The following is a 57,671-nucleotide window of genomic DNA, read 5'->3' as shown; positions in this document are numbered from 1 at the left end:
CGCCTCCAGCGCATCGATGGCGGCCTTGGTCAGAACGAGCTTCTGACGGCGCAGGATGTCATAGACGTTGATGCCCTGGATCGGCAGCACGTCCATGTTCGGGATGTTGCGGGCCGCGGCGGCAAAGCCGTTGTTGAGCTCGGCGCCGTCGATGATCAGCGCGTTGGTGAGCCCGAGACCGGAGAAGTGGCCGAGCAGCGCTTTGGTCTTGGCGGCCTCGAGCGCGGCCTTCTCAATCACGACGAGATCGCCGTCCTTGGCCTTGGCCGAGAGCGCATGCTTGAGGGCGAGCGCGCGGACCTTCTTCGGCAGGTCGGTGGCGTGCGAACGCACCACCGGACCGAAGGCACGGCCGCCGCCGCGGAACTGCGGCACGCGGGCCGAGCCGTGACGGGCACCGCCGGTGCCCTTCTGCTTGTACATCTTCTTGCCGGTGCGCCAGATCTCGGCGCGACCCTTGGCCTTGTGCGTGCCGGCCTGCCGCTTGTTGAGCTGCCACTGCACGCAGCGCGCAATGATGTCCTCGCGCGGCTCGAGGCCGAAAATGGCGTCGGACAGCTGGACGGAGCCCGCTTCCTTACCTTCGAGGGTGGTGACCTTCAATTCCATCTCACGCCTCCTGCGCAGCCGGAGCGGCTTCCGCATCGCCAGCAACCTTGAACTTGCCGGGCTTCGGAGCTTCCTTCGGCAGCGGCTTCTTGACGGCGTCGCGCACGCGGATCCAGCCGCCCTTGGAGCCGGGAACGGCGCCTTCGACGAGGATCAGGCCGCGCTCGACATCGGTCTGGACGACGCGAAGGTTGAGCGTGGTGATGCGGTCGACACCCATGTGGCCGGGCATCTTCTTGTTCTTCCAGGTCTTGCCGGGGTCCTGACGGCCACCGGTCGAACCGATCGAGCGGTGCGAGATCGACACACCGTGGGTGGCGCGCAGACCGCCGAAGTTCCAGCGCTTCATGCCGCCGGCGAAGCCCTTACCGACCGAGGTGCCGGTGACGTCGACGAACTGGCCGACGACGAAATGATCGGCCTGGATCTCGGCGCCAACCGGGATCATGGCGTCCGCGGTGACGCGGAATTCCTCGACCCGGCGCTTCGGCTCGACCTTGGCGACCGCGAACTGGCCGCGCTCGGCCTTGGGCATGTAAACGGTCTTGCGGCTGCCCGAACCGAGCTGGAGCGCGACGTAACCGTTCTTGTCTTCGGTGCGGTGGCCTACGACCTGGCAATTGCCGAGCTTCAGCACGGTCACGGGAATATGTTCGCCGGCCTCCGTGAAGACCCGCGTCATCCCGACCTTTTGTGCGATCACTCCGGAGCGCATCGGCTTGCTTCCTGTTCTTTCTGTCCTTGCGGACTAGCTAATCTTCGTAGTGAGCAAGACCCGGTCCGAGAACCGGTGCCCACTTCGCGGGGTCTTGCTCAGAGCTTGATCTCGACGTCGACACCGGCGGCCAGGTCGAGCTTCATCAAAGCATCGACGGTCTGCGGGGTCGGATCGACGATGTCGAGCAGGCGCTTGTGAGTGCGCATCTCGAACTGTTCGCGGCTCTTCTTGTCGACGTGGGGCGAACGGTTGACGGTGAACTTCTCGATGCGGGTGGGCAGCGGGATGGGCCCGCGGACCTGCGCGCCGGTGCGCTTCGCCGTGTTCACGATCTCGCGGGTCGACGTATCGAGGATACGATGGTCGAACGCCTTGAGACGGATACGAATGTTTTGGCCGTTCATTGCCGTGCTTTCTTTGAGTAGAGTGGCGAGTAGCGAGTAGCGACTAGGAAATCCCTATTCGCCACTCACCATTCCCTATTCGCTTGTTACTCGATGATCGAGGCGACGACGCCGGCGCCGACGGTGCGGCCACCTTCGCGGATCGCGAAGCGGAGCTTCTCTTCCATCGCGATCGGCACGATCAGGTGCACTTCCATCGCGATGTTGTCGCCCGGCATCACCATCTCGGTGCCTTCCGGCAGGTGCACGACACCGGTCACGTCGGTGGTGCGGAAGTAGAACTGCGGACGGTAGTTGGTGAAGAACGGGGTGTGGCGGCCGCCCTCTTCCTTGGTGAGGATGTAGGCCTCAGCCTTGAACTTGGTGTGCGGCTTGACCGAACCCGGCTTGGCCAGAACCTGGCCGCGCTCGACGTCCTCGCGCTTGGTGCCGCGGAGCAGCGCGCCGATGTTGTCGCCGGCCTGACCCTGGTCGAGCAGCTTGCGGAACATTTCGACGCCGGTGACGGTGGTCTTCTGGGTGGCCCGGAGACCGACGATCTCGATTTCCTCGCCGACCTTGACGATGCCGCGCTCGACACGGCCGGTCACGACGGTGCCGCGGCCCGAGATCGAGAACACGTCTTCGACCGGCATCAGGAACGGCTGGTCGATCGGACGCTCCGGCTGCGGGATGTATTCGTCGACGTTGCGCATCAGCTCGAGGATGGCGTCGTGGCCGAGCTTCTTGTCGGAGTCTTCGAGAGCGGCCAGCGCCGAGCCCTTGATGATCGGGATCTTGTCACCGGGGAATTCGTACTTCGAGAGCAGCTCGCGGACTTCGAGCTCGACGAGCTCGAGCAGCTCCGGATCGTCGACCATGTCGCACTTGTTGAGGAACACGACGAGCGCGGGCACGCCGACCTGGCGGGCGAGCAAGATGTGCTCGCGGGTCTGCGGCATCGGGCCGTCAGCGGCCGACACGACCAGGATCGCACCGTCCATCTGGGCGGCGCCGGTGATCATGTTCTTGACGTAGTCGGCGTGGCCGGGGCAGTCGACGTGGGCGTAGTGGCGGTTCTGCGTCTCGTACTCGACGTGCGCGGTCGAGATGGTGATGCCGCGGGCCTTCTCTTCCGGCGCCTTGTCGATCTGGTCGTACGCGGTGAACGTCGCACCGCCGGTCTCGGCGAGGATCTTGGTGATCGCCGCGGTCAGCGACGTCTTGCCATGGTCGACGTGACCGATGGTGCCGATGTTGCAGTGCGGCTTGTTACGTTCAAACTTTGCTTTGGCCATTTGACTCTCCGTTCAATCGTCAGCTTGAGACCGACGACAATCAGGCAAACTTCTTCTGGACTTCTGCCGACACATTGGCCGGCGCTTCTGCGTAGTGGTCGAACTGCATAGTGAAGGTCGCGCGACCCTGGCTCATCGAGCGCAGATTGTTCACGTAACCGAACATGTTCATGAGCGGCACCATCGCGTTGATGACGTTGGCATTGCCGCGCATGTCCTGACCCTGGATCTGACCGCGCCGCGAATTCAGGTCGCCGATGACCGAACCGGTATAGTCTTCCGGCGTCACCACTTCGACCTTCATGATCGGCTCGAGCAGGACGGACTTGCCCATCTGCAGCGCTTCGCGGAAGCAGGCGCGCGAGGCGATTTCGAAGGCGAGCGCCGACGAGTCGACGTCGTGATACTTGCCGTCGACGAGCTGCACCTTGACGTCGACCACGGGGAAGCCCGCGACCACGCCGGACGACAGCACGCTCTCCAGGCCCTTCTCGACGCCGGGGATGTACTCCTTCGGCACCGCGCCGCCGACGATCTTCGACTCGAACTCGAAGCCCTTGCCGGCCTCGTTCGGCTCGACGATGAACGACACAGCCGCGAACTGGCCGGTACCGCCGGTCTGCTTCTTGTGGGTGTAGCTGTGCTCCACCCGCTTGGTGATGCGCTCACGGAACGCCACCTGCGGCGCGCCGATGTTGGCGTCGACCTTGTAGGTGCGCTTGAGGATGTCGACCTTGATGTCGAGATGCAGTTCGCCCATGCCCTTGAGGATGGTCTGGCCGGACTCGTGGTCGGTCGACACGCGGAAGGACGGATCCTCCGCGGCGAGCTTGGCCAGTGCCACGCCCAGCTTCTCCTGGTCGGCCTTGGACTTCGGCTCGATCGCGATCTCGATGACCGGCTCGGGGAATTCCATCTTCTCCAGGATCACCTGCTTGTCGGGATCGCACAGCGTGTCACCGGTGCGCGCTTCCTTCAGGCCGGCCAGCGCGACGATGTCGCCGGCATAGGCTTCCTTGATGTCCTCGCGGTTGTTCGCATGCATCAACAGCATGCGCCCGATGCGCTCCTTCTTCTCGCGGGTCGAGTTCACGACGCCGGTGCCGCTCTGCAGAATGCCGGAATAGATGCGGCAGAAGGTGATGGTGCCGACGAACGGGTCGTCCATGATCTTGAACGCGAGCAGCGCCAGGGGCTCCTTGTCGTCCGCCTTGCGCACGACTTCGTTGCCCTTGTCGTCGGTGCCCTTGATCGCGGGCACGTCGAGCGGCGACGGCAGGTAGTCGACGACGGCGTCGAGCAGCGGCTGCACGCCCTTGTTCTTGAACGCGGAGCCGCACAGCACGGGATAGAACGCGCCGGTCAGCACCGCCTTGCGGATCAGACGCTTCAGGGTCGCCTCGTCCGGCTCCTTGCCGTCGAGATAGGCGGCCATGGCGTCGTCGTCGAGCTCGACGGCGGCTTCCACCATCTTCTCGCGATATTCCTTGGCCTGCTCGACCATGTCTTCCGGAATGTCGACATAGTCGAACTTCGCGCCGAGCGATTCATCGTTCCAGACGACGCCCTGCATCTTCACGAGGTCGACGAGACCCTTGAAGTTGTTTTCGGCACCGATCGGAAGCTGGATCGCGACGGGCTTGGCGCCCAGACGGTCGACGATATCAGCCAGACACTTGAAGAAGTCGGCACCGATCTTGTCCATCTTGTTGGCGAAGACGATGCGCGGAACCTTGTACTTGTCGCCCTGGCGCCAGACGGTTTCGGTCTGGGGCTCGACGCCCTGGTTGGAGTCGAGCACGCAGACGGCGCCGTCGAGCACGCGCAAGCTACGCTCGACCTCGATGGTGAAGTCGACGTGGCCGGGGGTGTCGATGATGTTCAGGCGCTTGCCGTTCCAGAACGCGGTGGTCGCAGCCGAGGTGATCGTGATGCCCCGCTCCTGCTCCTGCTCCATCCAGTCCATCGTCGCGGCACCTTCGTGCACTTCGCCGATCTTGTGGCTCTTGCCGGTGTAGTAGAGGATGCGCTCGGTCGTCGTCGTCTTGCCGGCGTCGATATGCGCCATGATACCGAAGTTACGGTAGTCCTCGATGGCATGTTGGCGGGGCATGGGGTGTTCCTTGCGAGTCCGTTTGTTTCGCCGTTACCAGCGATAGTGCGAGAAGGCGCGGTTGGCTTCCGCCATGCGGTGCACGTCTTCGCGCTTCTTGACGGCGTTCCCCCGGTTGTTCGATGCGTCCAAGAGCTCCGCCGAGAGCCGCTCGGTCATCGTCTTCTCGTTGCGCTCGCGCGCGGCCGCGATCAGCCAGCGAATGCCGAGGGCCTGGCGGCGGGTCGAGCGAACCTCGACCGGAACCTGGTAGGTCGCGCCGCCGACGCGGCGGGAGCGAACCTCGATGGTCGGCATGACGTTCTCGAGCGCCTGCTCGAACACGCCGAGCGGGTTCTGCTTGGTCTTGCTCTCGATGATGCCGAACGCACCATAGACGATGCCTTCCGCAACCGACTTCTTGCCGGCGTACATCACCGAGTTCATGAACTTCGTGACGATGATGTTCCCGAACTTCGGATCCGGGAGAACTTCGCGCTTTTCCGCAGAGTGGCGACGAGACATAGGCTTGGTTCCCGCTTACTTCGGACGCTTGGCGCCGTACTTCGAACGACGCTGCTTACGGTTCTTGACGCCCTGGGTATCCAGAACGCCGCGGAGGATGTGGTAGCGCACGCCCGGCAAGTCCTTGACGCGGCCGCCGCGGATCATGACCACCGAATGCTCCTGGAGGTTATGGCCCTCACCGGGGATGTAGCCGATCACCTCGAAGCCGTTGGTCAGGCGCACCTTGGCGACCTTACGAAGCGCCGAGTTCGGCTTCTTCGGGGTCGTGGTGTAGACGCGGGTGCAAACACCACGCTTCTGCGGCGACTGCTGCAGCGCCGGCACCTTCTTGCGCGACTTCTGCACTTCCCGCGGTTGAGCGATCAGCTGGTTGATCGTCGGCATCCTGGCCTTACCCTTTGTTCTGCCGCGGCCCCTTTCGGGTCCGCTGTCTTGCCGCGGCCCGTTGCCGGGACCGCAAATTCTTTCGAGCCACCCGCCCGAGGGGGCCGCCTCGCGCGGAACGATCCGCGCAAAGCGAAATTGCGCCAACCGCTCCATCAACGAGCGGAAAGCGCTTCGACGCCACAGAGGACCGCAGTCTTTAGGCCGTCAGCTCAAAGCCGCGGCCCGCACACTGAGGTCATGCATCCGAATTCGATCTCGAGAGAACTTGCTCAAGAGAACTAAAGTCGCACTGGCATTGCCTAGCTATGATCGACAGCGTTTGAGCGGCATTCGTCGAGGTTGGTGCCCGCCTTGAGCGATCCTTTTGAAGCAAGTTCTGGGGATCAACGGGTGGCCCGTTCCGACGCTGGCGATGCTCACCGCCTGTCGTTAAGTGAGGCGCTTTCTATAGGCGAGAATCGGTCCAGTCAAGGCGAAACGACAGTCACGAAGCGCTTCAGGAGCCTTGGCAAATCGCTGTCTGCGGCCTCGCCGCACCGTCCTGATATAGGCGCGCAGCCTTCAATCCGCCACCCTGCGGCCGGATTAAATCCGGGTACAAAGCAATTATATAACTCTCAGCGAGGGCCTGGGCTTTTAATCCGTTAACAAGGGTTAATCTCTTGGCTCCGGCAACACTCCGGGAGGGAACGCCGCCTCATCGGCGCAGCGTGGCCGGGCTCGACCGGGGCCGCCGATATCGCCGCTTGAGCCTTTGGCCGACCCATCCGCATGAGCCATCCGATCGATTCTCCGAATCGACGAACGCACCGTCAGAAGCGGACCGCACGAATGACGATCACCGGAATCACTGCGGCCGATCAATCCCGATCGTCGCCGTCCTCATCGTCCTCGAGGTCGTCTTCGTCCTCTTCGTCTTCCTGGTCCCTGCCGTCGTCGTCATGAGCCGCCGCGCCATGCGACTGATGGATCTGGTCGTTCCAGAGCTTGCGATAGGTCCCGTTCCTGGCAAGCAACTGGGCATGCGAGCCGCGCTCGATCGCCCTGCCCCCTGAAATCACGATGATCTCGTCCATCTCGACCACCGAGGTCAGGCGGTGGGTCGACCAGATCAGGGTGCGGCCCTTGGCGACCTTGAGCAGCGTGCGGTTGATCGCCGCTTCCGTGGTCTGGTCCAGCGCCGAGGTGGCTTCATCCAGCAGCAGCACCGACGGGTTACGGATAATCGCGCGTGCGATTGCGATGCGCTGGCGCTGGCCGCCCGACAGCGTGTCGCCCCGCTCGCCCACCGGCGTGTCGTAGCGCTGCGGCAGGCTCATGATGTAGCGGTGGATCTCGGCCTTCTTGGCCGCCTCCTCCACCTCCTCATCGGTCGCGCCCTCCTTGCCGAGCCGAATATTCTCACGGATAGACATGTTGAAAAGCATGTTCTCCTGGAACACCACCGCCATGCTCCGGCGCAGCGAATCCAGCGTCACCTTGCGGACATCGACGCCGTCGATGGTGACGCGGCCTTCGTCCGGCACGTAAAGCCGCAGGATCAGATTGAGCAGCGTGCTCTTGCCGGAGCCGCTCGGACCGACGATCGCGATGCGCTTGCCGGCATTGAGCTTGAGGCTGAAATTGTCCAGCACCGCCGTCTGGCTGCCCTCGTACCGAAAGGTGACGCGATCGAAGGTGATGTCGTTGGTAATGCGCGGCAGATCGGGCGCACCCGGGCGATCGGCGCCACGAGTCGGCTCATCGAGCAATTCCTGGATGTGCCGGATCGCGGCGGCCGAGGAGATCGAAACCGGGACGAAATGCATCAGATGGGCGATGTTGTAGGAGACCTCCCAGAACGCGCTCTCGAAGGTGACGAAGGTTCCGATGGTGATCTGGCCCGTTGTCGCGAGATACGCGCCGATCGCTAGCACCACGAGGTGCAGGAGCAGCACCGAGATGGTCACCGTTCGCTCCACCATGGTCGAGAGGAAAGTGGCCGCAGCGATCTTGTTGCGGGTCTCGTCGTTGCGCAAGGTGAAGAAGCCGAACATCTTGCGTTGCAGGCTGAACGCCTTGATCACGGCCTGGGCCGCCACGTTCTCCTGCACCATGCCGAGCATTGCGCTCTCGTTGAGCTTCTGCTCGTAATTGGCCTGCACCGCCTTGGGAGTCAGGATACGCGGACCGATCAGCGTGATCGGGAACACCAGCAGCGCGACCACGGCAAGCTGCCAGTTGAGGAACAACATCAGGATGATGCCGGCGATCAGTTCCAGGAACGGCAGCGCGGCACTGTTGGCGAACGTCTTGACCGAGCCTTCGAAGGCCGAGAGATCGACCGAAAAGCGCGACAGGATCTCGCCGCGCTTGGTACGGCCGAAATAGGCGGCCGGCAGGTCCTGGACGTGCTCGAACAGCCGTTTGCGGACATCGGAGATGATGCACGCGGCAAGCCGCGCGTCCCAGCGCTCGTACCAGACGGCGACGATCGAGGTGAAGATGCCGGCGACTGCGAGCACGCCGAGGATCTTGTAGAGCGCCTGAAAATCCTCCTCGCCAAGCGCGTCGTCGATCAGGAATTTGAGGCTGAGCGGCATGATGACGTTGAACAACGTCTCGACCACGACGCCGAATGCCACGAATGACAGCATCCGCTTGTAATTGGAGAGATAGGGCTTGACGAAGCCGAGGATAGTCGCGAGCGCACCGGCGGCTTCGCGCGCCGTGAAGACGACGAGGTCCTCGTCCTCATCGTCGTCGTCGAGTTCCAGCCCGTCATCCTCCTCGTCGTCCTCGTCCTCGTCGGGTTCGAGGTCCGGATTGACGCGAGCAAGCTTATCCTCGAGCTCGGCCGCGTCTTCCGCGGCGGCCTTCTGTTTGTCGGGCGGGAGGGGCTTGGACGCCATGAAACCAACCGATGCTGACGGCCGGCATGACCGCAGAGAAGCAGGAAACAGCGGTAACCGCTATTGAACCGATTCTATGCGATCAGGATGAATTCGGCAAAACAATTGGCGAATTCGATCGGCGTCTTCCGGGGCTAGTCCTCGTCCTCGACCTTATCGAAGAAGGAATAGCGCAAGGAGTCCGCGTCCGCGTACCATTGCCCCGGCCCCTTGTTGGCGGCGAGGGTCGCCTCCCAGAGCGCGTCGGTGCAATCCTTGCGGTGCATCGACAGATCGAAGCCGTTCCCGAAGAACAGTTCGGACCATTCCCACCAGGTGCCGAGCTTCTTCACGCCGCGCAGGAGGTCGTAGCGGTCGATCAGCGCCGGCGCCATGTCCGAGGTGACTGAGCCGAACACCAGCCCCCTCTTGACCACGCGGTTGAGCTCGCGGATCGCGCGGACCACCTGCTTCGGGGAAACGTGGCAAAGGCTGGTCTCGAACACGAAGTCGAACGCACCGTCCTTGAACGGCATGTCGGTGATCGAGCCGAGCTTGTTGTACTTCTTCAGCGCCTTCGGCGTCCTGGCGTGAATGGCGCGGTTGTTCTCGATGCCCCAAGCATCGATGCCGCGGTCGCGCAGCGCGCCGACCAGCTCGCCGCTGGCGGAGCCCGCGACCAGCAGCTTGGCGCCCGTCGGCTTGCCCCAGACGATGCCGATCAACCTGGTCAGATAATCGGGATCGGTGAAGTGCCGCCACGCTTCGTGATAGGGGCCGAGGCCGCGATAGTTCTCGAAATAATCGCGATCGATCTTGTCCGAGAGCGGCTGGTTCTCCTGCGCGCGTTCGCGGCGCAGGCGCATCATCTCGGTCAGGATGATATCGGTCGCCGCGTCGGAGGAATCGAGCAAGCCGTTCAGAGTTGAATCGAACAGATAGTCGCCGACCACCACGATGCCGGGATGGTCCTTCGGCTCGGGCCGGTGATTGGTCATGACGTCGCGCACGGGCAGACCACCGGGGACCGCATTCACCGACGACAGCCAGCGATGGATCTTGCCTTCCATGAAATGCGCACGAGCATCGCCGAGCGAAGCCGGCAGCGATTTCAGCGCGGCCTCGATCAGCTCCTGATCCGACAGATTGGCGAACGCCAGCGCGTCGGAACCGGGAATGAGCCAGTTCAGCACGCCATGCTTGCCGACGTCGTGACGTGCGCCCTCGTTGTAGACGCAACAGCCGCCGAAGGCTTCCGACATGAACCAGGCGCCGGGAATCTTCTCGCCCCAGAACGGCTCGTCGAACAGGATCGAGACGCGCAGATAGTGCGCGGGGCGGTCGAAATAGGCGACGTGCTTGACCATCGACTTGCGCAGCTGCTCGCCCTCCCAGCTGAGGGTGGCGAGCCAGGAATGCGGCAGGCAGACCAGCACGAGATCGAAGTCGCGGGTCTCCGGTCCCTTGCCGTTCATCATCTTGAGCTGATAGCGACCGGTCGGGGCCTTGCCGACGGTGAGCACGCGATGATTGAGCTGAATGTCGGCATTGACCTCCGACTGCAGGCACTCGATCAGCTGCTCGTTGCCGTTCTGGATGGAATAGAGGCCGATATAGCCGTCGACATCCATCAGATAGTTCTTGAGCGCGTTGAGACCGTTGGTGTTGTGGCTCTCGGTCGCGATGTCGGAGCGCGCCATCACCTTGAAGAAGCGCTTGGCCGTCTCGTCCGCGACCTCCTCGTCGAGCACCTGCTCGGCGGTCTTGTAGGCCCAGGGATTCTCGTTGTCGTGCGCGCCGACGCCCTCGTAATATTCGATCGGCGACATCACCTCGGCGCAGCGCTTGCGGAAGGCCTCGATCGCGGCCGCGGTCTTGGCGCCGTATTTGCGGCGCATGCCCGGCACGTCGTTGAGGAGCTCGCCGCCGAAATGCACCTGCTCGGCGTCCATCGGAATGGTCTGCAGTCCGAAATGCTGGATAAGCTCGCGCAGCGGGTCCGGCCCCGTCATCGAGTAGTCGTAGATCTCGGCAACCCCGGCCTCGTACATCGCAGGCGCCGAATCGAATTTGCGCGTGACGATCTTGCCGCCGAGCCGGTCGGAGGCCTCGTAGATGGTGACGCGGCAGAGATCGCCGAGCTTGCGCTTCAGATACCAGGCGCTCATCAGCCCGCCGGGGCCGCCGCCTACAATTGCGAGATCAAGCATGAAAGTTCCGTGGTCTCCGGCCCTGCCCCCTTCGCGGGACACCGGTCCAAGCTCTCCTAGCAGAAGCGCTTTTGCGGCTGAAGGAAAGATGAACGAAGGTTGATCCCGCAACGCAGCAAGCCAGGAAGGCAGCAAAAAGGCCGGCAAAAGCCGGCCTTTTCATTGTTCTCGGTATTCCTACGGATGAACGATCATTCCGCAGGCGGCAGCGCAGGAAGCTCGGCTTCCGGCGCGGGCGACACGACGGCCGCCTGCTTCTCGCGCTCGTCCAGAATCAGCTTGTCGCGCTTCATGGCGACTTCGCGGATCTTGGCCATGGAGGCGCCGGTGCCCGCCGGGATCAGCCGGCCGACGATGACGTTCTCCTTGAGGCCTTCGAGCGGATCGATCTTGCCGTTGACCGCCGCTTCGGTGAGGACGCGGGTGGTCTCCTGGAACGATGCCGCCGAGAAGAACGAGCGGGTCTGCAGGCTCGCCTTGGTGATGCCGAGCAGAACCGGCGTTCCCGTGGCGGGCTTCTTGCCTTCTTCCTTAGCCTTCTCGTTCAGCGCGTCGAACTCGATCTTGTCGACCTGCTCGCCGGAGATCATGTCCGTGTCGCCCTGGTCGGTGATTTCCACCTTCTGGAGCATCTGACGGACAATCACCTCGATGTGCTTGTCATTGATGAGCACGCCCTGGAGCCGGTAGACCTCCTGGATCTCGTTGACCAGATAGGCCGCGAGTTCCTCGATGCCCTTCACCGCAAGGATGTCGTGCGGCGCCGGGTTGCCTTCCACGATGAAGTCGCCCTTTTCGACGACGTCGCCGTCCTGAAGGTGGATGTGCTTGCCCTTCGGAATCAGGTACTCGCGCGGCTCGTCGGTCTTGTCCATCGGCTCAATCGAGATGCGGCGCTTGTTCTTGTAGTCGCGCCCGAACCGGATCGTGCCCGCGATTTCGGCGATGATCGCCGCATCCTTCGGACGCCGAGCCTCGAACAGTTCCGCCACCCGCGGCAGACCGCCGGTGATGTCACGCGTCTTGGCGCTTTCGGTCGAGACACGGGCGAGGATGTCGCCGGGTTGGACCTTGGCTCCGATGTCGACCGAGAGAATGGCGTCGACCGACAGCATGTAGCGGGCATCGCCGCCACGGGCGAGCTTGAGTACCTTGCCGTCCTTGCCCTTGACCACGATGGCCGGACGCAGGTCCGCACCGCCGCGAGTCGAACGCCAGTCGATGACCACGCGCTTGGCGATACCGGTGGCCTCGTCGAGCGTTTCCGAGATCGACTGCCCCTCGACCAGATCCTCGAAGCCGATGGTTCCTTCGACTTCGGTGAGCAGCGGACGGGTGTAGGGATCCCACTCGACGATGCGCTGGCCGCGCTTGACCATGTCACCCTCGTCGACGTGCAGGCGCGAACCGTACTGGATACGGTGCGTCGCACGCTCGGTGCCGTCGGCATCGACGATCGCGACGACCATGTTGCGCACCATCGCGATCAGGTGACCTTCGCTGTTGCGGGCGATGGCCTTGTTCCTGATCACGATCTTGCCGTCGAAATTGGCTTCGACGAACGACTGCTCGTTGAGCTGCGCCGCACCGCCGATGTGGAAGGTGCGCATGGTGAGCTGGGTGCCCGGCTCGCCGATCGACTGCGCCGCGATGACGCCGACCGCTTCGCCGTGGTTGACCGGCGTGCCGCGGGCGAGGTCGCGGCCGTAGCACTTGCCGCAGATGCCGTTGACGAGCTCGCAGGTCAGCGCCGAGCGGATCTTCACCTCCTGGACGCCACCCTGCTGGATGGCTTCCAGATGGCTCTCTTCCATCAGCGTATCGCGCTTGATGATCACCTTGCCCGAGCTGTCGCGAATGTCCTCGCAGGCCGTACGGCCCAGGATGCGCGAGCCGAGCGAGGCGACCACGGTGCCGGCATCGACGATGGCGCGCATCTTGATGCCGAGCTTGGTGCCACAGTCGCTCTGCGTGATGATGCAGTCCTGCGCCACGTCGACGAGACGGCGGGTCAGGTAGCCCGAGTTCGCGGTCTTCAACGCGGTGTCCGCGAGGCCCTTGCGGGCGCCGTGGGTCGAGTTGAAGTACTCGAGCACCGAGAGGCCTTCCTTGAAGTTCGAGATGATCGGCGTCTCGATGATCTCGCCCGAGGGCTTGGCCATGAGGCCGCGCATGCCGGCGAGCTGGCGCATCTGGGCCGGCGAACCGCGGGCACCGGAGTGAGCCATCATGTAGATCGAGTTGATGTCGGCGTCGGCTCCGCTCGCCGTCTTCTTGGTGGCGGAGATCTCCTTCATCATCGCCTTGGCGATCTCTTCCGTCGCCTTCGACCAGGCGTCGACGACCTTGTTGTACTTCTCGCCATGGGTGATCAGACCGTCGTTGTACTGCTGCTCGAAATCCTTCGCCAGCGTACGGGTGGTGTCGACGATCTTCCACTTGCCGTGCGGCACGACCATGTCGTCCTTGCCGAACGAGATACCGGCCTTGAACGCGTTGTAGAAGCCGAGCGCCATGATGCGATCGCAGAAGATCACCGTCTCCTTCTGGCCGCAGTGGCGATAGACCTGATCGATGACGCCTGAGATCTCGCGCTTGGTCATCAGCTTGTTGATGATCTCGTACGAGATGCGCGGGTTCTTCGGCAGCAGGTTGCCGAGCATGACGCGCCCGGCGGTGGTCTCGATCCAGCGCTTGGAGACCTTGCCGGTCTCGTCCATGCCTTCCCAGCGGTACTTGATCTTGGTGTGGAGGTGGATGACCTTCGCGTGCAGCGCGTGCTCCAGCTCGGCCATGTCGCCGAACACCTTGCCCTCGCCGGGCAGGCCTTCGCGCATGATCGAGACGTAGTACAGGCCGAGCACGATGTCCTGCGACGGCACGATGATCGGCTGACCGTTCGCCGGATGCAGGATGTTGTTGGTCGACATCATCAGGACGCGCGCTTCCAGCTGCGCTTCGAGCGACAGCGGAACGTGCACGGCCATCTGGTCGCCGTCGAAGTCGGCGTTGAACGCGGAGCAGACCAGCGGGTGGAGCTGGATCGCCTTGCCCTCGATCAGCACGGGCTCGAACGCCTGGATGCCGAGGCGGTGCAGCGTCGGCGCGCGGTTCAGCAGCACCGGATGCTCGCGGATGACCTCGTCCAGAATGTCCCAGACCTCGGGCCGCTCCTTCTCGACCAGCTTCTTGGCCTGCTTCACCGTGGTGGACAGGCCCTTGGCGTCAAGCCGCGAATAGATGAACGGCTTGAACAGCTCGAGCGCCATCTTCTTCGGCAGGCCGCACTGATGCAGACGCAGCTCGGGACCGACTACGATCACCGAACGGCCCGAATAGTCGACGCGCTTGCCGAGCAGGTTCTGGCGGAAGCGGCCCTGCTTGCCCTTGAGCATGTCGGCGAGCGACTTCAGCGGGCGCTTGTTGGCACCCGTGATGACGCGGCCGCGGCGGCCGTTGTCGAACAGCGCATCGACCGCCTCCTGAAGCATGCGCTTCTCGTTGCGGATGATGATGTCGGGCGCGCGCAGCTCCATCAGCCGCTTCAAACGATTGTTGCGGTTGATGACGCGGCGGTAGAGGTCGTTGAGATCGGAGGTCGCGAAGCGGCCGCCGTCCAGCGGCACCAGCGGACGCAGATCCGGCGGAATCACCGGAATCACGGTCATGATCATCCATTCCGGCTTGTTGCCGGAGTGGCGGAACGCTTCCACGATCTTCAGCCGCTTGGCGAGCTTCTTGTGCTTGATGTCGGAGTCGGTCTCCTGCATCTCGACACGCAGCGTGGCCTCGAGCTTTTCGAGGTCCATGCCCTTGAGCAGCTCGCGGATCGCTTCGGCGCCGATCATGGCGGTGAAGCTGTCCTGGCCGTACTCGTCCTGCGCCTTCAGATACTCGTCTTCCGACAGCAGCTGGCGATCCTTCAGCGCGGTGAGGCCCGGCTCAAGCACGACGTAATATTCGAAGTAGAGGATCCGCTCGAGATCCTTCAGCGTCATGTCCAGCAGCAGGCCGATGCGCGAGGGCAGCGACTTCAGGAACCAGATGTGGGCGACGGGGGCCGCGAGCTCGATATGGCCCATGCGCTCGCGCCGGACGCGCGACAGCGTGACCTCGACCGAGCACTTCTCGCAGATGATGCCCTTGTACTTCATGCGCTTGTACTTGCCGCACAAGCATTCGTAATCCTTGATCGGCCCGAAGATGCGGGCGCAGAACAGGCCGTCGCGCTCGGGCTTGAAGGTACGGTAGTTGATGGTCTCCGGCTTCTTGATCTCACCGTAGGACCAGGACAGAATCTTCTCTGGAGACGCGATCGAGATCCGGATCTGGTCGAAGACCTGAGCCGGCGTCGTCGGGTTGAAGAGATTCATAACTTCTTGGTTCATCGTCTTCTCCTCGCGTGCCGGTCGCCTCCGGCCGCAAATTCGAAAATCACTTCTGCACGGCGCCCTGCCCTCAAGGCCTCGGGAGGGGCGCCGATGCCCGGCCGCGAAGGCCGGGCATGACAGGTCGAATTACTCGGCCGCTTCCGACGTCGGCGCCGGACCTATCTTGGAGTTGTGCAGGTCGACGTTGAGGCCGAGCGAGCGCATTTCCTTGACCAGCACGTTGAACGATTCCGGAATACCGGCCTCGAACGTGTCGTCGCCGCGCACGATCGCCTCGTACACCTTGGTGCGGCCGGCGACGTCGTCCGACTTCACCGTCAGCATCTCCTGGAGCGTATACGCCGCGCCGTAAGCCTCGAGCGCCCACACTTCCATTTCGCCGAAGCGCTGGCCGCCGAACTGCGCCTTGCCGCCCAGCGGCTGCTGGGTGACGAGCGAGTACGGACCGATCGAACGCGCATGGATCTTGTCGTCGACCAGGTGATGCAGCTTGAGCATGTAGATGTAGCCCACGGTCACCTTGCGATCGAAGGGATCGCCGGTGCGGCCGTCATAGACGGTCGACTGACCCGAAGCGTCCAGACCGGCGAGCTTCAGCATCTCCTCGATATCGGCTTCCTTGGCACCGTCGAACACCGGCGTCGCGATCGGCACGCCGCGGCTGAGGTTATGGCCGAGTTCGATCAGCTCGTTGTCGTTGAGCGACTTGATCGTCTCGTCCTCGCCGTAGACCTTCTTCAAGGTTTCCTTGAGCGGCTTGATATCCTGCTTCGACAGGTACGCATCGACCGTCTGGCCGATACGCTTGCCGAGGCCGGCACAGGCCCAGCCGAGATGGGTCTCGAGGATCTGACCGACGTTCATGCGCGAGGGCACGCCCAGCGGATTGAGCACGATGTCGGCGTGCGTGCCGTCTTCGAGGAACGGCATGTCCTCGATCGGCACGATCTTCGACACCACGCCCTTGTTGCCGTGGCGGCCGGCCATCTTGTCGCCGGGCTGGATCTTGCGCTTCACCGCGACGAAGACCTTGACCATCTTCATCACGCCGGGCGGCAATTCGTCACCGCGCTGAAGCTTCTCGACCTTGTCGAGGAAGCGCTGTTCCAGCCCCTTCTTCGACTCGTCGTACTGCTTCCGCATGGCCTCGATCTCGGCCATCAGCTTATCGTTCGGCGAAGCGAACAGCCACCACTGCGACTTCGGGTACTCCTCGAGCACCGCACGGGTGATCTTGGTGTCCTTCTTGAAGCCCTTCGGACCCGCGATGCCCTGGCGCCCCTCGAGCAGCTCGGCGAGACGGTTGTAGACGTTGCGGTCCAGGATCGCCTGCTCGTCGTCGCGGTCCTTGGCGAGGCGCTCGATCTCTTCCCGCTCGATCGCCAGCGCACGCTCGTCCTTGTCGACGCCGTGACGGTTGAACACGCGCACTTCCACGATCGTGCCTTGCACGCCCGGGGGGACGCGCAGCGAGGTGTCGCGGACGTCGGAGGCCTTCTCGCCGAAGATGGCGCGCAGGAGCTTCTCTTCCGGCGTCATCGGGCTTTCGCCCTTCGGCGTGATCTTGCCGACCAGGATGTCACCGGCGCGCACTTCCGCGCCGATGTAGACGATACCGGCTTCGTCGAGGTTCTTCAGCGCTTCTTCCGAGACGTTCGGAATGTCGCGGGTGATTTCCTCGGGCCCGAGCTTAGTGTCGCGGGCCATCACCTCGAACTCCTCGATGTGGATCGAGGTAAAGACGTCTTCCTTCACGATCCGCTCCGAGAGCAGGATCGAGTCTTCGAAGTTGTAGCCGTTCCACGGCATGAACGCGACCAGCACGTTGCGGCCGAGCGCGAGCTCGCCGAGATCGGTCGACGGACCGTCAGCGATGATGTCGCCCTTCTTGACGATGTCGCCGACCTTCACCAGCGGACGCTGGTTGATGCAGGTCGACTGGTTGGAGCGCTGGTACTTCATCAGACGATAGATATCGACGCCCGACTTGGTGGGATCGAGATCTTCCGTGGCACGGATGACGACGCGGGTGGCGTCGATCTGGTCGATCACGCCCGAACGGCGCGCCGCGATCGCGGCGCCCGAGTCACGGGCAACCACGCCCTCCATGCCGGTACCGACGAACGGCGCCTCGGCGCGAACCAGCGGCACCGCCTGGCGCTGCATGTTCGAGCCCATCAGCGCGCGGTTGGCGTCGTCGTTCTCGAGGAACGGGATCAGCGCCGCTGCGACCGAAACCAGCTGCTTCGGCGACACGTCCATGTAGTCGACCTTGTCGGGCGTCATCGGCACGACGTCGCGGGTCCCGCTCGAGCGGCAGACCACGAGGTCTTCGGTGAAGCGACCCTTGGCGTCGACCGGCACGTTGGCTTGCGCGACGGAATAGCGTCCTTCCTCCATCGCCGAGAGGTACACGACCTCGTCGGTGACGCGGCCGTCCTTGACCTTGCGGTACGGCGTCTCGACGAAGCCGTACTTGTTCACGCGCGCGAAGGTGGCGAGCGAGTTGATCAGGCCGATGTTCGGGCCTTCCGGCGTCTCAATCGGGCAGATGCGGCCGTAATGCGTCGGATGCACGTCGCGCACCTCGAAACCGGCGCGCTCGCGGGTCAGGCCGCCCGGTCCGAGCGCCGACAAGCGGCGCTTGTGGGTGATCTCGGACAGCGGGTTGGTCTGGTCCATGAACTGCGAGAGCTGCGAGGAGCCGAAGAACTCTCGCACGGCGGCAGCCGCCGGCTTGGCGTTGATCAGGTCCTGCGGCATGACCGTGTCGATGTCGACCGAGGACATGCGCTCCTTGATCGCGCGCTCCATGCGGAGGAGACCGATGCGGTACTGGTTCTCCATCAGCTCGCCGACCGAACGCACACGGCGGTTGCCGAGATGGTCGATGTCGTCGATCTCGCCCTTGCCGTCGCGCAGATCCACCAGCGTCTTGATGACGGAGAGAATGTCTTCCTTGCGCAGCGTGCGCTGGGTGTCGGGCGCATCGAGGTCGAGGCGCATGTTCATCTTGACGCGGCCGACCGCGGACAGGTCGTAGCGTTCGGCGTCGAAGAACAGCGACTGGAACATGGCCTGCGCCGATTCCAGCGTCGGCGGCTCGCCCGGACGCATCACGCGGTAGATATCGAACAGCGCGTCCTCGCGCGTCATGTTCTTGTCGGCCGAGAGCGTGTTGCGGATGTAGGGACCGACATTGACGTGGTCGATGTCGAGCAGCGGCAGCTCCTTGTAGCCCTGCTCGTTGAGCGCCTTCATCAGCTTGTCGGTGATTTCCTCACCGGCCTCGGCGTGGATCTCACCGGTCTTGGGGTTGACGAGGTCCTCGGCGACGTAGTTGCCGACCAGTTCCTCGTCGGCCAAGCGCAGCGCCTTCAGCCCCTTCTCCTGGAGCTGGCGGGCAGCGCGGACGGTGAGCTTCTTGCCGGCCTCGAGAACCACCTTGCCGGTGTCGGCGTCGATCAGGTCGTTGACGGTCGAGTAACCGCGGAAGCGGTTGGCGTCGAACGGAACGCGCCAGCCTTCCTTGGTCCGCTTGTAGAGGATCTTCTTGTAGAAGGTGGACAGGATCGCCTCGCCGTCGAGGCCGAGGGCGAACATCAGCGACGTCACCGGAATCTTGCGGCGACGGTCGATACGCGCATAGACGATGTCCTTGGCGTCGAACTCGATGTCGAGCCAGGAGCCGCGATACGGGATGACGCGGGCGGCGAACAGCAGCTTGCCCGAGGAGTGGGTCTTGCCCTTGTCGTGGTCGAAGAACACGCCGGGCGACCGGTGCATCTGGGAGACGATGACGCGCTCGGTGCCGTTGACGATGAAGGTGCCGTTCATCGTCATGAGCGGAATGTCGCCCATGTAGACGTCCTGCTCCTTGATGTCCTTCACCGACTTGGCGCCGGTTTCCTCGTCGATATCGAACACGATGAGGCGCAGCGTCACCTTGAGCGGCGCAGCGAAGGTCATGCCGCGCTGGCGGCACTCGTCGACGTCGTATTTCGGCTGCTCGAACTCGTAGCGGACGAATTCCAGCATCGAGGTGCCCGAGAAATCGGAAATCGGAAACACCGAGCGGAACACCGCCTGCAGACCCTCGTCGAGACGGCCGCCCTGGGGTTCATCGACCATCAGGAACTGGTCATAGGACGCCTTCTGAACCTCGATGAGGTTCGGCATCTCGGCAACTTCCTTGATGTGTCCGAAGAACTTGCGAACGCGTTTGCGACCGGTGAATGTCTGCTGCGCCATCGTGGCCTCTCATTTTCGTCGCCCGCTTTGGGCGCGCCCTCCGGACCGCGGCTGCCACCGCTTCCCGGGTTGAATCTTTCGAACCCGTCTTGAGGGCCCGAGACGCAGTGTTTCAGGCACCAATGTCCTGAATCTGTTCTTCAGACCTTCAAAACGCAAAACGACGTGCGGGGCGCAGATGCGCACCCGCCCGTCACAACCATCCTCTTCACGGACTGCAAAAGCCCGAAATAGTCTGATCTCCCAACGGCTTACAGGGAAATCCAGCCTCCCTGCCCACCGCGCTTTCGTGCTGCCGACCCGATATGGGGCGACAATAGTGCAGATTCGAGGGTTAAACCCACAAATCCCCACACTTTTTCGTGTTTGGCTCGCGTCGGGACGTTCCGTCGCACGCCTTTTGCATCTGGCCCCGCCTTCCTTCAGATCGTCAGGGCCGGGCTGGACCCGGCCCTGACGATCGTGGGACGCGCTCCCGGGTCTCGCTTCGCGAGCCCGGGATGTCGCCGAAGTAACTTGCGTTACTTCAGCTCAACCTTGGCGCCAGCCTTCTCGAGCTGGACCTTGAGCTTCTCGGCTTCGTCCTTGTTCACGCCTTCCTTGACAGGCTTCGGCGCGCCCTCGACGAGGTCCTTTGCTTCCTTCAGGCCCAGGCCGGTGATGGCGCGGACTTCCTTGATGACCTCGATCTTCTTGTCGCCGGCGCTGGCGAGAACGACCGTGAACTCGGTCTTCTCTTCGGCCGGAGCGGCAGCGGCGCCACCGGCAGCCGGGCCGGCAACGGCGACAGCCGCGGCAGCCGAAACGCCCCACTTCTCTTCGAGGAGCTTCGCGAGTTCGGCAGCTTCGAGCACGGTGAGGCTCGAAAGGTCGTCAACGATCTTCTGCAAGTCAGCCATTGTTCAGTTCCTTACGTGTCAGTCTGGTTCGGGTTTGAGTATTTGCGAAGGGCGTCAGGCCGCTTCGCCCTTTGAGGCATGAGCCTGGATGACGCGCGCGAGCTTGCCCGCGGGCGCGTTGGCGAGCTGGGCCAGCTTGGTCGCCGGGGCCACGATGAGGCCGACGATCTTGCCGCGCAGTTCGTCAAGCGACGGCAGCGAGGCAAGCGCCTTCACGCCGTCGACATTCAGGACGGTCTTTCCCATCGAGCCGCCGACGATGACGAACTTTTCGTTCGCCTTGGCGAATTCGATGGCGACCTTTGGCGCCGCTACCGGATCGTTCGAAGTGGCGATCACGGTCGGTCCCTTCAGCATGGGGCCGATGGCAACGACGTCAGTGCCTTCAAGAGCAATTTTGGCGAGACGGTTCTTCGAGACCTTCACCGCAGCGCCCGCCTGCTTCATCTGCTGGCGCAGCTTCTGCATCTGGGCGACGGTGAGGCCGGAATATTGAGCAACGATCGCGACGCTCGTGGTCTTGAAGACCTCATTGAGCTGTTCGACCGCCTCTTTTTTTGCCGCTCGTTCCACAGCAAGCTCTCTCCGGTTGGCGGTCATCGCAAAAAGCGGGACCGCCGGGTTGCACCCATCGTCCCACCCAAAACCTGAACCTCGGGGCCAAAACCCAAAGGACACGCGCCGGGCGAGACGACGATTCAAAGCCTGCCCTCCGAGAGCCCGTTGAGGCCCACGGCGTGTCGAGGTCCGAACCAGACACGTTCCGCAATCACCGTTGAGGTGGAAGGCGAAGTGAAATCCGGTCTTCACCCGTCTATGCAGGCTATGCGATTAAGCCGTTGAGAAATCGAAATTTCCCGCAGGCGCCTGCAGTCTTGGACAGGACGAGGCCAGCCGGCGAACCGTCCGACCTCTGCCCGCATCCCACCAACCGACGGGTTCTCTTTCCTTTTCGGGCAAATCCTTGCGGACGTCCTGAAAAGGAATGATCTCCTGTCGTGTCAGGTTTTCGGAATGCGTGCACGAACGCGCCAGCCGAGGCCGGCACGTCCGGAGGCGGTTCTTTAACCGCTCTCTGCCTGCTTGCCAAGAGCAAAATTCACACCAGTTCCAATCCGTTGCCGGCCGGGCCTGAGATGGCCCAACAAGGCCCCCATTCAGGCCAATTTGACCCCATAAGGCAGCGGCTTGCCCTCGAAGAACGCCGACAGGTTCGCCAAGACGCAGTTCTGCATGGCCACGTGCGAGTCCAGGGTGTGGCCGCCGATATGAGGGGCGAGCACGACGTTCGGGAGCGCTGTCAGCGCATCCGGGGCGTGCGGTTCCTCCTCGTAGACGTCGAGGCCGGCGCCGGCGATGGTGTTGTCGGCGAGCGCGGCGACCAGAGCCTTCTCGTCGATGACGGAGCCGCGGGAGATGTTGACGACATAGCCGTCCGCGCCGAGGCGCTTGAGGATGTCGGTATTGACGACGTGCTGGGTCTCGGCCCCTGCCCGGACCGCGATCATCAGCACGCTGCACCAGTCGGCCAGCGCCTCCAGGGAGGGACAATATTGATAGGGCAGATCGTGTCTGGTGCGGCTGAAATAACCGATCTCGCTCTCGAAGGCGGCGCAGCGGGCGGCGATCTTGCGGCCGATCTCGCCCATGCCGTAGACGCCGATGCGGCGGCCGGGCATGCCGGCCTGAGGGCGCATCATCGGCGATTGCTTGGAGGCCGCCCAATCGCCGCTGCGAACATATTGGTCGGCGACCAAAATCCGCCGCGTCGTCGCCAGCATCAGGGTCATCGCGATATCGGCGACGGACGCCGCATTGGCACCCGGGCTGTGGCCGACCGCGATGTTGCGGCGGGCCGCCGCCTTCAGGTCGACGCCGTCATAGCCGGTGCCGTAGCAGACGATGGCACCGAGCTTCGGAAAGAAATCCATCGCCTCCGCGCCGAGCGCGGTTCCGCCCGCGGTCAGCACCGCGCGGATACCCCTGAGCTCGTCCGCCGGAAACACCTCTTGCGCGGGCTTGCCGCCGGTGTCGAGCAGTTCGAATCGCTCGGCGAAACGCGCCATCATTGTTTTGGGAAAGCGCGAATAGATCAGGACCTTGTCAGCCATTGTTCTTGTTTCCAGTGAGCGCCGCCACAAACGACGAGGGGCGGAATCGGTCGCCCGACTCCGCCCCTCGCCTCATGCAATTTCCAAACCTCAGCCGAGAATGGTGCCCGGCTCGACCTTCACGCCGGGGCCCATCGTCGAGGACACCGCAACGCGCTGGATGTAGGTGCCCTTGGAGCCGGCCGGTTTCGCCTTGGAGACCGCGTCAGCCAGAGCCTTGATGTTCTCGACCAGCTTCTCCTCGGAGAACGAGGCCTTGCCGACGCCGGCCTGCAAGATGCCGGCCTTCTCGACGCGGAACTCGACCGAGCCGCCCTTGGCGCCCTTCACCGCACCGGTGACGTCCATGGTCACGGTGCCGATCTTCGGGTTCGGCATCAGGCCGCGCGGGCCGAGCACCTTACCGAGACGACCGACCAGGGGCATCATGTCGGGGGTGGCGATGCAGCGGTCGAAATCGATCGTGCCGTTCTGCACCTTCTCGACCAGATCCTCGGCGCCGACGACGTCGGCACCGGCGGCCTTGGCCTCGTCGGCCTTGGCGCCGCGGGCGAACACACCGACGCGCAGCGTACGGCCGGTGCCATTCGGCAGGGTCACGACACCGCGGACCATCTGGTCGGCGTGACGGGGATCGACGCCGAGATTGATCGCGACCTCGATGGTCTCGTCGAACTTCGCTTTCGCGCGTTCCTTGACCATCTTGATGGCGTCCGCGAGCGGGTAAAGCTTTTCGCGGTCAATACCTTCGCGGGCTTTGTTCAAACGCTTTCCGATTGCCATGACCGCTTACCCCGCAACTTCCAGACCCATCGAACGGGCCGAGCCCTCGACCATCTTCATGGCCGATTCGATGGTGTCGCAATTCAAGTCCTTCATCTTCTTCTCGGCGATCTCGCGCACCTGCGCCTTGGTCACCTTGCCGGCCTTGTCGCGGCCCGGCGCCTTCGAGCCGGACTGGATCTTGGCAGCCTGCTTGAGGAAGTAGGACATCGGCGGCGTCTTCATCTCGAAGGTGAAGGAACGGTCCGCATAGATGGTGATGATCACCGGGATCGGGGTGTTCTTCTCTTCCTTCTGGGTCTGGGCGTTGAACGCCTTGCAGAACTCCATGATGTTGAGACCGCGCTGACCGAGCGCGGGACCGATCGGGGGCGAAGGATTCGCCGCACCGGCCGGGACCTGAAGCTTCAGGTATCCGGTCACTTTCTTTGCCATGTATCACTCCTGTTCTGCCGGCATGCCGCCGGCGGTTTCAGGTTCGTGGTCGGGATCGATGTGCGGCTGGCAACCGCTCTCGTCCTCCCACGGCCTCTCCTGGAGACGTCCCCGCCTCCACTCCTCTCGTCATGCCCGGACTTGATCCGGGCATCCATCACTCTTCGCAGAAAGCATTCTTGCGAAGCAGATGGATTGCCGGGTCAAGCCCGGCAATGACAGCTCGAGTCAGACCTTCTCGACCTGACCGAATTCCAGCTCGACCGGCGTGGCGCGGCCGAAGATCGACACCGCGACCTTCACGCGCGAGCGCGCCTCGTCGATTTCCTCGACCACACCCGAGAACGAGGCGAACGGGCCGTCCGCCACGCGCACGTTCTCGCCGATCTCGAACGACACCGACGCCTTCGGCCGTTCCACACCCTCCTGCACCTGGTGCAGGATGCGCATGGCCTCGGATTCCGAGATCGGCATCGGCTTGTTTTCAGCGCCGAGGAAGCCCGTGACCTTCGGCGTATTCTTGATCAGGTGGAACGCCTCGTCGGTCAGCTTCATCTTCACCAGCACGTAGCCGGGGAAGAACTTGCGCTCGGCATCGATCTTGCGGCCGCGGCGCACTTCCGTGACCTTCTCGGTCGGAACCAGCACCAGTTCGAACAGCTCCTCGAGCCCGCGCTGCTTGGCCTGCTCGCGGATCGATTCGGCGACCTTCTTCTCGAAATTCGAGTAGGCGTGGACGATGTACCAGCGCTTGTCGGACACTTGAGCGGTTGCTGTTGCCATCAGTGAATGCCCAGGAGGAAGGTGATGAGATAACGGATGATCTGATCGGCGGCGAAGAAGAAGATCGAGGCCACGGCGACCATGACGAACACCATGATGGTGGTGATCGTGGTCTCACGGCGGGTCGGCCAAGTGACCTTGGCAGTCTCCGAGCGCACTTCCTGCAAGAACTTGAACGGGCTGACTGCCATCGTCTAGGGTCCAGCGTCCTCGACAGACGCAAATGAATTTCAGGGATCCGAACAGCCGCCGTTGGCCCAGCCCTCTGTCTCGAAGGATGAGCCGGAAACCGGGCTCGATTGTTCGGGGATTTCAAGGCCGCGCCGGAAATCCGCGTCTAACGGGCCGGCTGCGAGTGCGGGGTATCTACTGCGGATGGGGCCAAAGGTCAAGGTAAAGAGACTTCGCGCGGCAATCCGCCCTCCCCCGCCCCCCGGTACGGAATCCATGCGGATCAAGGGGTTATCCACCGCTCGCAAGGCTCGATCCCTCAAAGGGGCATCGGCCCGGACCGGTCAGTCGGCCCGGTCGATCATGGAAATGCCCGGCAGCGGCACCACGAACTTCCCGCCTTCGGCGAAATAGCGGGCGTGCTTGGCCCGAATCGGGTCGACGTAGCGCCAGGCGAACACGACGACGAACGCCGGCTTGCGCTCGTACAGGGCAGCCGGCGGCAGGATCGGAATGTCGTAACCCGGACCGGCCATCACGTTTCCCTTGTTGGGATCGTCGTCCACCAGGAAGTCGATCTTATTCTCCAGGCCGAACTGCGGCAGCAGCGTCGTGGTGCCGACCGAGACGCCGTAGCCCGCCACCTGTTCGCCCCGCGCATGGGCGGCATCGGCCATCGCGACCAATTCGTCGCGGATGGCCGCGATCCTCTTCACATAGGGCGCATAATAGGCTGGCTGGTCCACGCCGAGCCGGTCTTCCTCGGCGATGAACTGCGCGACCTCGGCCGACGGCTTCCGCGCCCCGCCCGCCCGCTGAACCGTCACGCGAATGGAGCCGCCCTTGGTCCAGATGTGCTGGACGTCGATCACTTCCATGCCGAGCCGGGCGAAGAAGTGCGTCAGCGGCTTGATGTTAAAATACGACAGATGCTCGTGATAGACGGTGTCGAGCAGGTTCTTCTCGGTGACGTCGACGCCGTATTGCGTTTCGAAGACGAACAATCCGTCCGGCGCGAGCACGTCGCGCACCCCGATCACCAGCGGATCGAGATTGTCGACATTGGCGATCATGTTGTTCGCGATCACGACGCTCGCCGCACCATGGCTCTGAAGGATGCGGCGCCCGATGGCGTCTGTGAAGAAATCGCCGATGGTCTCGATTCCCGCCTCGGTCGCGCGCCGCGCGATGTCGACGGCGGGATCGACACCCAGCACCCGCATGCCGCGCTCTTTGAAGAAGCCAAGGAGTGAGCCGTCGTTGCTGCCGAGTTCCAGGATCAGCGAGCCAGGCGCCACCTCGAAGCGGCTGACGACGTCGTTGGCATAGCCGGCGAAATGCTCCCGCAGGCCGAGCGAGAGCGAGGTGGTATAGACGTAGTTGCGGTACTGGATCTCCGGATTGCCGACATGAAGAATCTGGAGGTGGCCGCAGTCCCTGCACAAATAGAGCGCCATCGGCACGGCGGCGCGAAAGACGGGATCGTCGGCGCTGGCGTTGGGCACCTGGAAGTTCGGCGTGCCGATGGGCATCCCTGCCATCGGGACGACCAGTTCCTGCTTATCCGAATGGCAGAGGCGGCAGGTAGTGCGGACGTAGAACAGGTTTTTCATCGTGGAACCGACAAATGAGATACGGGCGCGAGTGAGATTATCCCACCCTGTGAAAGCCAGATCGGCAATGGGCTCGCGTGGGTCATGAGTGGCTCGAGACTTCCTTGGCCAGCGCGTAGCTGGGAGCTGCCTCGGCCGCCTTGGCCTTGTCCGCCGAATAAGACCCCCGCTCCGGGCTCGCCAGCCAGATCACACCGCCGACGACGCCGATGATCACGCTGATGGCACCCAGAAGCAGCGAAACTGACAGCGCTTGCTCGGACGGCACCCCGGCCAGACCAAGGCAGGCGACCATCGCCCCTTCGCGCACGCCCCAGCCGCTGATCGAGATCGGAACGGCCGTCAACAGCACCACCGGCGGAATCAGGATGCCTGCGTCCAGGACGGAGAGCTGCGCTCCGACACCGCGTGCCAGGGTGTAACAGGCCGTCGCGGTGACGAGATGAATGAGGAGCGCCGATCCGAAAAGCGGCGCACGGCGCTCGGACTGTAGCAGCAGAAACCTGACCAACGTTCCGAACCGCACGAAGCTCGCGATCGCGGGAAGCGCGATGAAGCGTTTCGGCAGACGGTCGAGCGTCAATAGGACCACCGTGCCGGCGACGCCCGCCAGCGTCAGTCCGCCGATGGCGAGGATCGCGGCCGGATTGGACACGCGTGACAGCAGAAGCGGCAATCCGATCACCATCAGCACGATCAACCCGATCAGCGCCGTGAAGCGGTCTGCCGCAACGCCCTTGACGGCCTCCGACCACTGCACGCCGCGTTGGCGCAGCAGCCACATCCGCACTGCGTCGCCGCCGACGGATGACGGCAACACCTGATTGAACCAGAGGCTGATCATGAGGATCCGCCAACCCGCGAGCCAGTCCAACGACACGCCGAGCGCGCGCATGATCAGCTCCCATCGGCCGTTGAGCACGAAGGTTTGCAAGAAGATCAGCACAAGCGCGACGCCGAACAGGAAGGGATCGACCGAGACGAGATGATCGCGCAGCTGGCGCAGGTCGAGACCACGCGCAATGTAGACCAGCACCGCGATCGACAGCAGCAGCTTCACCGAGAACAGGGCCGCCTGCTTGACTCGCGACTGCATCGGTTGCCCGCCTCAGGACGCCGGATATTCCGCACGACCGATGACGAGGTCGATGGCGGCCATCATCCAGAACTGGTGCGTGGTTTCGACGATGTTGTAGCTGCGGCTGTCGACCCAGAAGTTGACGTCGCCGAGCGTGCTCAGCGGGTTGTCCGCATTCATGCCCGACAGCGTGATCACGTCGAGCTTCATCGTCCGCGCCTGCGCAACCGCATTGAGGATGTTCTTGGAGCGCCCCGACGAGCTGATGGCGACCAGGCAATCGCCGGCGCGGGCGTTCAGCCTCACGGCGTGCGCGATCCAGTCCTCGAACCCGTAATCATTGGCAAGGCACGACATCATGCTCGCGTCGCTGAAGCAGAGCGCGGGCACAGACGCGTTCTTCGCCAGATCGATCGCCAGATGCGAGGCGATGCCGGCCGAACCGCCATTGCCGATGAAGATGACCCGGCCGCCCTGCTCGCGCGTGCGCAACCAGGACGCGCGAGTGGCGGAGATCCTGGCAAATATACCGTCGTCAGCCGCCGTCGCGCGATGCAGGCGTCCCACGTAATCGTCGAGGAAAGCCTTGTGATCGGGATCCACGGACTCGGCAGGCATGGGCTGGCGGCTCGGTTGCAACATGTCCGGGTGATACCGGCTATTACCAAGGATTGCAAAGGTATAATACTTGCAAAGTTTGTGAGCGGCTGATAGTCGGCTTTCGGGTTTCACAACATTGGCGAGCCTGTTTCGCTGGGCATTCGCGTCACGGATGTTCCCCATGAAATGCATCGTTACTGGCGGCGCCGGCTTCATCGGCAGTCACCTCGTCGATCGCCTCCTCGATGACGGCCACGAGGTCATTGCACTCGACAATTTCGTCATCGGACGCGCCGAAAATCTGGCCGCACACGCCAGTTCGAGCCGGTTGAAGGTCGTGCGGGCGGACGTCACTGACCTCGACTCGATCAGACCGTATTTCCACGGTGTCGATTGGGTCTTCCATCTCGCCGCACTCGCCGACATCGTTCCCTCGATCGAGTCGCCGATCCCCTATCATCGCGCCAATGTCGACGGCACGGTCAACGTCCTGGAGGCGGCGCGGCACGCCGGCGTCAGCCGCTTCGTCTACGCGGCATCCTCCTCCTGCTACGGCATTCCCGACGTCTATCCGACGCCGGAGACCGCCGAAATCCGGCCGATGTATCCCTACGCGCTCACCAAGAATCTCGGCGAGCAATGCGTCATGCACTGGTGCCAGGTCTACAAGCTGCCCGCGGTGGCGTTGCGCCTGTTCAACGTGTACGGACCCCGCCATCGCACCACGGGCACCTACGGTGCCGTGTTTGGCGTGTTCATGGCGCAGAAGCTCGCTGGCAAGCCCTTCACCGTGGTAGGCGACGGCGAGCAGACACGCGACTTCACCTTCGTCAGCGATGTCGCCGATGCCTTCGTGACCGCTGCGCGCTCCGATGTCTCTCATGAGATATTCAACGTCGGCTCGGACAATACCTACAGCGTCAACCGGCTGGTCGAGCTTCTCGGCGGCGACAAGGTCCACATTCCCAAGCGTCCCGGCGAGCCCGACTGCACATACGCCGACATCACCAGGATCAAGCAGGTCCTGAAATGGGCACCGAAGGTGAAGTTCGAGGACGGCGTCGCGACGATGTTGAAGTCGATGGATCAGTACAGGGACGCTCCCCTGTGGACGGTGGACAAGATCGCGGACGCCACCAAGGACTGGTTCAAGTATCTCGGTGACGACACGGCCACCTCGCAGAAGGCAAGCCGTTGAGCAGGCTCGTTCACGTCGTGACATTTGCCGCCAGCCGATCATTTCCGGACCGGCCATCTGAGACCTACCGGCGCTTTGGATAATTCGCATGGGCAATGCTGCAGAAAAGCCGACCGGACATCCGGCACCGCACGATAAGATCAAGACGGTCGAGGAACTCGGCGAGATCGCACGCGCCGCGCAGGCAAAGGGCCTGAAAGTCGCTCTCTGCCATGGCGTCTTCGATTTGGTGCACCTCGGCCATGTCCGGCACATTCTGGCAGCCCGCAACGAGGGCGACGTGGTCATGGTGACAATCACCGCCGACCGCTATGTCAACAAGGGTCCGGGACGGCCGATCTTTCCCGAAAACATGCGCGCCGAGATGCTGGCCGCACTCGGCACGGTCGACTGGGTCGGCATCAACCGGACCTCCAGCGCCGAGCCGGTCCTCGATACCGTCCGCCCCGACATCTACGTCAAGGGCTCGGACTACGAGAATCCGGAGGATGACGTTACCGGCAAGATCGCTGTCGAGCGCGAAGCCGTCGAGCGCCATGGCGGCCGCATCGTCTTCACGCGCGACGTGACGTTCAGCTCGTCATCACTGCTGAACCGCTATTTCGACATCTACGACCCCCCTCTGCGCGACTACCTCCAGAAGGTGCGCGATGGCGGCGGCGCCGAACGGCTGCTGAAGCTGATCGACAAGATCCAGGACATGCACGTCGTGCTGGTCGGCGATACCATCATCGACGAGTACCAATACGTTACGGCGCTCGGAAAGGCTTCCAAGGAGAACATCGTCGCAACCTTGTTCAAGAACGGCGAGCAATTCGCCGGCGGAGTGATCGCCGCGGCGAACCACGTTGCGAGCTTCTGCAAGTCGGTCGAGATCGTCACGACGCTGGGCGGCAACGACTATCCCGACGAGTTCATTCGCGCACATGTCCGCCCGAACGTCACGCTCACCCCGATCCGCATTCAGGGCCGTCCGACAACTTGCAAATTGCGGTACGTCGAGATGGGCTACCTGCACAAGCTGTTCGAAGTCTACACCATGGACGACACGCCGCTCGACGAGACCGCGCGCGCGGAGATCGACCGGGTGACCGCCGACCGCGTGCGCGGGGCCGACGTCGTCATCGTTACCGATTTCGGTCACGGCATGATCGCATCCAGCACGATCGACACGCTGATTGCGAACTCGAAATTCCTGGCGGTCAACGCCCAGAGCAACAGCGGCAACCACGGCTACAACCTGATCACGAAGTATCCGCGGGCCGACTACATCTGCATCGACGCACCGGAAGCCCGCCTGGCCGCCACCGACAAGTTCAGCGACATAGCGTCGGTGATCCAGGACGGCCTGCACCGCAAGATCGAATGCGGCAACATGATCATCACGCACGGCTCCTTCGGCTGCTACCCCTTCTCCTCGAAGACCGGCGTGGCGCGCGTCCCCGCCTTCACCAAGACCGTCGTCGACACGGTCGGTGCGGGTGATGCCTTCCTGACGATCACGGCTCCGCTGGTGGCGGCCGGCGGCAATATCGAGGATGTCGCCTTCATCGGCAACGCCGCGGGCGCGATCAAGGTCGGCATCGTCGGCCACCGCAGTTCGGTCGAGAAGGCGCCGCTGGTCAAGTTCGTCACCGCGTTGTTGAAATAGCGCAAGAGATAGATCCCGGAGAGCGACAGTGATTGATCGGAAATGGAACGTGATGGTCACCGGTGGCGCCGGCTATGTCGGCAGCGTGCTGGTTCCCCAGTTGCTCGCGGCGGGGCACAAGGTCACGGTGCTCGACTTGTTCATGTATGGCGAGGACGTCTTCGACGCCGTTCGTGGCAATCCGAACCTGCGCCTGATCAAGGGCGACATCCGCGATGAGGCTGCGATCAACGAGGCCCTGCGAGGCAATGATGCGGTGATCCACCTCGCCTGCATCTCCAACGACCCCTCGTTCGAATTGGACCCGGGGCTCGGCAAGTCCATCAACTACGACTGCTTCCGGCCGATGGTGCGCGCCGCCAAGAAGGCCGGCATCAAGCGCTTCATCTACGCATCCTCCTCGAGCGTGTACGGCATCAAGGACGAGCCCGAGGTGACCGAGGAGCTGTCCTGCGAGCCGCTCACCGACTATTCGAAATTCAAGGCCATGTGCGAGACCGACCTCGCCGAAGAGGCCGCGTCCGGCTTCGTCACCTGCACGGTTCGTCCCGCCACCGTCTGCGGCTACGCTCCGCGGCAGCGGCTCGACGTCGTCGTGAACATCCTCACCAATCTGGCGGTGAACACCGGCCGCATCCGTGTGTTCGGCGGAACGCAGAAGCGGCCCAATCTGCACATTGAGGACATGTCCGCGGCCTATCTGTTCCTGCTGCAGCAGGATGACGCCAAGATCGACGGCAAGACCTACAATATCGGCTACGAGAACCACTCGCTGATGAAGATCGCCGACATCGTCAAGTCGGTGGTCGGAAACAATGTCGAGGTGGCGGTCGAGCCGACAGACGATCTGCGTTCCTACCACGTCTCCTCGGAGAAGATCCGCCGCGAGCTTGGATTTGCGCCGACGCACACGATCGAGCAGGCCGTGTCCGGCCTGGTAAATGCCTTCAAGGCCGGCCGCCTGCCGAACTCGCTCAATGATCCCAGGTATTTCAACATCAAGATGATGCAGAACATCAGCCTGAAGTGAGCGGCGTGCGGATCGGCATCGATTTCGACAACACGATCATCTGCTACGACAAGGTCTTTGCCGTCGCCGCGCGCCAGCGTGGGCTGGTGCCGGAGGGCTGGGACGGGCTGAAGACGGACGTACGGGACTATCTGCGGTCTCGTGCCGGGGGCGAACTGGCCTGGCAGGGACTGCAGGGTTTCGTCTACGGCAAGGGCATCGGCGGCGCCGAGATCTATCCGGGGGTCCGCGAGTTCCTCGCCGCGTGCCGCAAGGCCCGCGCGGGCGTCTTCATCGTCAGCCACAAGACGCAGTTCGGCCACCAGGACCCTGACCGCGTCGATTTGCGCGAGGCCGCGCGCGGCTGGTTGAGGGGCGCGGGTCTCATCGACGCTGCGGATGCGGCGCTGGTCGCGGGCAACATCTATTTCGAGGCCACGCTCGCGGCCAAGGTCGCGCGGCTCGCGAGCCTGGAGCTCGATATCTTCATCGACGATCTGGTCGACGTGTTCGCGCAGCCGCATTTTCCGAAGACGACGCGATCGATCCTGTTCACGCAGTCGCCGCCTCCCTATCCCGCTCAGTGCGAACCGATCGCGACCTGGGCCGATATCCGCCGCGGAGTGTTCGCGCAATGAGCGAGCCTGACATCGGCGTACAGGATGCGATCTCGATCGGCAGCCGGCTCTCCGGAGCGCCTGTTGTGGCCGCGCAACCGGCCCGGTCCGGCGGCAACAACCGGGTGTTTCGACTTGAGATGACGGAGGGACCCCCGCTCGCCCTCAAGCACTATCCCTCCGACGGGCGTGATCGCCTGGGACAGGAATATGACGCTCTCACCTTTCTGTCGCGACACGGCATCACGTCGACGCCGGGGCCCATCGCAAAGGATCCGGCTGCATTCTGCGCTTTGTATCAATGGTTCGACGGTGACGCCGCGGTCCTGCACCCCCGGCACGATGATGCCGACCAGCTGGCGGATTTCCTGATCGGCTTGCAGAGGCTGCGCAACGCGGAAGGCGCGCAGAACTTGCGCAACGCCTCGGCCAGCATCTTTTCGCCCGAGGAGGCCATCGCCCAGTACGAGCAGCGCCTGGACGTACTGCGGCGCGCGTCGCAGGATGATCCGGACCTGCGTGCGTTCATGGACGGCAGCCTGGTTCCGAGCACCGCAATAGCGATCCAAAAACTCCGCAAGCGCTATGCGGAACTGGGCCTCAATGCCGCAGCGGACCTGGCCCCGGGCCAGCGTGCATTGAGCCCGTCGGATTTCGGACTGCACAACGCGCTGCGCACCGGCGACGGCAGGCTGCGATTCATCGACTTCGAGTATTTCGGCTGGGACGACCCGGTGAAACTCGTGTCCGACACCGCGATCCACCCCGGCAGCGATCTCCCAGCAGCCGACGCGAACCGACTGATCGATCGCCTCTCGCGCGCCTTCGTGGCTGGGGATGACGCGTTTGCGATCCGCCTTGACGTACTGTATCCTGTGTTCGGGGCGATTTGGTGCCTGATTGTCCTGAATGCCTATTTGCCGGAAAGCCGCTCCCGGCGCGCCCTGGCCGCGCAAGGCGGCGATCTGACGGTCCGCCTTGCCGGCCAGCTCGACAAAGCCCGCCGGCTCCACCAAACGATTTGCCAACGTGATCCAGATCTCGCCCCACGCTGAAGCCGCCCTCACCTGCACGCTCGACGAGCGCAGCCTCTATCTGCGCCGCCTCGTCCTCGGTTCTGTCCGCTCGGCCGGACGCGGACATGTCGGTCCTGCCCTGTCGCTGATCGAGATGGTCCGCGTGCTCTACGACGACGTGCTGCGGATCGATCCGACGAACCCGCGCGATCCCAATCGCGACCGCGCGATCCTCAGCAAGGGACACGGCTGTCTCGCGCTCTATGCGCTGCTCGCCGATCGCGGCTTCTTTCCGCTGTCGGAGCTCGACGGCTTCTGCGGCTCCGACAGCATCCTGGGCGGACATCCCGAATACGGCATGGTGCCGGGGGTCGAGGCGTCGACCGGCGCGCTTGGACACGGCCTGTCGATCGGTGTCGGCCTCGCGCTCGCGGCGCGCATGCGCGAGCGCAGCTACCGGACTTTCGTGCTGCTCGGCGACGGCGAGATCAACGAGGGATCGGTGTGGGAGGCCGCCATGGGCGCGGCCAAGCACGGCCTCGACAATTTGGTCGCCATGATCGACTACAACAAACTCCAGAGCTACGGGCCCACCGATTACGTCCTGCCGCTCGAACCCCTCGCGGACAAGTGGCGGAGCTTTGGCTTCGCCGTGCAGGAGGTCAACGGCCACGACGTTGGCGCCCTGCGCGGCGTGCTCGAACAAATCCCGGCCGTTGCGGGCAAACCGACCGCGATCATCTGCCATACCGTCAAGGGCAAGGGTCTGCCGCAGGCAGAATCCAACGCCGATTGGCATCACAAGAACAAGCTGACCGACAGCGAGCTCGACGCCATCCGCGTCGCCGTCGGCGATTTTTGATCGGCTCCCCATGCGCAACACCGCGATGAACATGGTCCACAAGCTCGCTGCGCGCGACGAGCGGGTGCTTTACATCGGCTCCGATCCCGGCGCCGGTACCCTGCGCGCGATGAGCAAGGAGTTTCCCAAGCGCCACCTGATCGAGGGCATTTCGGAAGCGCACATCATCGGCATGTCCGCCGGCCTCGCGATGGAGGGCTTCGTGCCCTACGTCAACACCATCGCAACGTTCCTCACCCGCCGCTGCTACGAACAGGTCGCCGTCGATCTCTGCCTCCACAATCTGCCGGTGCGGCTGATCGCCAATGGCGGCGGCCTCGTTTACGCGCCGCTTGGTCCCACCCACCAGGCGATCGAGGACATCGCCATCATGCGGGCACTGCCGAACATGACGGTGATCTGCCCGTGCGACGCCGATGAGGCCGCGCGCATGATGGAGCAGACGCTCGACTGGAAGGGTCCGATCTACATCCGGCTCGGCAAGGGCGGCGACGCCATCGTCTCGAAGGCCGAGCACGGCTTCGAGATCGGCAAGGCCATCCTGATGCGCTCCCCCGGCGACGTCCTCATGGTGAGCACCGGCATCATGCTCCAGCGTGCCATCGCCGCGGCCGACCTGCTTGCCGCGCAGGGCGTTCGCGCCGGCATCCTGCACATGCATACGGTCAAGCCGCTCGATACCGCGGCGCTGCTGCAGGCGATCCGCGGGGTCAAGCTCGTGGCGACGCTGGAAGAGCACGTGCCCTCGGGCGGACTCGGCAGCGCGGTCGCGGAGGCGATGATCGACAAGCTCGGTTCGGGTCTGCCGGCGATGCTGCGGCTGTCGCTGCCGGACCGCTTCATGCACAATTACGGTTCGCAGGACTCGCTGCTGAAGAAGCACGGACTCTCCGCCAACGCGATTGCGACCTCGATCGAGCATGCGCTCGCGGCGTCGCGCACTTCCTCCCCTCAACTCCATTCCACCTGACGGGTCCCATGTACGACGTTCGCTATTCCTATCTGCTCGAGCAGTTCGCCGACCCCGCTCCGATCCTGGCCGAGATCGGCCGGCTGGTGGCGACCGGCGACTTCACCCTTGGCAAGCCCGTCGCCGAATTCGAAAAGCGCTTTGCCGAACTGATCGGGGTCCGGCACGCCATCGGCGTCGGATCGGGCACCGACGCCCTCAAGCTGCCGCTCAAGGCGCTCGGCATCGGCCATGGCGACGAGGTCATCACCGCCGCCAACACCTTCATCGCCACGGTCGGCGCGATCGCGGAAACCGGCGCCACCCCGGTGCTGGTGGACTGCGACGATTCCTTCTGCATGAATGTCGACCAGGTCGAGGCCGCCATCACTGAGAAGACCAAGGCGATCATGCCGGTTCAGCTCACCGGCGAGGTCACCGACATGGGCAAGCTGATGCCGATCGCGCAGCGCCATAACCTGCCCGTGGTCGAGGATGCCTGCCAGGGCATCCTGTCGGAGTTTGCCGGAAAGCGCTCCGGCACCCACGGCATCGCGGCCGGCTTCTCGCTGCATCCGCTCAAGAACCTCAACGTCTGGGGCGATGCCGGCGTCGTCGTCACCAACGACGACGGCATGAACGAAAAGCTCCGCCTGATCCGCAACCACGGCATGAAGAACCGCGACGAGATCGCGATCCTCGGCTGCAATTCGCGGCTCGATTCTCTCCAGGCGGTGGTCGGCAATTGGCTGATCGGCCAGACCAACGAGATCACGCGGCGCCGGATCGAGAATGCGGCCTATTACGACGCGGGCCTCGCCGGCCTGCCCGGCCTGCGCATCCCGCCGCGCCGGCCCAACGTGAAGCACGTCTATCATCTCTACATGGTGTTCGCCGAGCGCCGCGACGAACTCTACAAATACTGCCTGGACAACGGCATCGAGGCCAAGATCCACTACCCGATCCCGCTGTATCAGCAGGAAGGCCTCAAGCATCTCGGCTACGCGCCCGGCACCTTCCCGGTCACCGACCGCCACGCCGGGGAAGTCATCAGCTTCCCCGTCGACCAGCATCTGACGCGCGCGCAGCAGGACCGCGTCATCGAGACCGTCAGGAAGTTCTGCCATGGACGCTGACACCGGCCGCCGGCGCATCGGTTACGTCAATCTCCCCGCGCAGTTCGAGGAAGAGCGCGCCGAGATCATGCAGGCGGTCGAGGGCGTATTCCAGCGCGGCGACTTCATCGGCGGCGCGGCGGTCGGAAAGCTCGAGGAGGAGTTGTCGTCCTATCTCGGCTCACCGCATGTCGTGACGCTGAACTCCGGTACCGACGCGCTGATCCTCGCCATGCGGGCGCTCGACATCGGCCCCGGCGACGAGGTCATCACCCCGCCGAATTCGTTCGTGGCATCGACCGCCGCGATCATCGCGGTCGGCGCCACGCCGGTGTTTGCGGACGTGCTGCCGGACCAGAACATCGACCCCGCCGCGGTCGAGGCTGCCGTCACGTCGCGCACCAAGGCGATCATGCCGGTGCACCTGACCGGGCGCATGGCCGACATGGGCCCGCTGATGGCGATCGCGGCCAAGCACGCGCTCGCCGTGATCGAGGACAGCGCCCAGGCGATCGGCTCGACCTATGACGGCCGGATGAGCGGCACGATCGGCACGTTCGGCTGCTTCTCCGCCCACCCGCTGAAGAATCTCAACGCGGCCGGCGATGCCGGCTTCCTCGTCACCGCCGACGCGGAGCTTGCCGCAAGAATCCGCCGGCTGCGCAACCACGGCCTGATCAACCGCAGCGACGTCCAGGAATGGGGCCTCGTATCACGGCTCGACACGCTTCAGGCCGAAGTGCTGCGCATTCGCCTGCGCCACCTGCCATCGGTCATCGAACGCCGAAGGCGCAACGCCGCGCAATACCGCGCGGAGCTCGCGGGCCTGCCGCTGTTCATTCCGCCCTGCCGCAACATCGAGTTCAACACCTTCCACACCTTCGTCGTGCAGACCGAGCGTCGCAACGATTTCCAGAAATATCTTGCCGACAAGGGCATCGAGACCGCAATCCACTATCCGGTCCCGATCCACCTGCAGCCGGCCGCGGCGCATCTGGGCCATGGCCGCGGCGCATTCCCGGTGACGGAACGGCAGGCCGACCAGATCCTCACCCTCCCCATCAACCAGTTCCTGTCGGCCGCCGACATCAGCTATATTTGCGCGACCGCCCGGGAGTATTTTGCATGACGGACACGGACTTCCTGCACGCCGACGAGCAGGCGCTGGCGCAGCGCTTCATCGACGACGGCTTCGTCACCACGCCGGCCGACGACCGCGCCGGGCTCGACCGGATCCAGCGCCGTGCCGCAGAGCTCGCCGCGGACTATCTGAAGCTGCCGCACAGCAACGATCCCTATGCGATGCTCGACACCATCCACACGCGGGTCAGCGTGGATGATCTCAACGGCCTGCGGCTGCACGTCTTCAACGGCCTCAACGCCGAGCCCTGGTTCCGGCCGACCTACTTTCGCCTGGCACGCTCGACGATCGAGACCATCGTCGGCAACGAGCTGTGCATGCAGCGCCGCGTCAATCTCAGCATCCAGCTTCCCGGCGACAGCTCCTCGCTGCTCGCCACACATTCCGACGTCTGGTCCGGCGATTCGCCGTTCGAGGTCGTGGTGTGGGTGCCGCTGGTCGACGTCCACCGCACCAAGTCGATGTATCTGCTGCCCCCGTCCCTGAACGGCGAGATGCAGGACCGGATGGCCGCCCTGCGAAGCGCCGAGGAACTGTACAAGACCATCAAGCCGCACGCGACCTTCATCGAGATTCCCTACGGTCACGTGATGCTGTTCAACCAGACTCTGATGCACGGCAATCGCGTCAACGAGGAAGCCGGCACGCGCTGGAGCATGAATTGCCGCTTCAAGAGCATCATGTCGCCTTACGCGGACAAGCGCTTCGGCGAGTTCTTCGAGCCGATCCTGCTGCGCCCGGCGACCCGCGTCGGCATGCAGTACAAGCTGCCGGGAGGCTTCCATGGCTGAGCGAGCCGGCCACCGCGGCTACATCGGCGCCCGGCCGCTGAACGGCAGCCGCACCCCGCAGCATGTCCAGAACATCGTGATCCGCGACTATGCGCGGCGGAAGAACCTGCATTATCTGCTCAGCGCCGCCGAGCACACCATGCCCGGCAGCTACATGGTGCTCGAGGATATCCTGGACGAGCTGCCCCGGCTGCGTGGCCTGATCCTCTACAGCATCTTCATGCTGCCGCCCGACGAGGCGCGCCGTCGCCAGATCTACGACCGCGTGCTGCGCGAGGGCTGCGACCTCCATGCCGCGGTCGAGGAGATCACGCTGGCATCGCAGAAGGACGTCCAGGCCGTCGAGGACATCCTGCTCGTCAACAAGTTCGCGACCATCCTGTGACGGTGACGCGGACCGGTTGGCTCCCATGACCGAGATCAACCTGCTCCAGCCGATGCATGCATCGACAAAGCGGAATTACGTCCAGCGCGTGGTCGAGCACGACAAGGCGGAATCCGCCGCCGTCGCACGGCAATGGGGCCGTGACTATTGGGACGGCGACCGACGCTACGGCTACGGCGGCTACCGCTATGACGGACGATGGCGACCGCTGGCCCAGACCCTGATCGATCGCTACGGCATCAAGCCGGGCATGAGCGTGCTCGACGTCGGCTGCGGCAAGGGCTACCTGCTCTACGAGTTCACCCAGCTCGTTCCGGACCTCCAGATCGCCGGCATCGACGTCTCCGAGTACGGCATCGCCAATGCCAAGGAGGAGGTGCGGCCCCATCTGAAGGTCGGCAGCGCCGTCGAACTCCCCTATCCCGATCACAGCTTCGACCTCGTGGTGTCGCTCGGCGTGCTGCACAATCTCCCGCTCGAGGAGGTCTTCCGCGCGGTGCCCGAGATCGAGCGCGTCGGACGCGGCGCCTCGAAATATCTGATGGTCGAATCCTTCCGCAACGAGCGCGAGAAGGCGAACTTGCTTTACTGGCAGCTCACCTGCCTGAGCTTCCATGGTCCGGAAACATGGGCCTGGATCTACGACAAATGCGGATACCGGGGCGACCATGGGTTCATCTTCTTCGAATGAAGCAGGCCTGCGCGGGCCGACCTCGTTGCGTGCGCAAAATCCGGAAGTGTACTATTCGGACGACGCGATCGTCACGGCGGACGACGCCACGATCGCGGAGCTGAAACGGATTGCTGCCGGCAACCCGCGTCTGCGCAGCCGGCTGTGCACACACCCCGATCCCTCGTCAGGCCTGCACGAAATGCTGATCGTGCATCATCGCGAAGCCTATGTGCGACCCCACAAGCACATCGGCAAACCGGAATCGTTCCACGTGATCGAAGGCACCGCACAGGTCGTGATCTTCGAGGATGACGGCCGCATTCGCGACGTGCTCGAGATGGCGCCCTACGGTGAGGGCAAACGCTGCTATTATCGCATGCCGGAAAAGGTCTTCCACTCGATCCTGATCACCTCCGAATGGCTGGTGTTTCACGAGACCACCGCCGGTCCATTCGATCCGTCCCGCACGGCATTCCCCGACTGGGCCCCCGACGGCGGCGACGCTGCCGAGGTCCAAGCCTACGTGACGAGAACCGGCACCCTCGCTGCGGAATATTTGGACAGTCGAGGCAAAGCTTAGGAGCATGGCCATCCCCGTCGGGCTCGAGGATGCTCGCATGAATGTAGATCCGAGCGCTGCCGCCCTCCGACGAGAGGAGCGGGCAGGCATCGGATACGTCTACCTTGCGCTGGCTCTCGCCTTTGTCACGGCCGCGCCCGCTCTGTTCGCGCGTGAAGTCTTCGGCGACGATTGGACCGTGTACTACATCTACTGGACCCAAGGTGCAGCCGGCGTTGCTCGCGTGCTGTGGGAATCGGCGCACGCGGGCTTTGCGATCCCCATGACGCTGTTTGTGGCGCTTTTCAACGACACTCCCGATGTCTCTGCGCGGATTGCCGGACTGGCCTGCCACCTGGTCAACGGCGTGTTGCTTCACTCCGTCTTGTCGCGATCTTCCTATACGAGACGGATCGCCGGTCTTGTCACGGCTCTGTTCCTGCTCAGCCCGTTCTATGCGATTCGCCTGACCCTCAACGCGGTCTACGACTTCTTCTTGCTGTTCTATCTGCTCTCCTACGAGCTGTCCTATTCGAAGCTGCGCGCGCTTCGATGGAGCGCACCATTCTGCCTGCTATTCGCGTTGTCGCTCGAGACCCTGATCGCCCTCGAACCGCTTCGCGTCGTGCTCGCCTGGTCTGGCCGCGAGCGCTGGAGGCAGACGCTCGCGCGTCTTGCACCGTTCTGGCTGGCCGTTGCAGCCATGATCGTTCTGCGACTGACAATTCTGGGGAAGAGCGGTCACTACGCCGGTCAATATAGTTTCGCGAACGATTTCTCGATCATAGCCAGTGCACTCTATGCCCACCTCGCGGCCTTCCCCCGCGGCCTGGGCTACGCCTGCTCTCGCGGTTTCGCGCTGCTGGGGCTGCCCGTGTCCGCGGTCGTGACCTTGGCCGCGATTGCCGTCTTTGCCCGGTTCTCGTCGACCGCATTGTGGACGCCCTGGGTGCTGAACGGACGCTCGAACAGGAATGCGACGCTCCTGCTGCTGATGCTGGGCGCCGCGATTTCCCTTCTCGGCGCGGTGCCCTACGCACTTGCCGGGCTTTATGGCGACGTGACGCGGGGTGAGTCCAGGCTACTCTTTCCTTCGCAGTTCGGCGTCTTGATCCTGTTGGCAACGGTCATACAGGCCATCCCGGGAGTGCGCGTACGCGCAGCAGCCGCGGGGGCCCTGATCGCGATCTTCGCCTTGTCGACGGCTCACGATTCCAAATGGCTGCTCTACGACGGATTGCTCAGCAGCGACATGCTGCGGCAAGTCCGAGCAGCCTTGCTCGCGGATCCTGAGCCGAAGGTCGTGAAGCTCCAGTTCGAGAACTGGCACGTCTTCTCGTTCCGCTCACGATGCCTCGGCGCCAACGACATGAACGTGGCACAGACGATCCTGCGGGACGAAAATCGCGAGCGGTCGTTTGTCTATACGGACTTTTGTGGGGATTTTACCGATCCGAACTTCGTCGTGAACGGCCACTGCCCGGTTTCCTACCTCGAAACCTTTCCTTGCCCGCCCCGCCGCGAGACCTGGCGCTATCGCCCCGCCCCGGGCATTCCGCGGCCCGACGACATTGGATACATCGAGCTTCTGACGGCGACCCTCGGAAGGAGCTCCTCGGCCACGGAAGGCCGCGGGGAGTTGATGCAATTGAAGGACGGAAACCCGGTCCCTCTGGCGAGAGCCGAGTATCGGCCGCCCTGCAACCGGCCCGGCGTCCGCGGGGCGGCCTGGTTGCTGGCGCTGCCGGCCCCCGCATGTGAAAGTGCCGCCTCTGGAGTTCGCTAGACCGCGCGTCATCATTTCAGGCGCGAACACTGCCATGCCGGATGCAACCGCGGGCTTCGCGGGATTGTTCAGGGAATACTGTGGTGGTAGAAGCGCCTCGCGACGGGAAGTTCAGGCAATTGGGGACTGGACGTGATTTCAGAGAAAATTGGATTTCCGCTGTGTTCGACGAAGCCTACTCCCCGACGTCGATCATAGCCGACGTCGAGATCTCCTAGTGCAATACACAAGGGAATTCTCGGTCGCCGCCAGAGCAGTTGTGGCCGCCCTGCTCGCGTGCGCCGCCGCCTACGTGGTGCTGCTGCTGCTGAAAAACTACCTTCCGTCGTTTCGATCGAACTTCGTCGAAGGCTTCGATATGGCCTTGGCCGACAGGAATTGCGATTTCTGCAAGAAGGCGTTCTACGGCTCGTTCTTCCTGTCCGGGCCGATTGCGGCAGCGGCGGCATTGTACGCGGCGTATCGATCATCGGGCTCGCTCGCACTGAGCGCCATCACGGCGAGCTTCGTCTATCTTGCCCTCGACGCCGCCAATGAATGGAGGAGCCCCGGGATCGCGATCGCCCTGCTGGCGGCCGCGGCCATCACCGTCGCTCTCAATCGAGGCGCCAACAATTACCTTCCTGCCGCAAAACCCTCGGCCGACATCCCGTTCAGCGTGGGGGCGGCCGATCTGCTCGCGATCATATTCCTCGCCGTGCTGCTGATCCCCTCCGACCTCGAGGGCCTGACCGCCGCCGTGCGGGACGAAGCGCACAAGGTAAGTTACTTCATCGGTCCGGCGCTTTATGGCTACGCCCCCGGACTCGTTCCGGGATTGGACTTCCATTCGCATTACGGCCCCGCACTCGGCTGGTTCTTTCATCTCATCATGGGAGATGGCTGGAAATCGGCGGCGATGCGAGCGGTCGGATTGAACATCGCGATCACGCTCGCGACCTACATCCAGGCCTACTTTCTTCTGAATTACATGATCCGGTCGAGACTTGCCGCGATCGCCGTCATCACGGCGCTCGCCGTGCTGGCTTTCTCCACCACCGGCCAGTTCTACTCGCCGTCCGCCTACCCGACGCGATTTCCTCTCTTGATCGTCTTTGCGCTCGCGATCAGCCTGCACTGCACCGCTCCCGGGCGCCTGACATGGCTCATCACGTCGGCCATCATGTGCGCCATCTCGCTGCTCTGGCAGACAGAGATCGGACTGTTCTTCCTTGTGACAGGCACCTTCGTCGCGGCGATCGTCGGAGGCTTTCCGAACTATCGCAATGCCCTCGTGTTCGCAGTCACATCGATAGGTGCCGCAATCCTGATGTGCCTGGTGCTGTTCGGCACGAGAGCCTTCTCCCTGGAGTTTCTGATCGAATGCTTTCGCCCGCTCGTACTCTACGGGACTGGGTGGGGAAGCACGCCCATCAAATGGGACTTGGGCTGGGGCATCATCTACAATCTGCCGCTCCAGATCATGGGATGCATCACCGTCGGCTGGGCCGCGATCCGGCTGTCACGGCACTCCGATTCTTGGCATGACCGGTTCGTGACCGGGATTCTGATGACGCTGTCGATGATTGGCATGGCGCTGATGATCAAATGGGTCAACCGGACGCTGGACGCTGTCTGGCACCAGAACGCGTTGCCGCTGGTGATGGTCTCGGCATGGTGGATCCGCCAGTTTTCGACGGGGTGGCAACCGTCGTTCCGAAGAACCGCTGGCGCCATAGCGGCGGCTGCGACCGTTCTTGCGCTGCTGTTCGTGCAGGACAAGAACAATCCCCACCTCTACGGCCTGAGATCGTATGCAACTTATCCCAGCCTTCTGCGGTGGCCGTTCGTCTCGAGCCCGCCGGTCACGTGGCAGGAAGACCTTGAGCAGATCACCGAGGCCGATGCGAAGTTCATCCAGGATAAAACCAGGCCGGACGAGAGGGTCCTGGTCATCGCTATCAAGGATTGGGCCTATCTGGCGCAGGCCCATCGGGCACCCATGGCCTATTTCATGCCGTTCCTGGTGTCCTTTGACGCGCGGTTCCTGGATCGCTCCATGAACCCGGCGGACCGGCTGTTTTATGATAGCATGGTTGAGCGCAGGCCGGAGTACCACCATGTTCGAGAGGTCATGAAGCGGATCAAGCAAGATTTCGTGGCCGTGGAGACCAGGGGTAATTTGACACTCTACGAGCGGCGGCGGCCTTGACGTCGACCGTGCTCGTAGCCGTCGCGCGCGCACATGGCCGGCCGCATCCACCTCCGATTGAGGGATGGCGGCACGTCTTGCAAGACCTATCCACGGCTGCTACCTGCTTCGGCCGAGGACGCATAGGCTGGAGGAATGCTCCGCGTAGCCCGGATGGAATGTATCCGGGACCGTCTCATTGCCAGCCGCGCCGGTTTCCATTGAAGGTCGCCTCGTCGGACCTGCCCAAATGCGAGAATAATCAGTGACCGATCATTGCCGCCTCTGCCATTCGACCAACCTGCGACCGGTCATCGACCTCGGGCAAATGCCGATCGCGCATCGGCTTCGGCGCAGCCGGAACGAGCAGGAGGAGCGATATCCGTTCGAGGTGCTCGCCTGCGGCGACTGCGGCCTGCCGCAGATCGTCAAGCCGATCGATCCAGACATCCTGTATCGTCAGTTCAACTACAATTTCAGCAGCTGGAAGCCGGAGCCGCACCAGGTCGACGAGCTCGACACCATCGCGAAGTTCTCGAAGCACCAGTCCGTGTTCGAGATCGGATGCAACGACGGCCTGTTCATGGACAAGCTGCGCGAACGCGGCGCGAAGGTCCTCGTGGGCGTGGAGCCCAACCCCGTGTCGGGCAAGATTGCCCGCGAGCGCGGCATCAAGGTCTATTCCGACATGATCAGCCCGGCCCTGTGTCACGACGCGGTCGCCCAGGCCGGCAAGTTCGATCTCGTGGTCTCGCGTCAGGTGCTGGAGCACATCGTCGACTTCGAGAACTTTTTCGATTGCGTGAAGATTGCGCTGCGCGACGACGGGCTGCTGTTCATCGACGTGCCTGATTTCGCGCCCGGCTCGACCGTAGGCGACCTCTCCGTCCTCTGGGAGGAGCACGTCAGCTATTTCACCGAACCCACCCTGCTCGCTTTACTGGCGCGGCACGGCTTCGAGGCCGTGTCGGTGAAGAAATACAATTTCAGCGGCGGCAGCCTCGCGGTTGCGGCCCGCCGTGCCGCGGGCAGCGTGACGCCTCCGCCTGCGCCGTCCGGCGTCGGCGAAACATTCGGTCAGCGCGCAAGGGAATATGGTGCTCGTCTTCGCCCGATCCTCGCCAAGGCCCGCGCCGACGGCGCCGAGATCGCCATCTATGGCGCCGGTTGTCGCGCCTGCACCTTCACCAATGCCCATGAGTTGGCCGATCTCGTCGACCTCTCGGTCGACGACCAGAAGGAGCGCCAGGGCCTGTTCCTGCCCGGCACCGGGATTCCGATCCGCTCGCCGGACGATCTCGCCGGCAAGCCTGGGCCGCTCGTCTGTCTCCTCGCCGTGAACCAAGAGAACGAAGCCAAGGTGAGCGGCCGGCTGCGCGAGAACGTGAAGCGTCCGCTCCACATCGTTTCGATCTTCGCGCCCTCCGACATCTGGAGCGAGCTCGACCGTCTCGAGGCGGCGCTAAGGTCGCAGCATGGCTGAGGACAAGCTCTTCAACTATTACGAACGTCAGGACGTCCTGCCGACGTTCGGAAATTTCAAGTCGTCCGCCGAGCTCGCAGCCTATGCCGGCCAGCGCCGCGAACTGTTTGCGGACAAGCTGGTGCTGCCGCCGCGGCTATTCCGCAATGCCGATGTGCTCGAGTTCGGTCCTGATTCCGGCGAGAACGCGCTGGTGTTTGCCGGCTGGGGCGCGAACATGACGCTCGCCGAGCCGAACCGGCATGCACACCCGAAGATCCAGGCCTACTTCGCGCATTTCGGCCTGACGGAGCGGCTGCGCGAGCTCGCACTGGCCGATGTCGAGGGATTCCGCAGCGATCGCCGCTTCGACATCATCGACGCCGAAGGGTTCATCTACACGGTGCAGCCGACGGAAAACTGGCTCGGCATCTTCCACGGCCTGCTCAATCCGGACGGTTACGCCGTCGTGTCCTATTACGAGCGCTATGGCGGCTTCTTCGAACTCGCGCTCAAGGCGATCCATGCGGCCGGCAAGGCGTTGACGGGTCGTCCTGCGCTCGAAACGGCAAGGCTGCTGTTCGAGGCCAAGTGGGACAGCATCCCGCACACCCGCAGCTTCGAATCCTGGCTGATGGACGTGCTCGAAAATCCATTTGTGCGGTATCGGTACTTCCTCGACGCGGCAGCCTTGTGCACGGCGGCGCATGAGCAGGGATTCGATATCCATTCCGCGTGGCCGGCCTATCGCGACAGCCTGGACATCTACTGGCACAAGAAAGTCTTGCCCGGCGACGAGAAACTGCGGCGTGCGGTGCGCCATCTCGACCGCAGCCGCCTCAGCTTCCTGGGCGGACGCAAGCTCTACCTGGTCGGCAAGGCCGATGCCGTCGAGGCGATCTCGGCATCGATCGAGGCGCTGGTTCTCGACGTCGACGCGCTGATCGACGATCCCTTCGGCGCCAGCCTGCCGCGCGTGGTCGCGAGCCTCGATTCGCTGCGCGAGACGATCCGGACGACGGACGTCCTCGCCGACGATGCCGCCGACATCGAAGCCATCATTGCGACGCTCGACAGCTTCCATCGCATCTTTGGCGCGATCGGGCGACGGGATGCGTCCGCGGTCACTGCCCTCACCCAAACCGATCCAGCGTTCATCGACAGCTGGGGACAGCCGGCGCATTTCCTCGTCGTCCGAAAGCGCTCCGGGGAATCATAGCCAGTGAAGCCAGGCATTGGCATCATCGGGACAGGCATGGTCGGCCAGATGTGCCACCTCGCCAATTTCGCTGCCAATCCGGCCTGCCGCGTCGTCGCGGTCGCCGATCTCCGCCCGGATCTGGCCGCCGCCGCCGCGCAGAAGTTCGGCGTTGCGCGGGTCTATGGAACGCACCGGGAGTTGCTTGCGGACAGCGAGGTTACCGCCGTCGTCGTCGTGACGAAGCGGCGCGCGACCGGTCCGATCGTCCTGGACGCCCTGAACAGCGGCCGTCACGTGCTGTCGGAAAAGCCGATGGCCTACACGACGGCCCAAGCCGAGACGCTGGTCGAGGCGGCACGGCGACAGGACCTCATCTACAGCATCGGCTACATGAAACGACACGATGCCGGCGTGGCACGCGCACTGGCCGCGTTGGCGCGTCTTCGCGCAGACGGCTCGCTCGGGCGCATCGTCGCCGCGCGCGGCTGGTGCCTCGGCGGCGACACGGGCCGGGCGCAGGACAATTTCGTGATGACCGGCGAAGCACGGCCGGACGGACTCGAACTCTGGGACGATGGCCCCGACTGGATGCCGCGCGCGATGCGCCAGGGCTACGACAACTTCCTGAACGTCTTCAGCCATATCATCAATCTGTCCCGCTACCTGCTCGGACCATCGCCGACGCTCCTCGAAAGCGCGATCGAGACCTCGGGAGCCGCCCGCATGGCCCTCGACTTCAACGGCATCGTTTGCACGCTGGATCTCGCGAACGGAGCCAAAGGAGCCTGGCGCGAGGGACTGGCGATCGATTTCGAGCGCGGAAGCCTCACCCTCGAATTGCCCGCTCCCTTCGCCGAACAGGAGGCGCAGGTCATCATCGATCACGACGGCGAATCCACCCGACTGGCGCGCGCAACGAGCTGGGCATTTCGGCGCCAAGCCGACGCCTTCGTCGCCGATATCGTGGACTGCAAAATACCCCTCGCGTCCGGCGCGGACTCGGTGAGCGACATCTCACTGGCCGAAATGGTCTACGAGCGGCAGGCTGGCGGCACAGTGTGACCTGCAAGTCGTTTTCGTCGCGGCACATGATTGCAAGCCCGCGTGACGACCGGCCGTCAGGGGCGCCGGGGCTGCCTTGACCTGAAAAATACGACCTCCTATAGACTTCCGCTCTGGCTGGCCTGAGAGGCGTCCGGGACGATTTTCCGCAATGAACCTGCTACCAGGCCCGGCGCAAGCTGCTGCGATTGGTCTCAGCCTCGCCTTTCCACTGTTGTTGCTGCTTTACGCGCGCATCGCCGCCACCGGCGGAGCCGGCCGTCGTTTCCGGCTGGGCTGCGTCAGCCTCGTCATCCTTTACGCGGTCGCCTGTATCGCCCTTCCAGGTCAGCGCCAGGTCGGCGACGTGCTTGGCGGTCTCTTCCTGCTCGGGACCGCAATGATGCTCTGCTACATCCTGTTCAGCCTGCTGGCCTGGGGCTTCACGCTGACGCTGCTCACGGCGCTCGTTCAGGCCGGACGGCCTCTCACCCTCGAGCAATGGGCGACAGCCTACATGCAAGGTGGAGACCTCGGCACCTTCACGCACAATCGCCTGAAGCTCCTGATCGGGGCCGGCATGGTCGTCACGGCGGACGGCCGGCTTGCCCCCACCACCAAGGGAGTTGCGGTCGCGCATCTCGTCAAGCTCGTTCGTCTGTCGACAGGCCTTGGGTGAGGCGATGTCCTTTGCTGTCGGACTTGCCGCCGTCGCCGTGTTCGCCCTGCTGGCGCCTGCCCTGCAATTCATGGCGCGCACACGCGCATGGCCGCTTGGACCCGTCGCCCTGCTCGCGATTGCTGCTGTTGTCTCGCACGGTTTGGGGGTAACGCTCGGACTTCTCGCCGTCCCGCAGTTTCAGTACTGGGACGCCGCCTCGGTTTTCGGATTTTGCGTGATGGCTTACGTTTTCGCCTTTGGCGCCGTCTATAAATCGGTTTCGCTGGGCATCCTGCTCAGCCTCGTCGACCGCCCCGATCGCAGGGCCCCGCTGTCGGAGATCGTGGAGCGGCAGGTTCCAGATCTGTTCCGCGGACGAATTGGGAATTTGGTCGACGGAGGCCTTGTCGAACGGTCAGATTCGCACTTTGCGGCAACAGCGAGGGGTCGGAACATGGCCGGCCATGTCGGGCGGCTGCGACGCGCGTTCGGCATCGGCGATACCAGTCTCTATGATTTTTCCGAATAGTTGCGCGGATCACACACATCCCAGGTTTCGCGCTGGTCCTGTGGGCATGCAGGGGACCTGCATTGTTCGCCCGGTTCAGATGACCTAGACTTTGCACAGGGGCCATCGGGACAGAATGGCCCCGTCAACGGGCGCATACGATGACACCTTCCAGGGCGGCAAAACGGCTTACGATCGTCATCCCTGCATTGAACGAGCAGGACAAGATCGCCGACACCATCGGCGGCGTGCTGCCGCTCGCCCGCGAGCTGCTTGACGACTTCGAGATCTTCCTGATCGACGACGGCAGCACCGATGCGACCGGCGCGATCATGGACGAGTTCGCCGCCGGCGAGCCGCGCATCATCGTGCATCACAACCCCGAACGGCGGGGCGTTGGCGCAGGTTTCGAATATGCTCTGGCGCGCGCGAAATTCGATGCCATCACGCTCATTCCTGGCGATCACGCCTTTCAGAACGAGGGTGTCGCCCGGATGTTCAAGGCGGCGGGCGCCGCCGACCTCGTCATCACCTATCGCGACAACCAGTCGGACCGCTCCATCAACCGCTCGCTGCAATCGCATTCGCTGCGGTTCGTCCTGAACTGCCTGTTCGGCTTCTGGCTGTCCGACTACCACAGCATGATCGTCTATCCCGTGAAATGGCTGCGCCAGATCGCGGTGAAGGCCGACGGTTACGGCTATCAGATCTGCGCGCTGATCTCGCTGCTCCAGCTAGGCCTCACCTACGTGCAGGTGCCGGTCAGCCTGAATGCGGAGCTGAAGGGCTCGTCCCGCGCGCTGCGGCTGCGCACCTATTTCGAGCTCATCGGGACGATCTTCTCGCTGATCCGCCGCGTTCCCATTCGTCACGTCGATCTCAGCCAGGTTCCCGGCGACCGCGAGCGGGTCCCGGCGCGCTAGGCGGGCCTGGCATTTGAATGCGAGAATTGGGACCTGCTCCTGGCGTCAAGTTCGTGGGACGCACCCGTCCCTATCCCGCCAGCATCCAACTTAAGCGATTGATTTGACTGGCAGGAGTGGCAGGGCTCGAACCTGCGACCCCCGGTTTTGGAGACCGGTGCTCTACCAATTGAGCTACACTCCTACGGACCCCGCGTCGCCACAGGATCAGGCGCGCTTTCAAGCACAAGGGACGGCCGCTTTGCAAGGGTGAACCGCGCCGGCTTCGCTTGTTTGTGCCGGGCTTTCTGGGCCACAGTCCGTTGGCAATAACAAAAACCAACCGGGAGTGCCCATGACCGCGACAGCGACCGCCACAGCCGCCCCACAGGCCACACCGCAGACCCCGCCTGTGCCGGAAGCCCGCCCCGAGACGCTCGGACTGTCACGTCCCCGCCTCCAGGCCATGTCGGACGCCTTCAAGCGCGAGATCGACAAGGGAACCGTGCCCGGGGTGACCGTGCTGGTGGCGAGGCGCGGCCAGGTCGGCTGGTTCGAGGCGCTCGGAAAACAGAGCCCGTCGGCCGCCGCGCCGATGGCGCGTGATTCGATCTTCCGCATCTTCTCGATGACCAAGCCGATCGTCTCGGTCGCCATCATGGCGCTGGTCGAGGACGGCCACCTCCTGCTCAGCGACCCCGTCGCCAAGTTCATCCCGGAATTTGCGAACCAGAAGGTCGGCGTCGCCAGTGGCGATCGGCTGGAGCTGGTGCCGCCGGCGCGGCCCATGACCGTGCAGGACCTGCTCCGCCACACCTCCGGCCTCACCTACGAGCACCAGGGCGACGGCCCCGTGCACAAACTCTACCAGGAGTCCCGCGTCCGCAGCCGCAAGATCAGCAACGCCGAGCACGCCGCCTTGGTGGCGAGCTTCCCGCTGGTCTGCCAGCCCGGCGCGGAGTTCAACTACAGCCGGTCCACCGACATTCTGGGCCGCATCATCGAGGTCGTCAGCGGCAAGTCGCTCGGCGCGTTCCTCGCCGAGCGGGTGCTCGCGCCGCTCCGGATGGCCGAGACCGGCTTCTCGACCAGCGAGGCCAATGCCGGCCGCCTCGCCGAGCCGTTCGCGGCCGATCCCTGGACCGGAGACAAGGTCGCGCTGTTCAACATGCTGGAGCAGCCGGTGATGGAATCCGGGGGCGGCGGCCTGGTCTCGACCACCATGGACTATGCCCGCTTCTGCCTGATGCTGCGCAACGGCGGCACGCTCGACGGCAACCGGATCATCGGCCGCAAAACGCTGGAGCTGATGGCCTCCGATCACCTCGCTCCCGGCGTTGCCATCAACGGCACGCTGCTGTCGCCCGGCCACGGCTTCGGCCTCGGCTTCGCCGTGCGCAAGGAGGCCGGCATCGCGCCCTTCCCCGGCAGCGTCGGCCAGTATTTCTGGAGCGGCATCGCCGGCACGTTCTTCTGGATCGACCCCCAGGAGGATCTGTTCGCGGTGTTCATGAGCCAGGGCCCCGGACAGCGCGACTACACGCGGACCCTGGTGCGGGACCTGGTTTACGCGGCGGTGGAGTGAGGCGGCGCTTACGCGCGACGCTGCATCCCCAGACTCACTGTCATGCCCCGGCTTGACCGGGGCATCCAGTACGCCGCGCCGGCAGTGCGTCCACACAACTCCCGCCGCGGCGTACTGGATCGCCCGCCTCAGTGCGCAAGTGCGCACAAGGCGGGCGATGACACCGGTTGTTGGGTGGGCTACGTGCCTCTTCTACGCTCTATCGCTCAACTGATCGTCGCGCCGCCGTCGATCACCATGGTCTGGCCGGTCATGAAGTCACCGGCCTTGGAGCCCAGGAACACCGCTGCGCCCGCGATCTCGTCGGGGATGCCGATGCGCAGCAGCGGCGAGCGCGACGTCGAGGCTTTCAGGTTCTCCGGATTATCCCACAGCGCCTTGGCGAAATCGGTCTTGATCAGGCCGGGCGCGATGCAGTTCACGCGAATGTTGTGCGGGCCGTATTCGCAGGCGAGGTTGCGCGCGAGTTGCATGTCGGCGGCTTTCGAGATCGCGTAGGCGCCGAGGATGGTCGAGCCCTTGAGGCCGCCGATCGAGGACACGATGATGACGGAGCCGTCCTTGCGCTCGATCATCTGCGGCACCACCATCGAGATCAGCCAGTTGTTGGCGACGATGTTGTTGTCGAGGATCTTCCTGAACTGATCGTCGGAGATGCCGGCGAGCGGGCCGTAATACGGGTTCGAGGCGGCGTTGCAGACCAGCACGTCGATCTTGCCAAAGGCGCGGTTGCTCTCGTCGACGAGGTTTTGCAGGTTCTCCTTCGACGAGATGTTGGCGGCGACCGCGACCGCGGTCCCCTTGCCGAACTTGTCGTTGATCCCCTTTGCGACCTGCTCGCAGACGTCGGCCTTGCGCGAGGAGATCACGACCTTGGCGCCGTGCTCGGCCATGCGCTCAGCGATCGCGAGCCCGATGCCGCGCGTCGATCCCGTGATGACGGCGACTTTTCCCTTCATGTCGAACAAGGTCATGTGTCTCTCCCAGAATTTGATCTTGGTGTTGATGTCATTCCGGGGCGATGCGAAGCAGCGAACCCGGAATCTCGAGATTCCGGGTCCGGTCCTAACGGACCGTCCCGGAATGACGACCTACTCACGCCAGCTTCTTGACTTCCGGTCCCGCGGGCTGATGCATCGCCGCGTGAGCAGCATCCGCGATCCACGGCTGCTGGTTGACCATGGGCAACCGCCAGAGCGTGCGCTCGGGGCTCGCAAAATGGTCGAGCCGGGTGATCGAGCAATTGTCGATGTCGAACGACAGCGCCTTCTCCAGCTGGCCATCGAGCGCGAGTCCCAGCGCCGCCTTGATCGTGCCGCCATGCGCGACGGCGATGATGTCCTGCCCGGCCGCCTCATTGTTGATCCGCTCAATGGTGCGGCGCGTACGGTTGTAGAGGTCCATGAAGCTTTCGCCGCCGGGCGCGGGCTCGTTGATGTCGGCGAACCAGCTCGATCCGACGGGACGGCTGGCGATGAACTGGGCGCGGTTCATGCCCTGCCAACGGCCGAGATTCTGCTCCGCGAGATCCGCTTCCCATGTCATCGACGCAGGCTTGGGGAAGCCGGCCGCCCAGATCGCCTCCGCGGTCTGGTGCGTGCGCATCAGGTTGCTCGAATACCAGACGGCCTTGCGCGGCAGCACCTTGGCAACGGCATTGAACACGTAGGTGTCGCTGGTGTCGCAGGCGATATCGCTCTGCCCGTAGATGTTGCCGCCGTCACTGCGCACCGGCGCGTGCCGGACCCACCACCATCGCGTGACGACCACATTCGGCTTGTCTGCACCCGCCATCGAAACCCTTCCATCACGTCTGATGTCGCTGTACGTCAGTAGCGAACGTGTCTCAAGACACTTTACCGTTTGAAATCTTGTTTGAAATTCCGTCGCGCGGCAAGCGTCGCGCGCGAGCAAAAGGGAGAAACGCATGGGCCGCCTGCAAGGCAAATCCGTCATCATCACCGGCGCCGGCAGCGGCATCGGCCGCGCGGCTTCGCTGCTGTTCACCAGGGAAGGCGCCAAGCTGATCGCGGTCGATCGCACCGAGGCGGTGAAGGAGACCGTCGACGAGGTGAAGAAGGCCGGCGGTGTTGCGGAAGCCATGATCGCGGATGCCGGCTCCGAAAACGACGTCATCGCCGTGATCGACAAGGCGGTGAAGACGCACGGCCGGCTCGACGTGATCTGGGCCAATGCCGGCATCTCCGGCGGCCTCGTTCCGATTCCCGAGCAGACCGTCGAGCACTGGCAGGAGATCCTGCGCATCAATCTGATCGGGCCGTTCCTCGCGGTGAAGTATGCCATGCCGCACATGATCAAGCAGCAGTCGGGCGCGATCGTGCTGACCGCGTCCGTCGCGGGTCTCAAGGCCGGCGCCAGCGGACATCCCTATGCCGCGAGCAAGGCCGGCGTGATTAGCCTGGTGCAAACCACCGCCTATTCGCTCACCGGCACGGGCGTGCGCATCAATGCGGTCTGCCCGGGCCTGATCGAAACCGGCATGACCAAGCCGATCTTCGACCGCGCCAAGGAGCGCGGCACCCAGGACAAGATCGGCCAGCTCAATCCGCTCAAGCGCCCCGGCCAGCCGCACGAGCTCGCGGCGATGGGACTGTTCCTGGCCAGCGACGAGGCGTCTTATGTGAACGGCCAGGCGTTCCCGGTCGACGGCGGCCTCACCGCGTCGATGCCGTATACGGGCAAGCCGGTTTAATCTCGTCGCTGACATCAGCTCCGTCATCCTGAGGTGCGAAGCTTGTGATGCGCACGCATCGCAAGCTGAGCCTCGAAGGATGAACGGTCCAGATGCAGCCGGGCCGTCGCCCTTCGAGGCGCGTCGTGCGACGCTGTCGCGTCGCAGGACGCACACCTCAGGGTGACGGTGATGGAGCTCGCGGTCGCATCCGGTATTCGCTTTTGACGTAGAGACACAGTTTCGCATCCTCGCGGCGCATCTCGCCCGAGCTTTGCTCTCTTGCGTTACCCTCAATGGAAAGAGGGCGCAGGGAAGACCGGGAGCCCGCAGGCACCCGAGGTCCACTGTGCGAAATCTGCGTGGTGAGAAGCTGCACAGCGGCATACAGGTGTAGCCAGGACATCCCGGCCTTCCCTGCGCAGTGGTTTGACGGCTTATGTGGTGCTCTCCCCGGGGAGCGATGCACTATTGCCCCCGTCGCCTTGCGGATGACTGATGCGCGTGCCCGGTCGGGCCGCCGCATCACCGCAACACTTGGCGCACAGACCCCGGGCGCCAGGACCACACGATTTTGCCGTACGCCGATCACACCCGTCGTTGGCGCGATGGTTTTCGCTCACGGTTACCCGCCCTGCGAACCTTCCACGCCGGTGTGACCCCCGTCCACCGCCCCCTAGCCCGCGTTCGTGACGATCGCGATACGCCCCTCTTCCTTGGGCCGGGTTGCCGCAACACCTACGCCGTTTCCGAATTTCGGTAAAGCGGAATATTTTACGCGATGCGGATTGACCGAGGGATGGAGTGTTTTGCCCGTCCGGCAACGCAAGGTCTGGTAGCCCGGGTCGCGCGCAAGTGTCATCCGGACCTCGTGGGTCACCGGTGCCGCCCCGGCGTCGATACACTTTTGTTCCGCCTGTTGCTCAATGGCACTAGTTCCGGTTGCATCCCGCGCGCAATAATTCGATGTTGCCAAGCCTTCAAACCGTTTTTCAAACCATTTCGTTAACGGCCAGCCTTCGAACCAGGAATTGCCAAAGATGTCTTCGGTCAAGCATCCGGCGCGTTTCATTTTCCTCGTCATGGCCCTAACGGCCCCCGTCGTGCTTCTGCCGCAGAAGGCTGCGGCGCAAGTCACATGCGGACTCGGCGGCACCTACGCGGTTTCGGGCGGCAACGTCGTTGTTCCCGATGGAGGCGCCGATGCCGCCAGCGAACCCACAAATCTAGCCTGCGGAGCTAATACCAGCGCCAGCGGTTTCGGCTCAGGCAACACAGCGCTGGGTTATCAAGCCAGCAGCTTCGGCAACATGAGTTATAATATCGCGACCGGATATTCCGCAAACGCTTCGGGCTTTCATTCTTTCAATAGTGCGACCGGCTACTTGGCCAACGCTAGGGGAGACTTTGCTACAAATATCGCGACCGGCGGCAATGCCGACGCACACGGAGACGCAAGCAATAATATCGCCATCGGCAACTATGCCAACGCCAGCGGCACCAGCAGGTCGAACACAGCAGTTGGCTACCAAGCGGTCGCCACTGGCGCGAATTCCTCGGCGTTCGGCAGGCAGGCCGAGGCGCTCGGCAGCCAGAGCGCGGCATTCGGCCGGAGTACGATCGCCAACGGCAACAACAGCACCGCGGTCGGGTCCAACAACACCGTCACCGGCGCCAACAGCGGCGCGTTCGGCACCGGCCAGGTCGTCAACGGCAACGGCACCTTCGCTATCGGCGATCCCAACACCGTCAACGGCAACGGCAGCTTCGTGCTCGGCGACAACAACATCGTGAACGGGCCTGCCGTCGCCGGCAATGGCGATAATGTTCAGGTCATCGGATCGAACAACGCCGTCGCCGGCACCGCGAGCGCTTCCGGCGCCTCGGTGCTTGGCAACGGCAACACCGTCAACGCCACAAACGCGATCGTACTGGGCAACGGCAGCACGGTCTCGGGCGCCTCCGCCATCGCGATCGGTGGCGGCACCAGCGTGAGCGGCGCGAATGCCATCGCGATGGGCACCGGCTCCAGCGCCAATTTCGACAATTCGATTGCAATCGGCACCGGCGTCGCGACGACCCGCGTCAACCAGGTGGCGGTTGGCACCGCCAGCAGCACCTACACGATGAGCGGCATCAGTTCGGGCGCGAGCAAGGCCGCGCAGTCCGGCCCGACCCAGCTCGTGACGGCGGACGGCGCCGGCAATCTCGCCACGACGACGCTCGCCGGGCTCGGGCTGGCGTCGGCTGGCGACATCGGCGCCATCAATGCCCGGCTCGATGATCTCTCCTCACGCAGCAACAAGGCGACCAACGGCGTGGCCATGGCGTTCGCACTGGCCGGCGTGCCGACGCTGATGCCGCACGAGCGCTTCGCCGTGACCGCCAATTGGGGCACGTTCCAGAGCACGAACGGGCTAGCCTTCAACGCCGCCGCGCGCGTCAGCGACCGCGTCCAGCTCAATGCCGGCCTCGGCTACGGCGCCAACCAAAACCTGTACGGCGGACGCGTCGGGGTCAGGGTCGGATGGTGAGACCGATCATGCGCGCGCGGCGTTGCACGCTCGTTGCCGGCCTGCTCGCGCTGCCATGACGCCCGCGACCATGGCGCAGAGCGACAAACCGGCCGCCGCCTCCCCCACCGCAGCAGCAACAACAGCAACAGCCGGCCTCAATGCCCGTTGGCATCGACCAGGCGCTCTACCTCATCCGCTCGACGCTGCTCACGCTCACGACGCCAACCGCACCGGCAACTATTCGGTGCTGCGCGACCTTGCCGCGCCCGACTTTCAGGTTAAAAATACCGCCGCCGACCTGGCGCTGGGCTTCACCGACTTGCGGCGGCGCAATTTCGACCGGTTCTCGGTGGCGCTGGCGGCGCCGCAGCTTTCGACCCCGCCCTATCTCGACCCCAACAAGACGCTGCGCCCGACCGGCTTCTTTCCGACCTGCCCGCTTCAGATCAATTTCGACCTGACATTCCAGAACGTCGGCAACCAGCGGCGGATCTTCGGCATCTCGGTTGCCACCCCGCAGGTTCCTGCCGAGACCTCAGCCGCGCCTACGGTCCCCGCGGCGAAGAAAAGCGCCACGCAGAAGAACTGAGCGGCCTCGCCGTCCCCCGGCGGTTTCCACGACCGGCGCGGATTTGCCCTGAGAGGCCGGCCGTTGGTATGCTTCATGCAAGCACGCCGGCGACCAGACCGGTCCTAACCCCACCCATCGAAATTGGACATGCCGAGCTCAAGACCCGACCGCATCCGCAAGCTTCTTGCCGACCTCGTCGCCTTCGACACCATCAGCGACCGCACCAATCTGCCCCTGATCGCCCATATCGAGACCTATCTCGCCACGTTCGGCGTCAAGGGCGAGCGCATCACCGATGAAACGGGCCAGAAGGCCTCGCTGTGGGTCACGATCGGGCCGCAGGACCGGGGCGGCTACGTTCTGTCTGGCCATACCGACGTGGTGCCTGTCGTGGGCCAGG

Annotated in this window: 50 protein-coding genes and 1 tRNA gene (2 of these 51 only partly in view); 26 read left to right on the top strand and 25 right to left on the bottom strand. The window is 63.7% G+C overall.

Going from position 1 to position 57,671, the window contains the following annotated elements:
* The 21 genes from rplD to AC3WLX_RS22130 all read right to left on the bottom strand — a co-directional run.
* Positions 1 to 609, bottom strand: the 5' portion of a protein-coding gene (gene rplD / locus AC3WLX_RS22230; protein WP_018647243.1) for a 50S ribosomal protein L4. The gene continues 12 nt to the left of window position 1, outside the view; the window shows 609 of its 621 coding nt (coding positions 1–609); the start codon lies at positions 607 to 609; its stop codon lies off the left edge, out of view.
* Between the two features lies 1 nt (position 610).
* The gene (gene rplC / locus AC3WLX_RS22225) at positions 611 to 1,324 is read right to left on the bottom strand and encodes a 50S ribosomal protein L3 (protein WP_291628804.1); all 714 of its coding nucleotides are present in this window, start codon (positions 1,322 to 1,324) and stop codon (positions 611 to 613) included.
* Positions 1,325 to 1,422: 98 nt separating this feature from the next.
* Positions 1,423 to 1,731: a 30S ribosomal protein S10 gene (gene rpsJ / locus AC3WLX_RS22220; protein WP_002712302.1), complete on the bottom strand. Its 309-nt coding sequence runs from the start codon at positions 1,729 to 1,731 to the stop codon at positions 1,423 to 1,425.
* 86 nt (positions 1,732 to 1,817) lie between these two features.
* On the bottom strand, positions 1,818 to 3,008 hold the full coding sequence (tuf, locus tag AC3WLX_RS22215) for an elongation factor Tu (RefSeq protein ID WP_459604118.1): 1,191 nt from the start codon (positions 3,006 to 3,008) through the stop codon (positions 1,818 to 1,820).
* A 40-nt stretch (positions 3,009 to 3,048) separates the two neighbouring features.
* The gene (fusA, locus tag AC3WLX_RS22210; protein ID WP_492337594.1) at positions 3,049 to 5,121 is read right to left on the bottom strand and encodes an elongation factor G; all 2,073 of its coding nucleotides are present in this window, start codon (positions 5,119 to 5,121) and stop codon (positions 3,049 to 3,051) included.
* A 33-nt stretch (positions 5,122 to 5,154) separates the two neighbouring features.
* Entirely contained in the window at positions 5,155 to 5,625 is a 471-nt protein-coding gene (gene rpsG / locus AC3WLX_RS22205; RefSeq protein ID WP_018647239.1) for a 30S ribosomal protein S7, read from the bottom strand.
* A gap of 15 nt (positions 5,626 to 5,640) precedes the next feature.
* Positions 5,641 to 6,012 carry a 30S ribosomal protein S12 gene (rpsL, locus tag AC3WLX_RS22200; protein WP_007603006.1) on the bottom strand — a complete coding sequence of 124 codons (372 nt, stop codon included), beginning with the start codon at positions 6,010 to 6,012 and terminating at the stop codon, positions 5,641 to 5,643.
* Between the two features lie 863 nt (positions 6,013 to 6,875).
* Positions 6,876 to 8,906 (bottom strand): ABC transporter ATP-binding protein, encoded by a 2,031-nt coding sequence (locus AC3WLX_RS22195; RefSeq protein ID WP_492337593.1) that lies wholly within the window; start codon positions 8,904 to 8,906, stop codon positions 6,876 to 6,878.
* 134 nt (positions 8,907 to 9,040) lie between these two features.
* Positions 9,041 to 11,095 (bottom strand): FAD-dependent oxidoreductase, encoded by a 2,055-nt coding sequence (locus AC3WLX_RS22190; RefSeq protein WP_492337592.1) that lies wholly within the window; start codon positions 11,093 to 11,095, stop codon positions 9,041 to 9,043.
* 191 nt (positions 11,096 to 11,286) lie between these two features.
* Positions 11,287 to 15,483 carry a DNA-directed RNA polymerase subunit beta' gene (rpoC, locus tag AC3WLX_RS22185; RefSeq protein ID WP_492337591.1) on the bottom strand — a complete coding sequence of 1,399 codons (4,197 nt, stop codon included), beginning with the start codon at positions 15,481 to 15,483 and terminating at the stop codon, positions 11,287 to 11,289.
* Between the two features lie 129 nt (positions 15,484 to 15,612).
* The gene (rpoB, locus tag AC3WLX_RS22180; protein ID WP_492337590.1) at positions 15,613 to 19,737 is read right to left on the bottom strand and encodes a DNA-directed RNA polymerase subunit beta; all 4,125 of its coding nucleotides are present in this window, start codon (positions 19,735 to 19,737) and stop codon (positions 15,613 to 15,615) included.
* Positions 19,738 to 20,258: 521 nt separating this feature from the next.
* Entirely contained in the window at positions 20,259 to 20,636 is a 378-nt protein-coding gene (gene rplL, locus AC3WLX_RS22175) for a 50S ribosomal protein L7/L12 (RefSeq protein ID WP_291553859.1), read from the bottom strand.
* A 54-nt stretch (positions 20,637 to 20,690) separates the two neighbouring features.
* A complete protein-coding gene (gene rplJ, locus AC3WLX_RS22170) occupies positions 20,691 to 21,209 on the bottom strand; it encodes a 50S ribosomal protein L10 (RefSeq protein WP_036010998.1) in 519 nt (172 codons plus the stop codon).
* 584 nt (positions 21,210 to 21,793) lie between these two features.
* The gene (locus AC3WLX_RS22165) at positions 21,794 to 22,747 is read right to left on the bottom strand and encodes a 2-hydroxyacid dehydrogenase (protein ID WP_492337589.1); all 954 of its coding nucleotides are present in this window, start codon (positions 22,745 to 22,747) and stop codon (positions 21,794 to 21,796) included.
* A gap of 90 nt (positions 22,748 to 22,837) precedes the next feature.
* Positions 22,838 to 23,530, bottom strand: a complete 693-nt coding sequence (gene rplA, locus AC3WLX_RS22160) for a 50S ribosomal protein L1 (RefSeq protein WP_025037003.1) — start codon at positions 23,528 to 23,530, stop codon at positions 22,838 to 22,840.
* Positions 23,531 to 23,536: 6 nt separating this feature from the next.
* Complete coding sequence (gene rplK / locus AC3WLX_RS22155) at positions 23,537 to 23,965, bottom strand: 50S ribosomal protein L11 (RefSeq protein WP_011088164.1); 429 nt, start codon at positions 23,963 to 23,965, stop codon at positions 23,537 to 23,539.
* Between the two features lie 228 nt (positions 23,966 to 24,193).
* The gene (nusG, locus tag AC3WLX_RS22150; protein WP_275511150.1) at positions 24,194 to 24,748 is read right to left on the bottom strand and encodes a transcription termination/antitermination protein NusG; all 555 of its coding nucleotides are present in this window, start codon (positions 24,746 to 24,748) and stop codon (positions 24,194 to 24,196) included.
* Positions 24,748 to 24,939, bottom strand: a complete 192-nt coding sequence (secE, locus tag AC3WLX_RS22145; RefSeq protein WP_007611620.1) for a preprotein translocase subunit SecE — start codon at positions 24,937 to 24,939, stop codon at positions 24,748 to 24,750. Before secE ends, nusG begins: the two co-directional genes overlap by 1 nt.
* A gap of 324 nt (positions 24,940 to 25,263) precedes the next feature.
* Entirely contained in the window at positions 25,264 to 26,532 is a 1,269-nt protein-coding gene (locus tag AC3WLX_RS22140) for a methyltransferase domain-containing protein (protein ID WP_492337588.1), read from the bottom strand.
* Positions 26,533 to 26,614: 82 nt separating this feature from the next.
* Positions 26,615 to 27,628 (bottom strand): lysylphosphatidylglycerol synthase transmembrane domain-containing protein, encoded by a 1,014-nt coding sequence (locus AC3WLX_RS22135; protein WP_492337587.1) that lies wholly within the window; start codon positions 27,626 to 27,628, stop codon positions 26,615 to 26,617.
* Positions 27,629 to 27,640: 12 nt separating this feature from the next.
* Positions 27,641 to 28,228 (bottom strand): SIS domain-containing protein, encoded by a 588-nt coding sequence (locus AC3WLX_RS22130; RefSeq protein WP_291621493.1) that lies wholly within the window; start codon positions 28,226 to 28,228, stop codon positions 27,641 to 27,643.
* A 163-nt stretch (positions 28,229 to 28,391) separates the two neighbouring features.
* Here AC3WLX_RS22130 and AC3WLX_RS22125 point away from each other — a divergent pair, with 163 nt between their 5' ends.
* The 21 genes from AC3WLX_RS22125 to AC3WLX_RS22025 all read left to right on the top strand — a co-directional run bounded on the left by AC3WLX_RS22125 (position 28,392) and on the right by AC3WLX_RS22025 (position 49,928).
* Positions 28,392 to 29,408 carry an SDR family oxidoreductase gene (locus tag AC3WLX_RS22125; RefSeq protein WP_492337586.1) on the top strand — a complete coding sequence of 339 codons (1,017 nt, stop codon included), beginning with the start codon at positions 28,392 to 28,394 and terminating at the stop codon, positions 29,406 to 29,408.
* 88 nt (positions 29,409 to 29,496) lie between these two features.
* Complete coding sequence (locus AC3WLX_RS22120) at positions 29,497 to 31,059, top strand: PfkB family carbohydrate kinase (protein ID WP_492337585.1); 1,563 nt, start codon at positions 29,497 to 29,499, stop codon at positions 31,057 to 31,059.
* A 28-nt stretch (positions 31,060 to 31,087) separates the two neighbouring features.
* Positions 31,088 to 32,089, top strand: a complete 1,002-nt coding sequence (locus AC3WLX_RS22115) for an NAD-dependent epimerase/dehydratase family protein (RefSeq protein ID WP_291621485.1) — start codon at positions 31,088 to 31,090, stop codon at positions 32,087 to 32,089.
* Between the two features lie 5 nt (positions 32,090 to 32,094).
* Complete coding sequence (locus AC3WLX_RS22110; RefSeq protein WP_492337584.1) at positions 32,095 to 32,706, top strand: hypothetical protein; 612 nt, start codon at positions 32,095 to 32,097, stop codon at positions 32,704 to 32,706.
* Positions 32,703 to 33,740, top strand: coding sequence for an aminoglycoside phosphotransferase family protein (locus tag AC3WLX_RS22105; RefSeq protein ID WP_492337583.1), 1,038 nt, complete (start codon positions 32,703 to 32,705; stop codon positions 33,738 to 33,740). The genes AC3WLX_RS22110 and AC3WLX_RS22105 overlap by 4 nt, the downstream gene beginning before the upstream one ends.
* Positions 33,715 to 34,563 (top strand): transketolase, encoded by an 849-nt coding sequence (locus AC3WLX_RS22100; protein WP_492337582.1) that lies wholly within the window; start codon positions 33,715 to 33,717, stop codon positions 34,561 to 34,563. The genes AC3WLX_RS22105 and AC3WLX_RS22100 overlap by 26 nt, the downstream gene beginning before the upstream one ends.
* 10 nt (positions 34,564 to 34,573) lie before the next feature.
* Positions 34,574 to 35,533: a transketolase family protein gene (locus AC3WLX_RS22095; RefSeq protein WP_291621477.1), complete on the top strand. Its 960-nt coding sequence runs from the start codon at positions 34,574 to 34,576 to the stop codon at positions 35,531 to 35,533.
* An 8-nt stretch (positions 35,534 to 35,541) separates the two neighbouring features.
* Positions 35,542 to 36,648: a DegT/DnrJ/EryC1/StrS family aminotransferase gene (locus AC3WLX_RS22090; protein ID WP_492337581.1), complete on the top strand. Its 1,107-nt coding sequence runs from the start codon at positions 35,542 to 35,544 to the stop codon at positions 36,646 to 36,648.
* Entirely contained in the window at positions 36,638 to 37,756 is a 1,119-nt protein-coding gene (locus AC3WLX_RS22085; RefSeq protein WP_291621473.1) for a DegT/DnrJ/EryC1/StrS family aminotransferase, read from the top strand. The genes AC3WLX_RS22090 and AC3WLX_RS22085 overlap by 11 nt, the downstream gene beginning before the upstream one ends.
* Positions 37,753 to 38,559 carry a sporadic carbohydrate cluster 2OG-Fe(II) oxygenase gene (locus AC3WLX_RS22080; RefSeq protein ID WP_025037016.1) on the top strand — a complete coding sequence of 269 codons (807 nt, stop codon included), beginning with the start codon at positions 37,753 to 37,755 and terminating at the stop codon, positions 38,557 to 38,559. Before AC3WLX_RS22085 ends, AC3WLX_RS22080 begins: the two co-directional genes overlap by 4 nt.
* Complete coding sequence (locus tag AC3WLX_RS22075) at positions 38,552 to 38,944, top strand: LIC12192 family sporadic carbohydrate cluster protein (RefSeq protein WP_492337580.1); 393 nt, start codon at positions 38,552 to 38,554, stop codon at positions 38,942 to 38,944. The genes AC3WLX_RS22080 and AC3WLX_RS22075 overlap by 8 nt, the downstream gene beginning before the upstream one ends.
* Positions 38,945 to 38,969: 25 nt before the next feature.
* A complete protein-coding gene (locus tag AC3WLX_RS22070; protein WP_492337579.1) occupies positions 38,970 to 39,635 on the top strand; it encodes a class I SAM-dependent methyltransferase in 666 nt (221 codons plus the stop codon).
* Positions 39,613 to 40,197 carry a WbuC family cupin fold metalloprotein gene (locus AC3WLX_RS22065; protein ID WP_291621464.1) on the top strand — a complete coding sequence of 195 codons (585 nt, stop codon included), beginning with the start codon at positions 39,613 to 39,615 and terminating at the stop codon, positions 40,195 to 40,197. The genes AC3WLX_RS22070 and AC3WLX_RS22065 overlap by 23 nt, the downstream gene beginning before the upstream one ends.
* Before the next feature lie 4 nt (positions 40,198 to 40,201).
* Positions 40,202 to 41,962, top strand: a complete 1,761-nt coding sequence (locus tag AC3WLX_RS22060) for a hypothetical protein (RefSeq protein ID WP_492337578.1) — start codon at positions 40,202 to 40,204, stop codon at positions 41,960 to 41,962.
* A 217-nt stretch (positions 41,963 to 42,179) separates the two neighbouring features.
* Positions 42,180 to 44,153, top strand: coding sequence for a hypothetical protein (locus AC3WLX_RS22055; RefSeq protein WP_492337577.1), 1,974 nt, complete (start codon positions 42,180 to 42,182; stop codon positions 44,151 to 44,153).
* A gap of 244 nt (positions 44,154 to 44,397) precedes the next feature.
* Complete coding sequence (locus tag AC3WLX_RS22050) at positions 44,398 to 45,615, top strand: class I SAM-dependent methyltransferase (protein WP_492337576.1); 1,218 nt, start codon at positions 44,398 to 44,400, stop codon at positions 45,613 to 45,615.
* The gene (locus tag AC3WLX_RS22045) at positions 45,608 to 46,813 is read left to right on the top strand and encodes a class I SAM-dependent methyltransferase (RefSeq protein WP_492337575.1); all 1,206 of its coding nucleotides are present in this window, start codon (positions 45,608 to 45,610) and stop codon (positions 46,811 to 46,813) included. Before AC3WLX_RS22050 ends, AC3WLX_RS22045 begins: the two co-directional genes overlap by 8 nt.
* Positions 46,814 to 46,816: 3 nt before the next feature.
* Positions 46,817 to 47,857, top strand: a complete 1,041-nt coding sequence (locus AC3WLX_RS22040; RefSeq protein WP_492337574.1) for a Gfo/Idh/MocA family oxidoreductase — start codon at positions 46,817 to 46,819, stop codon at positions 47,855 to 47,857.
* A gap of 151 nt (positions 47,858 to 48,008) precedes the next feature.
* A complete protein-coding gene (locus AC3WLX_RS22035; protein WP_492337573.1) occupies positions 48,009 to 48,515 on the top strand; it encodes a hypothetical protein in 507 nt (168 codons plus the stop codon).
* Between the two features lie 4 nt (positions 48,516 to 48,519).
* The gene (locus AC3WLX_RS22030) at positions 48,520 to 49,026 is read left to right on the top strand and encodes a hypothetical protein (protein WP_492337572.1); all 507 of its coding nucleotides are present in this window, start codon (positions 48,520 to 48,522) and stop codon (positions 49,024 to 49,026) included.
* A 140-nt stretch (positions 49,027 to 49,166) separates the two neighbouring features.
* A complete protein-coding gene (locus tag AC3WLX_RS22025) occupies positions 49,167 to 49,928 on the top strand; it encodes a glycosyltransferase family 2 protein (RefSeq protein WP_492337571.1) in 762 nt (253 codons plus the stop codon).
* A gap of 108 nt (positions 49,929 to 50,036) precedes the next feature.
* Here the strand turns inward: AC3WLX_RS22025 and AC3WLX_RS22020 are convergent.
* Positions 50,037 to 50,112 (bottom strand) — tRNA-Trp (locus AC3WLX_RS22020).
* 150 nt (positions 50,113 to 50,262) lie between these two features.
* Here AC3WLX_RS22020 and AC3WLX_RS22015 point away from each other — a divergent pair.
* Complete coding sequence (locus AC3WLX_RS22015; RefSeq protein ID WP_492337570.1) at positions 50,263 to 51,492, top strand: serine hydrolase domain-containing protein; 1,230 nt, start codon at positions 50,263 to 50,265, stop codon at positions 51,490 to 51,492.
* 206 nt (positions 51,493 to 51,698) lie between these two features.
* On the opposite strand, the gene AC3WLX_RS22010 is transcribed toward AC3WLX_RS22015, so the two are convergent.
* Both AC3WLX_RS22010 and AC3WLX_RS22005 read right to left on the bottom strand, forming a co-directional pair.
* Complete coding sequence (locus tag AC3WLX_RS22010; RefSeq protein ID WP_492337569.1) at positions 51,699 to 52,466, bottom strand: SDR family NAD(P)-dependent oxidoreductase; 768 nt, start codon at positions 52,464 to 52,466, stop codon at positions 51,699 to 51,701.
* Between the two features lie 121 nt (positions 52,467 to 52,587).
* Positions 52,588 to 53,286, bottom strand: coding sequence for a histidine phosphatase family protein (locus AC3WLX_RS22005; protein WP_492337568.1), 699 nt, complete (start codon positions 53,284 to 53,286; stop codon positions 52,588 to 52,590).
* A gap of 133 nt (positions 53,287 to 53,419) precedes the next feature.
* Between AC3WLX_RS22005 and AC3WLX_RS22000 the strand changes: the two genes are divergently transcribed.
* On the top strand, positions 53,420 to 54,205 hold the full coding sequence (locus tag AC3WLX_RS22000; RefSeq protein WP_291630421.1) for an SDR family NAD(P)-dependent oxidoreductase: 786 nt from the start codon (positions 53,420 to 53,422) through the stop codon (positions 54,203 to 54,205).
* A 655-nt stretch (positions 54,206 to 54,860) separates the two neighbouring features.
* Here AC3WLX_RS22000 and AC3WLX_RS21995 read toward each other — a convergent pair.
* Positions 54,861 to 55,238 (bottom strand): hypothetical protein, encoded by a 378-nt coding sequence (locus AC3WLX_RS21995; protein ID WP_492337567.1) that lies wholly within the window; start codon positions 55,236 to 55,238, stop codon positions 54,861 to 54,863.
* Here AC3WLX_RS21995 and AC3WLX_RS21990 point away from each other — a divergent pair.
* From AC3WLX_RS21990 to argE, 3 genes are all read left to right on the top strand, one after another.
* The gene (locus AC3WLX_RS21990; protein ID WP_492337566.1) at positions 55,225 to 56,718 is read left to right on the top strand and encodes a YadA-like family protein; all 1,494 of its coding nucleotides are present in this window, start codon (positions 55,225 to 55,227) and stop codon (positions 56,716 to 56,718) included. The two genes, AC3WLX_RS21995 and AC3WLX_RS21990, sit on opposite strands and share 14 nt — an antisense overlap.
* A gap of 55 nt (positions 56,719 to 56,773) precedes the next feature.
* The gene (locus tag AC3WLX_RS21985; protein WP_492337565.1) at positions 56,774 to 57,289 is read left to right on the top strand and encodes a hypothetical protein; all 516 of its coding nucleotides are present in this window, start codon (positions 56,774 to 56,776) and stop codon (positions 57,287 to 57,289) included.
* A gap of 129 nt (positions 57,290 to 57,418) precedes the next feature.
* A protein-coding gene (gene argE, locus AC3WLX_RS21980; RefSeq protein WP_492337564.1) for an acetylornithine deacetylase crosses the window boundary here: on the top strand, positions 57,419 to 57,671 show its 5' end (the start). It continues 920 nt past the right edge of the window; the window shows 253 of its 1,173 coding nt (coding positions 1–253); it begins with the start codon at positions 57,419 to 57,421; its stop codon lies off the right edge, out of view.

The sequence above is a fragment of the Bradyrhizobium sp. FW305-F6 genome (assembly GCF_058782905.1).
Note: the sequence above shows the minus strand (reverse complement) of the source record. Positions and strands in the feature narration are given on the sequence as shown.

Bases quoted from the DNA above. Each gene is read 5' to 3' on its own strand.
- AC3WLX_RS22095 (WP_291621477.1), top strand. From the start codon at position 34,574: ATGCGCAACACCGCGATGAACATGGTCCACAAGCTCGCTGCGCGCGAC.
- rpsG (WP_018647239.1), bottom strand. From the start codon at position 5,625: ATGTCTCGTCGCCACTCTGCGGAAAAGCGCGAAGTTCTCCCGGATCCG.
- AC3WLX_RS22005 (WP_492337568.1), bottom strand. From the start codon at position 53,286: ATGGCGGGTGCAGACAAGCCGAATGTGGTCGTCACGCGATGGTGGTGG.
- AC3WLX_RS22045 (WP_492337575.1), top strand. From the start codon at position 45,608: ATGGCTGAGGACAAGCTCTTCAACTATTACGAACGTCAGGACGTCCTG.
- AC3WLX_RS22085 (WP_291621473.1), top strand. From the start codon at position 36,638: ATGGACGCTGACACCGGCCGCCGGCGCATCGGTTACGTCAATCTCCCC.
- rpsL (WP_007603006.1), bottom strand. From the start codon at position 6,012: ATGCCGACGATCAACCAGCTGATCGCTCAACCGCGGGAAGTGCAGAAG.
- AC3WLX_RS22025 (WP_492337571.1), top strand. From the start codon at position 49,167: ATGACACCTTCCAGGGCGGCAAAACGGCTTACGATCGTCATCCCTGCA.
- AC3WLX_RS22125 (WP_492337586.1), top strand. From the start codon at position 28,392: ATGAAATGCATCGTTACTGGCGGCGCCGGCTTCATCGGCAGTCACCTC.
- AC3WLX_RS22105 (WP_492337583.1), top strand. From the start codon at position 32,703: ATGAGCGAGCCTGACATCGGCGTACAGGATGCGATCTCGATCGGCAGC.
- tuf (WP_459604118.1), bottom strand. From the start codon at position 3,008: ATGGCCAAAGCAAAGTTTGAACGTAACAAGCCGCACTGCAACATCGGC.
- AC3WLX_RS22190 (WP_492337592.1), bottom strand. From the start codon at position 11,095: ATGCTTGATCTCGCAATTGTAGGCGGCGGCCCCGGCGGGCTGATGAGC.
- AC3WLX_RS22010 (WP_492337569.1), bottom strand. From the start codon at position 52,466: ATGACCTTGTTCGACATGAAGGGAAAAGTCGCCGTCATCACGGGATCG.
- secE (WP_007611620.1), bottom strand. From the start codon at position 24,939: ATGGCAGTCAGCCCGTTCAAGTTCTTGCAGGAAGTGCGCTCGGAGACT.
- AC3WLX_RS22090 (WP_492337581.1), top strand. From the start codon at position 35,542: ATGTACGACGTTCGCTATTCCTATCTGCTCGAGCAGTTCGCCGACCCC.
- AC3WLX_RS21985 (WP_492337565.1), top strand. From the start codon at position 56,774: ATGACGCCCGCGACCATGGCGCAGAGCGACAAACCGGCCGCCGCCTCC.
- AC3WLX_RS22035 (WP_492337573.1), top strand. From the start codon at position 48,009: ATGAACCTGCTACCAGGCCCGGCGCAAGCTGCTGCGATTGGTCTCAGC.
- AC3WLX_RS22165 (WP_492337589.1), bottom strand. From the start codon at position 22,747: ATGGCTGACAAGGTCCTGATCTATTCGCGCTTTCCCAAAACAATGATG.
- AC3WLX_RS22060 (WP_492337578.1), top strand. From the start codon at position 40,202: ATGGCCATCCCCGTCGGGCTCGAGGATGCTCGCATGAATGTAGATCCG.
- AC3WLX_RS22065 (WP_291621464.1), top strand. From the start codon at position 39,613: ATGGGTTCATCTTCTTCGAATGAAGCAGGCCTGCGCGGGCCGACCTCG.
- AC3WLX_RS22070 (WP_492337579.1), top strand. From the start codon at position 38,970: ATGACCGAGATCAACCTGCTCCAGCCGATGCATGCATCGACAAAGCGG.
- rpoB (WP_492337590.1), bottom strand. From the start codon at position 19,737: ATGGCGCAGCAGACATTCACCGGTCGCAAACGCGTTCGCAAGTTCTTC.
- AC3WLX_RS22195 (WP_492337593.1), bottom strand. From the start codon at position 8,906: ATGGCGTCCAAGCCCCTCCCGCCCGACAAACAGAAGGCCGCCGCGGAA.
- fusA (WP_492337594.1), bottom strand. From the start codon at position 5,121: ATGCCCCGCCAACATGCCATCGAGGACTACCGTAACTTCGGTATCATG.
- AC3WLX_RS21990 (WP_492337566.1), top strand. From the start codon at position 55,225: ATGTCTTCGGTCAAGCATCCGGCGCGTTTCATTTTCCTCGTCATGGCC.
- AC3WLX_RS22080 (WP_025037016.1), top strand. From the start codon at position 37,753: ATGACGGACACGGACTTCCTGCACGCCGACGAGCAGGCGCTGGCGCAG.
- rplK (WP_011088164.1), bottom strand. From the start codon at position 23,965: ATGGCAAAGAAAGTGACCGGATACCTGAAGCTTCAGGTCCCGGCCGGT.
- nusG (WP_275511150.1), bottom strand. From the start codon at position 24,748: ATGGCAACAGCAACCGCTCAAGTGTCCGACAAGCGCTGGTACATCGTC.
- AC3WLX_RS22140 (WP_492337588.1), bottom strand. From the start codon at position 26,532: ATGAAAAACCTGTTCTACGTCCGCACTACCTGCCGCCTCTGCCATTCG.
- rplL (WP_291553859.1), bottom strand. From the start codon at position 20,636: ATGGCTGACTTGCAGAAGATCGTTGACGACCTTTCGAGCCTCACCGTG.
- AC3WLX_RS22135 (WP_492337587.1), bottom strand. From the start codon at position 27,628: ATGCAGTCGCGAGTCAAGCAGGCGGCCCTGTTCTCGGTGAAGCTGCTG.
- AC3WLX_RS22015 (WP_492337570.1), top strand. From the start codon at position 50,263: ATGACCGCGACAGCGACCGCCACAGCCGCCCCACAGGCCACACCGCAG.
- AC3WLX_RS22075 (WP_492337580.1), top strand. From the start codon at position 38,552: ATGGCTGAGCGAGCCGGCCACCGCGGCTACATCGGCGCCCGGCCGCTG.
- rpsJ (WP_002712302.1), bottom strand. From the start codon at position 1,731: ATGAACGGCCAAAACATTCGTATCCGTCTCAAGGCGTTCGACCATCGT.
- rplC (WP_291628804.1), bottom strand. From the start codon at position 1,324: ATGCGCTCCGGAGTGATCGCACAAAAGGTCGGGATGACGCGGGTCTTC.
- rpoC (WP_492337591.1), bottom strand. From the start codon at position 15,483: ATGAACCAAGAAGTTATGAATCTCTTCAACCCGACGACGCCGGCTCAG.
- AC3WLX_RS22120 (WP_492337585.1), top strand. From the start codon at position 29,497: ATGGGCAATGCTGCAGAAAAGCCGACCGGACATCCGGCACCGCACGAT.
- AC3WLX_RS22000 (WP_291630421.1), top strand. From the start codon at position 53,420: ATGGGCCGCCTGCAAGGCAAATCCGTCATCATCACCGGCGCCGGCAGC.
- AC3WLX_RS22030 (WP_492337572.1), top strand. From the start codon at position 48,520: ATGTCCTTTGCTGTCGGACTTGCCGCCGTCGCCGTGTTCGCCCTGCTG.
- AC3WLX_RS22130 (WP_291621493.1), bottom strand. From the start codon at position 28,228: ATGCCTGCCGAGTCCGTGGATCCCGATCACAAGGCTTTCCTCGACGAT.
- rplA (WP_025037003.1), bottom strand. From the start codon at position 23,530: ATGGCAATCGGAAAGCGTTTGAACAAAGCCCGCGAAGGTATTGACCGC.